General features: G+C 55.0%; 66 protein-coding genes, 1 tRNA gene and 2 riboswitches (1 of these 69 only partly in view). Of the genes, 50 read left to right on the top strand and 17 right to left on the bottom strand.

The features are described from left to right. Nucleotides 1-356: 356 nt before the first annotated feature. The 4 genes from D1641_RS03950 to D1641_RS03965 all read right to left on the bottom strand — a co-directional run bounded on the left by D1641_RS03950 (nt 357) and on the right by D1641_RS03965 (nt 3,786). Nucleotides 357-893 carry a GerMN domain-containing protein gene (locus D1641_RS03950; RefSeq protein ID WP_160663104.1) on the bottom strand — a complete coding sequence of 179 codons (537 nt, stop codon included), beginning with the start codon at nt 891-893 and terminating at the stop codon, nt 357-359. Further along, complete coding sequence (locus tag D1641_RS03955; protein ID WP_243149248.1) at nt 890-2,314, bottom strand: HAMP domain-containing sensor histidine kinase; 1,425 nt, start codon at nt 2,312-2,314, stop codon at nt 890-892. The genes D1641_RS03950 and D1641_RS03955 overlap by 4 nt, the downstream gene beginning before the upstream one ends. A gap of 195 nt (nt 2,315-2,509) precedes the next feature. Next, nucleotides 2,510-3,196, bottom strand: a complete 687-nt coding sequence (locus D1641_RS03960; RefSeq protein WP_160663105.1) for a response regulator transcription factor — start codon at nt 3,194-3,196, stop codon at nt 2,510-2,512. 200 nt (nt 3,197-3,396) lie between these two features. Then, the gene (locus D1641_RS03965) at nt 3,397-3,786 is read right to left on the bottom strand and encodes a ComEA family DNA-binding protein (protein WP_160663106.1); all 390 of its coding nucleotides are present in this window, start codon (nt 3,784-3,786) and stop codon (nt 3,397-3,399) included. 148 nt (nt 3,787-3,934) lie between these two features. On the opposite strand from D1641_RS03965, the gene D1641_RS03970 reads away from it, so the two are divergent. The 3 genes from D1641_RS03970 (at nt 3,935) to D1641_RS03980 (ending at nt 6,760) form a co-directional block, all read left to right on the top strand. Further along, on the top strand, nt 3,935-5,299 hold the full coding sequence (locus D1641_RS03970) for a D-alanyl-D-alanine carboxypeptidase family protein (protein WP_160663107.1): 1,365 nt from the start codon (nt 3,935-3,937) through the stop codon (nt 5,297-5,299). 111 nt (nt 5,300-5,410) lie between these two features. Then, nucleotides 5,411-6,067, top strand: a complete 657-nt coding sequence (locus D1641_RS03975) for a CatB-related O-acetyltransferase (RefSeq protein ID WP_160663108.1) — start codon at nt 5,411-5,413, stop codon at nt 6,065-6,067. A gap of 57 nt (nt 6,068-6,124) precedes the next feature. Beyond that, complete coding sequence (locus D1641_RS03980; RefSeq protein ID WP_160663109.1) at nt 6,125-6,760, top strand: hypothetical protein; 636 nt, start codon at nt 6,125-6,127, stop codon at nt 6,758-6,760. A gap of 48 nt (nt 6,761-6,808) precedes the next feature. Here the strand turns inward: D1641_RS03980 and secA are convergent, their stop codons facing one another. After that, a complete protein-coding gene (gene secA / locus D1641_RS03985) occupies nt 6,809-9,565 on the bottom strand; it encodes a preprotein translocase subunit SecA (RefSeq protein WP_160663110.1) in 2,757 nt (918 codons plus the stop codon). A gap of 305 nt (nt 9,566-9,870) precedes the next feature. Further along, a riboswitch (glycine riboswitch) is annotated at nt 9,871-9,959 on the top strand. Between the two features lie 3 nt (nt 9,960-9,962). Further along, nucleotides 9,963-10,045: riboswitch (glycine riboswitch) on the top strand. A gap of 108 nt (nt 10,046-10,153) precedes the next feature. Here secA and D1641_RS03990 point away from each other — a divergent pair. Both D1641_RS03990 and D1641_RS03995 read left to right on the top strand, forming a co-directional pair. Then, entirely contained in the window at nt 10,154-11,536 is a 1,383-nt protein-coding gene (locus tag D1641_RS03990; protein WP_160663111.1) for a sodium:alanine symporter family protein, read from the top strand. Nucleotides 11,537-11,632: 96 nt separating this feature from the next. Next, nucleotides 11,633-13,030 (top strand): sodium:alanine symporter family protein, encoded by a 1,398-nt coding sequence (locus D1641_RS03995; protein WP_243149249.1) that lies wholly within the window; start codon nt 11,633-11,635, stop codon nt 13,028-13,030. A gap of 76 nt (nt 13,031-13,106) precedes the next feature. On the opposite strand, the gene D1641_RS04000 is transcribed toward D1641_RS03995, so the two are convergent. Both D1641_RS04000 and D1641_RS04005 read right to left on the bottom strand, forming a co-directional pair. Continuing rightward, entirely contained in the window at nt 13,107-13,418 is a 312-nt protein-coding gene (locus D1641_RS04000; RefSeq protein ID WP_160663112.1) for a hypothetical protein, read from the bottom strand. A 1-nt stretch (nt 13,419) separates the two neighbouring features. Next, nucleotides 13,420-13,944 (bottom strand): GNAT family N-acetyltransferase, encoded by a 525-nt coding sequence (locus D1641_RS04005; RefSeq protein WP_160663113.1) that lies wholly within the window; start codon nt 13,942-13,944, stop codon nt 13,420-13,422. A gap of 129 nt (nt 13,945-14,073) precedes the next feature. Here D1641_RS04005 and rlmD point away from each other — a divergent pair, with 129 nt between their 5' ends. Beyond that, on the top strand, nt 14,074-15,432 hold the full coding sequence (rlmD, locus tag D1641_RS04010; RefSeq protein ID WP_160663114.1) for a 23S rRNA (uracil(1939)-C(5))-methyltransferase RlmD: 1,359 nt from the start codon (nt 14,074-14,076) through the stop codon (nt 15,430-15,432). 231 nt (nt 15,433-15,663) lie between these two features. Here the strand turns inward: rlmD and D1641_RS04015 are convergent, their stop codons facing one another. From D1641_RS04015 to D1641_RS04020, 3 genes are read right to left on the bottom strand one after another with little or no spacing between them, the layout of a single operon-like run. Beyond that, nucleotides 15,664-16,515 carry a 4Fe-4S binding protein gene (locus D1641_RS04015; protein WP_160663115.1) on the bottom strand — a complete coding sequence of 284 codons (852 nt, stop codon included), beginning with the start codon at nt 16,513-16,515 and terminating at the stop codon, nt 15,664-15,666. A gap of 3 nt (nt 16,516-16,518) precedes the next feature. Then, nucleotides 16,519-16,671: a CD1871A family CXXC motif-containing protein gene (locus tag D1641_RS19100; protein ID WP_201757231.1), complete on the bottom strand. Its 153-nt coding sequence runs from the start codon at nt 16,669-16,671 to the stop codon at nt 16,519-16,521. Next, complete coding sequence (locus D1641_RS04020; RefSeq protein ID WP_160663116.1) at nt 16,649-17,227, bottom strand: TlpA disulfide reductase family protein; 579 nt, start codon at nt 17,225-17,227, stop codon at nt 16,649-16,651. Before D1641_RS04020 ends, D1641_RS19100 begins: the two co-directional genes overlap by 23 nt. Before the next feature lie 252 nt (nt 17,228-17,479). Between D1641_RS04020 and D1641_RS04025 the strand changes: the two genes are divergently transcribed. Both D1641_RS04025 and D1641_RS04030 read left to right on the top strand, forming a co-directional pair. Beyond that, on the top strand, nt 17,480-18,946 hold the full coding sequence (locus D1641_RS04025; protein ID WP_201757232.1) for an extracellular solute-binding protein: 1,467 nt from the start codon (nt 17,480-17,482) through the stop codon (nt 18,944-18,946). A gap of 2 nt (nt 18,947-18,948) precedes the next feature. Continuing rightward, a complete protein-coding gene (locus D1641_RS04030; protein ID WP_160663117.1) occupies nt 18,949-22,845 on the top strand; it encodes an ATP-binding protein in 3,897 nt (1,298 codons plus the stop codon). Between the two features lie 153 nt (nt 22,846-22,998). Here the strand turns inward: D1641_RS04030 and D1641_RS04035 are convergent, their stop codons facing one another. From D1641_RS04035 to D1641_RS04065, 7 genes are all read right to left on the bottom strand, one after another. After that, a complete protein-coding gene (locus D1641_RS04035) occupies nt 22,999-23,397 on the bottom strand; it encodes a sporulation initiation factor Spo0A C-terminal domain-containing protein (protein ID WP_243149250.1) in 399 nt (132 codons plus the stop codon). 65 nt (nt 23,398-23,462) lie between these two features. Further along, complete coding sequence (locus D1641_RS04040) at nt 23,463-23,858, bottom strand: helix-turn-helix transcriptional regulator (protein ID WP_160663118.1); 396 nt, start codon at nt 23,856-23,858, stop codon at nt 23,463-23,465. A gap of 430 nt (nt 23,859-24,288) precedes the next feature. Beyond that, the gene (locus tag D1641_RS04045; RefSeq protein ID WP_160663119.1) at nt 24,289-24,948 is read right to left on the bottom strand and encodes a hypothetical protein; all 660 of its coding nucleotides are present in this window, start codon (nt 24,946-24,948) and stop codon (nt 24,289-24,291) included. A gap of 114 nt (nt 24,949-25,062) precedes the next feature. Then, the gene (locus D1641_RS04050; RefSeq protein ID WP_160663120.1) at nt 25,063-25,545 is read right to left on the bottom strand and encodes a sigma-70 family RNA polymerase sigma factor; all 483 of its coding nucleotides are present in this window, start codon (nt 25,543-25,545) and stop codon (nt 25,063-25,065) included. Between the two features lie 305 nt (nt 25,546-25,850). Continuing rightward, complete coding sequence (locus D1641_RS04055) at nt 25,851-26,885, bottom strand: tyrosine-type recombinase/integrase (RefSeq protein WP_160663121.1); 1,035 nt, start codon at nt 26,883-26,885, stop codon at nt 25,851-25,853. A 157-nt stretch (nt 26,886-27,042) separates the two neighbouring features. After that, complete coding sequence (locus D1641_RS04060; RefSeq protein WP_160663122.1) at nt 27,043-27,441, bottom strand: hypothetical protein; 399 nt, start codon at nt 27,439-27,441, stop codon at nt 27,043-27,045. Between the two features lie 286 nt (nt 27,442-27,727). Continuing rightward, the gene (locus tag D1641_RS04065) at nt 27,728-28,201 is read right to left on the bottom strand and encodes a helix-turn-helix transcriptional regulator (protein WP_160663123.1); all 474 of its coding nucleotides are present in this window, start codon (nt 28,199-28,201) and stop codon (nt 27,728-27,730) included. 210 nt (nt 28,202-28,411) lie between these two features. Here D1641_RS04065 and D1641_RS04070 point away from each other — a divergent pair, with 210 nt between their 5' ends. The 42 genes from D1641_RS04070 to D1641_RS04265 all read left to right on the top strand — a co-directional run. After that, the gene (locus D1641_RS04070; RefSeq protein WP_160663124.1) at nt 28,412-28,585 is read left to right on the top strand and encodes a hypothetical protein; all 174 of its coding nucleotides are present in this window, start codon (nt 28,412-28,414) and stop codon (nt 28,583-28,585) included. Nucleotides 28,586-28,786: 201 nt separating this feature from the next. Further along, complete coding sequence (locus tag D1641_RS04075; RefSeq protein WP_160663125.1) at nt 28,787-28,987, top strand: helix-turn-helix transcriptional regulator; 201 nt, start codon at nt 28,787-28,789, stop codon at nt 28,985-28,987. A 44-nt stretch (nt 28,988-29,031) separates the two neighbouring features. Then, a complete protein-coding gene (locus tag D1641_RS04080) occupies nt 29,032-29,643 on the top strand; it encodes a SprT-like domain-containing protein (protein WP_160663126.1) in 612 nt (203 codons plus the stop codon). A gap of 5 nt (nt 29,644-29,648) precedes the next feature. Then, nucleotides 29,649-29,810 carry a hypothetical protein gene (locus D1641_RS19105; protein WP_201757233.1) on the top strand — a complete coding sequence of 54 codons (162 nt, stop codon included), beginning with the start codon at nt 29,649-29,651 and terminating at the stop codon, nt 29,808-29,810. A gap of 17 nt (nt 29,811-29,827) precedes the next feature. After that, complete coding sequence (locus D1641_RS04085; RefSeq protein WP_160663127.1) at nt 29,828-30,208, top strand: hypothetical protein; 381 nt, start codon at nt 29,828-29,830, stop codon at nt 30,206-30,208. A gap of 43 nt (nt 30,209-30,251) precedes the next feature. Beyond that, nucleotides 30,252-31,052, top strand: coding sequence for a phosphoadenosine phosphosulfate reductase family protein (locus tag D1641_RS04090; RefSeq protein ID WP_160663186.1), 801 nt, complete (start codon nt 30,252-30,254; stop codon nt 31,050-31,052). Continuing rightward, on the top strand, nt 31,049-31,486 hold the full coding sequence (locus D1641_RS04095; RefSeq protein WP_160663128.1) for a helix-turn-helix transcriptional regulator: 438 nt from the start codon (nt 31,049-31,051) through the stop codon (nt 31,484-31,486). Before D1641_RS04090 ends, D1641_RS04095 begins: the two co-directional genes overlap by 4 nt. A gap of 20 nt (nt 31,487-31,506) precedes the next feature. Then, nucleotides 31,507-31,896: a hypothetical protein gene (locus D1641_RS04100; RefSeq protein WP_160663129.1), complete on the top strand. Its 390-nt coding sequence runs from the start codon at nt 31,507-31,509 to the stop codon at nt 31,894-31,896. Between the two features lie 13 nt (nt 31,897-31,909). Beyond that, the gene (locus tag D1641_RS04105) at nt 31,910-32,179 is read left to right on the top strand and encodes a hypothetical protein (protein ID WP_160663130.1); all 270 of its coding nucleotides are present in this window, start codon (nt 31,910-31,912) and stop codon (nt 32,177-32,179) included. Nucleotides 32,180-32,250: 71 nt separating this feature from the next. Then, nucleotides 32,251-33,531 carry an SNF2-related protein gene (locus tag D1641_RS04110; RefSeq protein ID WP_347707383.1) on the top strand — a complete coding sequence of 427 codons (1,281 nt, stop codon included), beginning with the start codon at nt 32,251-32,253 and terminating at the stop codon, nt 33,529-33,531. A 73-nt stretch (nt 33,532-33,604) separates the two neighbouring features. After that, nucleotides 33,605-33,745 carry a hypothetical protein gene (locus D1641_RS04115; protein ID WP_160663132.1) on the top strand — a complete coding sequence of 47 codons (141 nt, stop codon included), beginning with the start codon at nt 33,605-33,607 and terminating at the stop codon, nt 33,743-33,745. Between the two features lie 13 nt (nt 33,746-33,758). After that, a complete protein-coding gene (locus D1641_RS04120) occupies nt 33,759-34,214 on the top strand; it encodes a siphovirus Gp157 family protein (RefSeq protein ID WP_160663133.1) in 456 nt (151 codons plus the stop codon). Continuing rightward, nucleotides 34,204-34,473, top strand: coding sequence for a nucleotide modification associated domain-containing protein (locus D1641_RS04125; RefSeq protein WP_160663134.1), 270 nt, complete (start codon nt 34,204-34,206; stop codon nt 34,471-34,473). Before D1641_RS04120 ends, D1641_RS04125 begins: the two co-directional genes overlap by 11 nt. Before the next feature lie 13 nt (nt 34,474-34,486). Next, complete coding sequence (gene thyX / locus D1641_RS04130; protein WP_347707386.1) at nt 34,487-35,122, top strand: FAD-dependent thymidylate synthase; 636 nt, start codon at nt 34,487-34,489, stop codon at nt 35,120-35,122. Beyond that, on the top strand, nt 35,119-35,460 hold the full coding sequence (locus D1641_RS04135; RefSeq protein WP_201757234.1) for an NUMOD4 domain-containing protein: 342 nt from the start codon (nt 35,119-35,121) through the stop codon (nt 35,458-35,460). The genes thyX and D1641_RS04135 overlap by 4 nt, the downstream gene beginning before the upstream one ends. Next, nucleotides 35,450-35,908, top strand: coding sequence for a VRR-NUC domain-containing protein (locus D1641_RS04140; RefSeq protein ID WP_160663136.1), 459 nt, complete (start codon nt 35,450-35,452; stop codon nt 35,906-35,908). The genes D1641_RS04135 and D1641_RS04140 overlap by 11 nt, the downstream gene beginning before the upstream one ends. Next, nucleotides 35,851-37,674, top strand: coding sequence for an ATP-binding protein (locus D1641_RS04145; protein ID WP_243149252.1), 1,824 nt, complete (start codon nt 35,851-35,853; stop codon nt 37,672-37,674). The genes D1641_RS04140 and D1641_RS04145 overlap by 58 nt, the downstream gene beginning before the upstream one ends. After that, a complete protein-coding gene (locus D1641_RS04150) occupies nt 37,674-38,027 on the top strand; it encodes a hypothetical protein (protein ID WP_160663137.1) in 354 nt (117 codons plus the stop codon). Before D1641_RS04145 ends, D1641_RS04150 begins: the two co-directional genes overlap by 1 nt. Before the next feature lie 14 nt (nt 38,028-38,041). Beyond that, nucleotides 38,042-38,506 carry a DUF669 domain-containing protein gene (locus D1641_RS04155; RefSeq protein WP_160663138.1) on the top strand — a complete coding sequence of 155 codons (465 nt, stop codon included), beginning with the start codon at nt 38,042-38,044 and terminating at the stop codon, nt 38,504-38,506. A gap of 66 nt (nt 38,507-38,572) precedes the next feature. Then, entirely contained in the window at nt 38,573-40,453 is a 1,881-nt protein-coding gene (locus D1641_RS04160) for a hypothetical protein (protein ID WP_347707384.1), read from the top strand. A 3-nt stretch (nt 40,454-40,456) separates the two neighbouring features. Next, nucleotides 40,457-42,346, top strand: a complete 1,890-nt coding sequence (locus tag D1641_RS04165; protein WP_160663139.1) for a DNA primase family protein — start codon at nt 40,457-40,459, stop codon at nt 42,344-42,346. A gap of 1 nt (nt 42,347) precedes the next feature. Further along, on the top strand, nt 42,348-42,866 hold the full coding sequence (locus D1641_RS04170) for a class I SAM-dependent methyltransferase (protein ID WP_201757235.1): 519 nt from the start codon (nt 42,348-42,350) through the stop codon (nt 42,864-42,866). 79 nt (nt 42,867-42,945) lie between these two features. Next, nucleotides 42,946-43,233: a hypothetical protein gene (locus D1641_RS04175; RefSeq protein WP_160663140.1), complete on the top strand. Its 288-nt coding sequence runs from the start codon at nt 42,946-42,948 to the stop codon at nt 43,231-43,233. 73 nt (nt 43,234-43,306) lie between these two features. Then, nucleotides 43,307-43,591 (top strand): hypothetical protein, encoded by a 285-nt coding sequence (locus tag D1641_RS04180; protein ID WP_160663141.1) that lies wholly within the window; start codon nt 43,307-43,309, stop codon nt 43,589-43,591. After that, the gene (locus D1641_RS04185) at nt 43,584-43,790 is read left to right on the top strand and encodes a hypothetical protein (RefSeq protein WP_160663142.1); all 207 of its coding nucleotides are present in this window, start codon (nt 43,584-43,586) and stop codon (nt 43,788-43,790) included. The genes D1641_RS04180 and D1641_RS04185 overlap by 8 nt, the downstream gene beginning before the upstream one ends. 503 nt (nt 43,791-44,293) lie before the next feature. Further along, nucleotides 44,294-44,764, top strand: coding sequence for a hypothetical protein (locus tag D1641_RS04190; RefSeq protein WP_160663143.1), 471 nt, complete (start codon nt 44,294-44,296; stop codon nt 44,762-44,764). Nucleotides 44,765-44,883: 119 nt separating this feature from the next. Beyond that, nucleotides 44,884-45,372, top strand: a complete 489-nt coding sequence (locus tag D1641_RS04195) for a terminase small subunit (protein WP_160663144.1) — start codon at nt 44,884-44,886, stop codon at nt 45,370-45,372. Nucleotides 45,373-45,444: 72 nt separating this feature from the next. Beyond that, nucleotides 45,445-46,695, top strand: coding sequence for a PBSX family phage terminase large subunit (locus D1641_RS04200; RefSeq protein ID WP_160663145.1), 1,251 nt, complete (start codon nt 45,445-45,447; stop codon nt 46,693-46,695). Between the two features lie 150 nt (nt 46,696-46,845). Further along, entirely contained in the window at nt 46,846-48,270 is a 1,425-nt protein-coding gene (locus tag D1641_RS04205; protein WP_243149253.1) for a phage portal protein, read from the top strand. 85 nt (nt 48,271-48,355) lie between these two features. Beyond that, a tRNA-Glu gene (locus D1641_RS04210) sits at nt 48,356-48,430 on the top strand. 75 nt (nt 48,431-48,505) lie between these two features. Further along, nucleotides 48,506-50,281 carry a minor capsid protein gene (locus tag D1641_RS04215; RefSeq protein ID WP_160663147.1) on the top strand — a complete coding sequence of 592 codons (1,776 nt, stop codon included), beginning with the start codon at nt 48,506-48,508 and terminating at the stop codon, nt 50,279-50,281. Next, nucleotides 50,282-50,434, top strand: a complete 153-nt coding sequence (locus tag D1641_RS19110) for a hypothetical protein (RefSeq protein WP_201757236.1) — start codon at nt 50,282-50,284, stop codon at nt 50,432-50,434. Between the two features lie 138 nt (nt 50,435-50,572). Then, entirely contained in the window at nt 50,573-51,220 is a 648-nt protein-coding gene (locus D1641_RS04220; RefSeq protein WP_160663148.1) for a phage scaffolding protein, read from the top strand. Nucleotides 51,221-51,262: 42 nt separating this feature from the next. Next, the gene (locus D1641_RS04225; RefSeq protein WP_160663149.1) at nt 51,263-52,243 is read left to right on the top strand and encodes a DUF5309 family protein; all 981 of its coding nucleotides are present in this window, start codon (nt 51,263-51,265) and stop codon (nt 52,241-52,243) included. Nucleotides 52,244-52,257: 14 nt separating this feature from the next. Further along, nucleotides 52,258-52,581: a hypothetical protein gene (locus D1641_RS04230; RefSeq protein WP_160663150.1), complete on the top strand. Its 324-nt coding sequence runs from the start codon at nt 52,258-52,260 to the stop codon at nt 52,579-52,581. Nucleotides 52,582-52,600: 19 nt separating this feature from the next. Further along, complete coding sequence (locus D1641_RS04235) at nt 52,601-52,987, top strand: hypothetical protein (RefSeq protein WP_160663151.1); 387 nt, start codon at nt 52,601-52,603, stop codon at nt 52,985-52,987. Beyond that, nucleotides 52,981-53,349 (top strand): hypothetical protein, encoded by a 369-nt coding sequence (locus tag D1641_RS04240; protein ID WP_160663152.1) that lies wholly within the window; start codon nt 52,981-52,983, stop codon nt 53,347-53,349. The genes D1641_RS04235 and D1641_RS04240 overlap by 7 nt, the downstream gene beginning before the upstream one ends. After that, nucleotides 53,331-53,912 (top strand): HK97 gp10 family phage protein, encoded by a 582-nt coding sequence (locus D1641_RS04245; protein ID WP_347707385.1) that lies wholly within the window; start codon nt 53,331-53,333, stop codon nt 53,910-53,912. The genes D1641_RS04240 and D1641_RS04245 overlap by 19 nt, the downstream gene beginning before the upstream one ends. Next, nucleotides 53,912-54,340: a DUF6838 family protein gene (locus D1641_RS04250; protein ID WP_160663153.1), complete on the top strand. Its 429-nt coding sequence runs from the start codon at nt 53,912-53,914 to the stop codon at nt 54,338-54,340. The genes D1641_RS04245 and D1641_RS04250 overlap by 1 nt, the downstream gene beginning before the upstream one ends. A gap of 4 nt (nt 54,341-54,344) precedes the next feature. Continuing rightward, nucleotides 54,345-54,557 carry a hypothetical protein gene (locus D1641_RS04255; protein ID WP_160663154.1) on the top strand — a complete coding sequence of 71 codons (213 nt, stop codon included), beginning with the start codon at nt 54,345-54,347 and terminating at the stop codon, nt 54,555-54,557. Next, nucleotides 54,557-55,903: a phage tail sheath C-terminal domain-containing protein gene (locus D1641_RS04260; protein WP_160663155.1), complete on the top strand. Its 1,347-nt coding sequence runs from the start codon at nt 54,557-54,559 to the stop codon at nt 55,901-55,903. The genes D1641_RS04255 and D1641_RS04260 overlap by 1 nt, the downstream gene beginning before the upstream one ends. Before the next feature lie 42 nt (nt 55,904-55,945). Beyond that, nucleotides 55,946-55,971, top strand: partial view of a phage tail tube protein gene (locus D1641_RS04265; RefSeq protein WP_160663190.1) — the start only. Its footprint extends 433 nt past the window's final position; only the first 26 of its 459 coding nucleotides appear in the window; its start codon is at nt 55,946-55,948; its stop codon lies off the right edge, out of view.

Consider the following 55,971-nt stretch of genomic DNA (forward strand, 5'->3'; position numbering starts at 1 on the left):
CCTGAACACACTTGGTGCTGATTTTATAATCGCTCATGGAAGATGCCTTCTTTCTATTCGATTGCAGATAAGGATATAGAAAAACAACGGATTTGTCAAGAGCTTTGTAGGGGCGGGGAGTGTCCATCTGCGCATTTTATCCCGGTTGTTTTCCATGTATGCAGGGGCGGCTATTAGCCGCCTGCTCTATGGGAATGCCGCAGCTGCGGAAGAGATGGGCGGATAATATCCGCCCCTACATAAAATCTGCGGAAAGGACACTCCCGTAGGGGCGGCCAAAGGCCTCCCCCTAGTATTAGCGTATGCGAATGGGACACTCCCCTTGCGCAAGGCGCGGCGGGCCGGGTCGTCCTGCCCTACGAGCTGGTATCCGCCAGCTCGTCCCACAGCACGGCCTCCTCGCCGGACAGCTGCTGATGGCTGCGGTAGCTGACGGTATACCCGGCGGAAATAATCTCGACCGTCTCCACCCCATCCACCTGGCTCAGTGTGAGGACGATACAGTAGTCCGCCAGGGTAAGGGAGATATCAGTGAGGCCGCCGTACTGCTCCGACATCCTCACCCGCAGATTTCCGGGGTGGTCGCCATCCCACTCCCACCATTGAAGGGTCAGCCCTCGGGGGAAGGGGGAGACAAGCTCTGGATCTGCGGGGCCGGCCAGCAGGGCCTCCAGCAGGTCGCCGGGATTGGGGGCGGCCTCCCCCTCGGGAGGCTCTATCTGGCTCTCCGGGGGGCGGTAGGGCTCGCAGGCCAGGGCGGAACCGTGGTTCTCTTCTGAGCTGGTGCAGAACCAGAGGACAGGGCCTTCCAGCTTCTGGGCGCGCTCCTCTCCGCCGCAGGCGGACAGGGCCAGAACCAGAGCCAGCAGGAGGGAAAAACAGCGTTTCCTCATTCTGTCTCCCCCTTTCCCCGCTCCTCCGGGACATACCGTGGGAAGCCTGCGGTGAACAGGCTGCCCTCCGGGCTCCGGGGCCGGGCGGTGACCCAGCCCCCGTGCCGGCGGATCGTGTCCCGGACGATGGACAGCCCCAGTCCGGTGCCGCCGGCGGCCCGGGACCGGGCCTTGTCCACCCGGTAAAATCGGTTGAACACCTTGGGCAGGTCCTCCTCCGGGATGCCTACGCCGGTGTCTCCCACCTCCAGCAGCACCTGGTCCCTGTCCCGATACACCGAGACAAAGACCCTCCCGCCGGGGTAGTTGTATTTGATGGCGTTCTCCACCAGGTTGAAGCTGATCTGAAACAGGTCGTCCTCAGTGCAAAGTATGACGCAGTCGGGCCGCAGCTCCCGTTCCACGGTCACTCTGGAGGCGTCGGCCACCGGCTGGAGCAGGGCCACCGTCCGCTCCAGCACCTGGGACACATCCACCGGGAGCTGTTCTCCGGCGGGCAGGCTGTCCAGCTTGGTGAGGGACAGCAGGTGCTCGGTGATGCGGGTGAGCCGTTCGGCCTCCGAGCCGATGTCAGTGACAAAATCCCGCACCATGGCCGGGTCCATCTCGTCGGTCTGGAGGATGGAGTCGGCCAGCAGGCGGATGGAGGCCAGAGGGGTTTTCAGCTCGTGGCTGGCGTCGGAGACAAAGCGGCGGCGGACCTCCTCGGTGGTCTGGAGGCGGTCGGTGAGGTGGTTGAACTCCCCGGCCAGCTGGGCCAGCTCGTCCCGGCCCACAGGCTGGAGGCGGTGGCCGTATTCCCCCTCTCCCACAATCCGGATGGCCCGCAGCAGGGCGGCAATCCGGGTGGTGAGCATTTTGGAGAAGAAGGCGGACATCACCAGAGTCACCGCCGCGATGACCAGGGAGATGTTGCGCAGGTTTTGCTGCAGGCTGAACAGCAGCTCCCCCTGGGCGGAGTCGATCTCCAGGATGTAGATGGAGCCGATGACCATCCCCCGGTAGACGATGGGCATGGCGGCGGTGGAGGTGAACACCCGGTCATTGTAGCGGGAGTAAAACACATCGCTCCCCCGCAGGGCGGACACCACCTCCTGATACAGGGCGTAGCGGTACTCAGGCGGCGGGGGCTCCTCCCCCTCCGCTGGCTCGTCCGCCGCAGGCCTGTTGCTGTCGTAGAGAACCAGCCCCGCCGGGTCGGTGACCAGGATGCGGGTCAGCCCCATGCTGTCCAGCATATTCATCACGCGGGCCACCTGGTCGGCGGACAGGGACTCCAGCTCCATCAGGGCGGAGGCCATCACCGCCGTCTGGCTTTTCAGCGAGTCCCGCTTGGAGGTGAACAGCAGGTCCTGAGAGGCCGCCACCGGGTAGGTGTTCAGCAGCACCAGCACCACCGCGAAGATGACCAGATAGCTCATGGCGTACTTCATTTGAAGAGACGCGAAAAAGGGGGCCTTGTTCTTTTTGCTCGTGGGTGGCACCTCCTCTCGTAGGGGCGGACATGGTACGCACGCGGGCACGCAACGCGCGCCCCTGCGCGTAGGGCGCGGCAGCTTCGGAAATAAATGCGGATTGGCGGGCCGGGTCGTCCCGCCCTACACAAAATCGCCTGTTTAGATTTTCGCCAAATAGTAGCCCACGCCCCATTTGGTGCGGATGAACTCCGGGTTGGCGGGGTCCAGCTCCAGCTTCTCCCGCAGGCGGCGGACATGGACGTCCACTGTGCGGTAGTCGCCGATATACTCATAGCCCCACACCACGTTGAGAAGGTTTTCCCGGCTGTACACCCGCCCTGGGTTGCGCAGCAGCAGCTCCATCAGGTCGAACTCCTTGGCCGTCAGCTCCACGGAGGTACCGTCCCGCCAGGCGGTCCGCGAGACCGTGTCCAGCCGGATATGCCCCGCCTCCAGGACGGCCTCTCCCTTTTTCTGCTCCCCGGCCCCGGACCGGCGCAGCAGGGCCCGCACCCGGGCCTTCAGCTCCAGAATGTTGAAGGGCTTGGTGATATAGTCGTCTGCGCCGCACTCAAAGCCCATGATCTTGTCTGTATCGTCCCCCTTTGCAGTTAACATAATAACCGGCACGTTGGAGAACTCCCGAATGCGCATACAGGCCTGGAGCCCGTCGATCTTGGGCATCATCAGGTCCAGCAGAATCAGGTCGAAGCCCCCCTCCCGGGCCAGCTCCACCGCCTGCTCGCCGTCATAGCCCACCTCGACCTGGTAGCCCTCGTGCTCCAGGTTGAATTTGATGCCCTTTACCAGCACCTGCTCGTCATCCACAACTAAAATCTTTGCCATAGTCTCGCTCCTACTTCGTATTTCATGATATCCGTAGGGGACGGCCTCTGTGCCGCCCCGTCAAAATATGATCCGCCGTTCTGCGGGGCGGCACAGAGACCGCCCCGTCAAAATATGATCCGCCGTTCTGTGGGGCGGCACAGAGACCACCCCGTCAAAATATGATCCGCCGTTCTGCGGGGCGGCACAGAGACCGCCCCCTACTTGACTGTCACATACTCCCGCAGGCCCTCCAAAATCCCGGGGCCGATGCCAGAGACCTCCGTCAGCCCGTCCACCGTCTCGAAGGGGCCGTGCTCCTCCCGCCAGGCGACGATGTCCTGGGCCCGCTTCTCTCCGACGCCAGGCAGACGCCGGAGGTCGTAGGCGTCCGCCGTGTTGACATTGATGACCTCGCCGGGGAGCAGGCTGTCTGGGTACGCCCCCTCCTCTTGAACCGGGGCCTCCTCCTCCAGGACAGGCCGCCGCTGAGCGGTCACCTGATAGGGCTGGGCCGCGCTGAGCCGGGAGGAAAACCAGCCGCCGCAGAACAGAACAAAGCCCGCCGTCAGGGCCAGCACCGCCTTTCCGTATTTGGACATTTCAGCCATCTTTTTTCCTCCCCTTGCGCTCCGGCCTCCGCTCTGCTATAATAAATCTGGACAAAATTAAGAAAACCTTAATTGCCTTTTCCGGCTGCCCGAAGTACACTGTTGAGCAGTTCCTTTTTCATTATATCATACATATGGAGATTTTCCTATGAAAAAATATCGTTTTCTTTCCGCCCTTCTCCTCATTGCCGTCCTGTTCTCTCTGCCCCTCCCTGTCCGTGCCGCCCAGGAGGATCTGGAGCTGTTCTGCACCCACGCGGTGCTGCTGGACGCCAATCACGGCGAAATCCTCTACGACAAGGGGGCCAACGAGCGGGCCTACCCCGCCAGCACCACCAAGCTGACCACCTTTCTGCTTGTGATGGAGGCCGTTCAGTCGGGGCAGCTCACCCTCCAGACCCCAATCACCGCCGGAGATACCGCCTATCAGGGGCTGACCGGAAACTTCTCCACCGCCAACATCAAAATCGGCGAGACGCTGACCGTGGAGGAGCTGCTCTACTGTCTCATGCTCCCCTCCGCCAACGAGGCGGCCAATATCCTGGCTGTGGCGGTGGACGGCTCCATCGAGGCATTTGTGGAGCATATGAACCGGAGGGCCTCTGAGCTGGGCTGCCGCGGGACCCACTTCACCAATCCCCACGGCCTGCACAGTGACGAGCACTATACCACCGCCTATGACCTGGCCCTTACGATGCAGGCCTGTCTGGAGCATGAGATGTTCCAAACCGTCACCCGGACCCCCAAGCACATTGTGCCCGCCACCAATCTGTCCGGTGAACGGGAAATTTACAATGGAAACGGCCTGGTCTCCAGCTGGCGGTACGGCGGATATCTCTATGACAAGTGCATCGGCGGCAAGACGGGCACCACGGATGAGGCGGGCCGCTGTCTGGTGTCCGCCGCCGAGGACGGGGACGAGGTGCTCATCTCCGTCATCCTGGGCTCCGGTCCCATGGAGGTCCTTGGGGAGGAAAAGCCAAAGCAGGGCCAGTTCCGGGAGAGCCAGCGGCTGCTGGAGTACGGCTTCAACAATTTCCAGCGGGTGACCATCACCCGGGGGGATGAGCCGGTGGACACGGTGAAGGTCACCATGTCCCGCCAGGCCGATGAGGTCAACGTGAAGCCCCAGGGCTCCATCACCAAAACCCTGCCCAAATCCATGAACCTGGACGACATTGAGACCGATATCCACCTCTTTGCCAAAGAGGTGGAGGCCCCAGTGGAGGCGGGCGAGGTGATGGGCGTGATGACCCTGTCCTATGACGGAGAGGTCTATGGCAAGCTGGACCTGGTGGCGGTCACCTCGGTGGAGCGGTCCGAGCTGCTCCACAAGAAGCAGCAGTTTTTCGATTTCCTCCAGACCACCGGCGTCAAGATCGCCGCCGCCGCTGTGGCGCTGATCGCCGCAGTCATCGTCCTGCGGCTGCTTGTTTTTCGCAAGCGCCGCCGCCCCGCCAGATCGGGCCGCCGGGTCCAAAGCCGGGGGAACTACCGGGGTACCAGAAGATAACAACACGCCTTCCTCCTTGAGGGAGCCTTGAAGGGAGTGGTATGCGTGAAGCGATGCATTGTCCTCAGCGGGATTATGGAGGAATAAAACGAATATTCAGGAGGTTTTATCATGATCCCGCAATGGAAAATCTATCCCCGCTCCCAGGGGCACAGCACCGTCTATCTGCAAAACGTGGTCACCGACCCCTCCATCTCAGTGGGGGAGTACACCATCTACGACGACTTTGTAAACGACCCCAGAGATTTTCAGCGGAACAACGTCCTCTATCACTACCCCATCAACCACGAGCGGCTGGTCATCGGAAAGTTCTGCTCCATCGCCTGCGGGGCCAAGTTCCTCTTCAACAGCGCCAATCACACCCAGCGCTCCCTGTCCACCTACATTTTCCCCGTCCTCTTCGAGGAGTGGGGCCTGGATGTGGAGCGTATCCCCGAGGCCTGGGACAACAAGGGGGACATCATCATCGGGAACGACGTGTGGATTGGCTATGAGGCGGCAGTCCTGGCCGGCGTCACCATCGGAGACGGGGCCATCGTCGCCGCCCGGGCGGTGGTGACCAGGGATGTCCCGCCCTACACCATCGTGGGCGGCGTGCCCGCCAGACCCATCCGGAAGCGGTTCTCCGATTCTGAAATCGCCCGGCTGCTGGAGCTGAAATGGTGGGACTGGCCTGAGGAAAAAATCGCCGCCAGCATCGACGCGATTCAGTCGGGCAATTTGGACGAGTTAAAACGGATCGCCGAAAAAAATCATATTAATTTTTGAAACTTTGTCCTTTCTTTTCCGTCTTATATGGTGAGGAAAAAGAAGGAGGTTCTTGTGATGAAAAAGAAGGTTTTTCTCGGTCTGATTGTACTTGCCATCGCCGCCGCGGCAATCCAGATTGTTCGGTACTCGGCGGTCTACCCCGTCACGCCGGTCCCTTTGGGTAAAGGGGTGGGCTCCACCCTCTACATCGCCAGCTGTGAGCCTTACAGCTCTTACCTGGAGCTGATGATGGAACAGCGTCACTGGATTTACCTGTTCCAGGCCCCGCTGGAGGGGGAGGACTTTGACCCAACTATAGAAATGACCATTTTCAAATCCAGCGCCGGCGGACCTACCTACCAGAACATCTTGTATGGGACGGAGACGTTCCGGGTGACTCCCGGCCTGGCAGGGGCTGAACTCCTGGCCCAGGACACCCTCCTGTGGAGGTCCGACACCCACATTCAGAAGAAGCTGAACGCCCTGGCCCCCCAAACCTCGGAGGAAAACCCCCTCTATCTGGTCTGGTGCGGCGGCAACCTTTACGGGGTGATCGACCGTCGGGCCTATTTCCTGTGGCAGGGGAAGGAGGGGAAGCACTTCCTCCTCAGCCTGCCCGAGTTCCGGCGGACAGACCACACCTCCTGCGTGGTCACCCTGGGCCCCATCACAGAGGACGACTACTATGAGTACCCCGCCACCGCAAGCTGAACAAGATACAAAACTCCCGCCGACTGCGTTCGGCGGGAGTTTTTCATCTCATTTCAAATCCGGGTGATACTGGGCGCAGGTACACTTTTTCCACTTCAACCCGCTGCCGCAGGGGCAGGGGTCGTTGCGGCCGATTTTGGCCGCCTTGCGGACGGGCTGCTTCTTTACGGTTCTGTCTCCGGCGCCGCTCTCACTGGTGACCTTGGCCACCCGCACCCGCTTGACCTCCTCATTCTGGCGCAGGCGGACGGAGAACAGCCGGCGCAGAGTCTCCTCCTGGATGGCGGCCACCATGTTCTCGAACATCTCGTAGCCTTCCTCTTTGTAGGCCACCACGGGGTCGCTCTGGGCGTAGGCCCGCAGGCCGATGCCCTGGCGCAGCTCGGTCATGGCGTCGATGTTGTCCATCCAGTACTCGTCCACCACCCGGAGCATGATAACCCGCTCCAGCTCCCGCATAAGGGGAGGGGTGATCTCCGTTTCCTTCCTGGCGTAGGCCTCCTGGGCCTTATCCAGTACCAGCTGGGTCAGCTCCTCGGCGTTGTACTTCTGCAGCTCCTCATCAGACAGCATCAGCTCGCCCGGGGCCAGGAACATGGCCCGGAAGTGGGCCACCGCCTCCTGGAAGGTCTGGGCGTCCAGGTGCTTCTGCTCGCCCATGTGGCCCTGGATGGCGTTTGCGACCATGGTGTGGAGCATGTTCTGGATGGAGTTCTGAAGATCCTCCCCGTCCAGCACCTGCTTGCGCTGCTTGTAGATGATCTCCCGCTGGGTGTTCATCACGTCGTCGTATTGCAGGACGTTCTTTCGGGTCTGGAAGTTCCGGGACTCCACCTGCTTCTGGGCGTTCTCGATGGCTCCGGAGAGTATCTTGGCGTCAATGGGGGTGTCGTCGTCCACGCCCAGCCTCTCCATCATGTTGTATACCCGCTCGGAGCCGAACAGGCGCATGATATCGTCCTCCAGGGACAGGAAGAACCGGGTCTCGCCCGGGTCGCCCTGACGGCCGGCACGGCCACGGAGCTGGTTGTCAATGCGCCGGGACTCGTGGCGCTCGGTTCCCAGGATGAACAGGCCGCCCGCCTCCCGGACCCGGTCGGCCTCCTCCTGGATTTCCGCCTTATATTTGGCCTCCGCCTCGGAAAACTTCTTCCGGGCGTCCAGAATCTCCTGGTTGTCGGTCTCGGCGAAGCCGGTGGCCTCGGCGATGAGCTCGTCGGACATGCCGGCCTTCCGCAGGTCGGCCTTGGCCAGGAACTCGGCGTTGCCCCCCAGCATGATGTCGGTGCCTCGACCGGCCATGTTGGTAGCCACAGTGACCGCTCCGAACTTGCCCGCCTGGGCTACAATCTCCGCTTCCTTCTCGTGGTTCTTGGCGTTGAGGACGTTGTGTCGTATGCCCTTGCGCTTCAGGAGCGCGGACAGCTCCTCCGACTTCTCGATGGACACGGTGCCCACCAGCACGGGCTGGCCCTTGGCGTGGCAGCTCTCGATCTGCTCCACAATGGCCCGCAGCTTGCCGGGAACGTTCTTATACACCACGTCGGGCTGGTCCACACGGGCCAAAGGCTTGTTGGTGGGAATTTCCACGATGTCCAGCTCATAGATGGTGCCGAACTCCTCCTCCTCGGTGAGGGCGGTGCCCGTCATGCCGGACAGCTTGTCGTAGAGGCGGAAGTAGTTCTGGAAGGTGATGGTAGCCAGGGTCTTGGACTCGTTGGCGACCTCGACGCCCTCCTTGGCCTCGATGGCCTGGTGGAGCCCCTCGTTGTACCGCCGGCCGAACATGAGCCGACCGGTGAACTCGTCCACAATGATAACCTGTCCGTCCTTCACCACATAGTCGATGTCCCGCTTCATCACGCCCCGGGCCTTGATGGCCTGGTTGATGTGGTGGGAGAGGGTGGTGTTCTCCATGTCGGCCAGGTTGTCCACCTGGAAGGCCTCCTCGGCCTTTTTGATGCCCCTGGCGGTGAGGGTGGCGGTCTTGGCCTTCTCATCGACGATGTAGTCGGCGTCGATGTTGACGTCCTCCTCCTCCTTCTCGTCCGTCTTGGCCACCCGCTGGCACTTCAGACGGGAGACGAACTGGTCCACCACGGTGTACAGCTGGGTGGATTTCTCCCCCTGGCCGGAGATAATCAGAGGGGTGCGGGCCTCGTCGATGAGGATGGAGTCCACCTCGTCTACGACGGCGAAGGCGTGGCCCCGCTGGACCAGCTCGTTGGAGTAGATAGCCATGTTGTCCCGGAGGTAGTCGAAGCCGAACTCGTTGTTGGTGCCGTAGGTGATATCCGCCTGATAGGCGGCCTTTTTCTCCTCGCCTACCACCCCGTGGATCACCAGGCCCACGGTGAGGCCCATGAAGCGAAAGACCTTGCCCATCCACTCCGAGTCGCGTTTGGCCAGGTAGTCGTTGACGGTGACAATGTGCACTCCCTTACCCGCCAGGGCGTTGAGGTAGGCGGGCAGAGTGGCTACCAGGGTTTTGCCCTCGCCAGTTTTCATCTCGGCGATGCGGCCCTGGTGGAGGACGATGCCGCCTACCACCTGCACCCGGTAGGGCCGCAGGCCCAGCACCCGCCAGGCGGCCTCCCGGCAGGCGGCGAAGGCCTCGGGGAGGATGTCGTCCAGGGTCTCGCCGTTAGCCAGACGCTCCTTCAGCTCCGGAGTCTTGGCCTGAAGCTGGGTGTCGGTGAGGGACTTGTACTCCTCCTCCAGAGCGTCCACCTTGTCGGCGATGGGGTAAATGGACTTCAACTCCCGCTGGGAGGAGGTCCCGAAAATTTTGGTAAACAGGCTCATTGCGTAAAACACCTCTCGGTTGTAGTTTCATCGTAGGGCGCGACGACCCCGGCGCGCCGTCCATTTCGGTCAGAACGGCGTGCCCAGTGGTCACGCCCTACAGAACATCCAAACAACATAATCTAAATCAGTATATCACACTCTTCCCCGCAAAAAAAGAGCAAATTGTAAACTTTATCAGGAAAAAAATCTGTCCCATTGGGTCAAATAGCTGAAAATTCCGTGTCGGACGCATTATTGTCCGCCGGACGTTGACAAGAAACCGCATTTTGTGGTATGGTAGCGGAGTAATTGAATATGGACAGACGAAGCGCGCAGGAAAACGGCCCCAGGGCCTGCCGAAGGAGTAACACTCTCAGGCGTTCCGCGTTGGAATAAGGACTGCGCGTGGATGTGACTCTGGAGAAGCTCGTTAACCGGGTGCCGAAGGTGCAACGCAGGGGAGGAACCCCCGCCAATCTCTCAGGCAAAAGGACAGAGGGGACGTCAAAGCCGACGGGGTGCGCCCCGTGGGTTTGACTTTTCTTTTGGGCGGCGGGTATCTCCCGCGGCCTTTTTTCGTCTGCTCCAGGGGAAAGGAGAGAATGTATGGAAGCTTTACTGCAATTTGAGCGGCAGGTCAACGACTTTGTCTGGGGCCCCATCATGCTGGCCCTGTTGGTGGGCACCGGTGTATTCCTCACCTTCCGCACCGGCTGGGTCCAGGTGCGCTGGTTCGGCTTTATTATGAAGAACACCGTGGGCTCCCTGTTCAGCAGGAGGGGAGTCCGGGACCACGGCAGCAACCTGTCCCCCTTCCAGGCAGTGACCACCGCCCTGGCGGGCACGGTGGGCACCGGCAACATCGCCGGCGTCACCGGAGCCATCTTCATCGGTGGGCCGGGGGCCGTGTTCTGGATGTGGGTGTCCGCCTTCTTCGGCATGTGCACCAAATACGCCGAGATCGCCCTGGCAATGAAGTTCCGGGACACCGACAGCAGCGGCGTCCACAAGGGCGGCCCCATGTATTATATTGAAAACGGTCTGGGCAGGAGCTGGAAGTGGCTGGCCGTTCTCTTTGCCATTCTGGGGGGTGTGGCCTCCTTCGGCATCGGCAACATCGCCCAGTCCAGCGAGATCGCCGGGGCCCTCAACGGCCTGTTCGGCGTTGACCCCATGGTCAGCGGCGTGGCTCTCACCGTGGTGGTGGGCATTGTGGTCATCGGCGGGGTGAAGCGCATCGGCCAGGTGACCTCCCTGCTGGTCCCCTTCATGTCTGTGTTCTATGTGGCGGCGGGCATTGTGGTGATTCTCATGCGCGTTACCGACATCCCCGGCGTTTTTGCGGCCATCTTCACCAGCGCCTTCAGCTTTGAGGCCGTAGGCGGCGGTGTGTTCGGCTACGCCATCATGACGGCCATGAAGAACGGCTTTGCCCGGGGCGTCTTTTCCAACGAGGCCGGCCTGGGCTCCGCCCCCATCGCCCACGCTGCCTCCTCCACCGAGGAGCCCGCCGAGCAGGCCATCTGGGGCGTGTTCGAGGTCTTCTTCGACACCATTGTCATCTGCTCCATCACCGCCTTCACTGTGCTGCTGTCCGGCTTCGAGCTGGGCGCGGACGCCCTGAAAGCCTACACCTCCAACGGGGCCGCCGCCGTGGCCGCCTTTAACTCCATCCTCCCCGGCACCCTGGGGGGCACCATCATCCAGCTCAGCCTGGTATTCTTCGCCCTGTCCACCATCCTCAGCTGGAGCTACTACGGAGAGCGGTGCTGGGGCTACCTCTCCAAGGATAACAGGGGGGTCACCGCCGCCTACAAGGTGATTTTCGTTCTGTTCTGCGTTGTGGGGGCCACCGGCTCCGGCGATTTGATGTGGAATATCTCCGACACCCTCAACGGCGCTATGGCTATTCCCAACCTGATCGCCCTGCTGCTCCTCTCCGGCGCGGTGGCCTCCATCACCAAGGAGTATTTTAAGGATAAGAAATAACCTGTAGGGGCGCACAGAGCAGAGCCGTTTGACGGCGGGCGGATAATGTCCGCCCCTACAAAAAATATACGCTACATATAGAAAGGAAGCATCATTATGGCTGAGATTGAAGCGACACTGTTTGACATCGTGTCAAAGATTAACACCTACCTGTCCAACTACATCCTGGTGTTCCTCCTCATCGGCGTGGGCCTGTGGTACACTGTCAAAACCCGGTTCGTTCAGGTCCGCTGCTTCGGTGAGGGGATGAAGAAGACCTTCGGCAACCTGTCCCTCCGGGGTGGGAAGCAGGAGCAGGGCATGAGCTCCTTCCAGGCCCTTGCTACCGCCATCGCCGCCCAGGTGGGCACCGGCAACATCGTGGGCGCCTCGGGCGCGATTCTCACCGGCGGCCCCGGCGCCATCTTCTGGATGTGGATTATCGCCTTCTTCGGCATGGCTACCATCTACGCCGAGGCCACTCTGGCCATCAAGACCCGCCGGGCCAGTGAGGACGGCTCCTACCACGGCGGCCCTGTGTATTACATCACCACCGCCTTCCAGGGCGGCTTCGGCAGGTTCCTGGCCGGCTTCTTCGCGGTCGCCATCATCCTGGCCCTGGGCTTTATGGGCTGCATGGTCCAGTCCAACTCCATCGGCTCCACCTTCCAGACCGCCTTTGGCGTGCCCTCCTGGATTGTAGGCGTGGTGCTGGTGGTCATCTGCGGCGTGATCTTCCTGGGCGGGCTGAACCGCCTGGCCTCGGTCACCGAGAAGGTGGTGCCCATTATGGCCGCCATCTTCCTGCTGGGCGGCCTGGTGGTCCTCGTCGCCCGGGCCAAGTACATCCCTGCCACCTTCGCGATGATCTTCCAGTACGCTTTCCAGCCCCAAGCCATCATCGGCGGCGGCTTCGGCTACGCCATCAAGACCGCCATCAGCCAGGGAGCCAAGCGGGGCCTGTTCTCCAATGAGGCCGGTATGGGCTCCACCCCCCACGCCCACGCCCAGGCCAACGTGACCGACCCCCACGACCAGGGCGTGGTGGCTATGATCGGCGTGTTTATGGACACCTTCTTGGTCCTCACCCTCAACGCCCTGGTGGTTATCTCCACCCTGTACACCGCCGACGGTCCTCTGGCCGCCTGCGGGGCTGCCGCCAACACCACTCTGGGCAAGGCAAACCTGGCTCAGACCGCCTTCGGCGTGGTCTTTGGCGAGACCGCCGGCGCCATGTTCGTGGCCGTTTGTCTGTTCTTCTTCGCCTTCTCCACTATTTTGAGCTGGAACCTCTTCGGCAAGATCAACGTGATCTACCTTTTTGGCAGGCAGTCCGCCAAGATTTACGCCGCCCTGGCCCTGGTGTTCATCTTCCTGGGCACTCTGATGTCCAACGACCTGGTGTGGGAGCTGACCGACATGTTCAACAACCTGATGGTCATCCCCAACGCCCTGGCCCTCTTCGCCCTCACCGGCATGGTGGTATCCTCCACCCATATGGCGGGGAAGAAGTAATTTACGTTCAAACGCGAAACGGCGCGGCAGGGTGAAAGCCTTGCCGCACCTGCTTGCGCTTCGGGACTGGAGAACATCAGAAGTTGAAATACGGAAGCGCTTTATATTCCTCGGGCAACGGATCACCGACGTACACATCAGCAAGTGTCGTAACCAGTGACGACCGCTCGTCACAGACATACTGATTCAAATACGCAATAAAATCCTTTTCCGTGTAGCATACACCCATCACATTGCCCATTTTAACCCGGTACTTTTCCGCGTCAGGGCTCTCGTGCAGCCAATGACAGCAAAATTCCAGGCAGTATTTCTCCAAGTGGTCCGCCACCTCGTTCGGGACACTGAACAGGCTTATTTTGCCGTCCGCGCTTAACAGAACTTGCTTCATGCTATGTACCTCCCATCACCACTGTTTTCAAATACTGATTAAATTCCTCGTAGCTCTCCTCAGCCAGCGGCTCCGGGCAGGACATCACCACAAGATCATGTCCCGCGTACTCCCTGTGATAGGGGGGATGGCAGTGGAGATAGCCGTTAGGCTGAAAACCCAGCCGCTCATAGAAGCCCTTACGGCGGAGGGAGAGCTCGTCAACCGGGGGATCAATCTCCAAAATGATGGGCTTACCCCGCTCCTTCAGAAGCTCCAGCGCCCTCTGCCCATATTTCCTGTTTCTAAGGGCCGGCAGGATGCAGAAATGCTCCACATAAATAAACCGCGCTGTCTCCCAGCACAGCATCAGGCCGGCAAACTCATCCCCGTCATAGATCAAATTGAACTGATATTCCTCATGTGACATAATCCGCGCCTGGGAGTCCCCCTCTCTCTGCTCATGGAAGGGGAAGCTCTGGCAATACAGCTCCATAGCCCTGGCATACATTTCGTGCTCTGCCGCTGTCAAACGCTCCAATCTCATACAAAAGCTCCTTTCCTTGGGCTGTCATTTTACCATACGCACTCTGTTTTGACAAGCGGGTGGCCAATAGCTCTTTACCACTCCCCGAAAATATGATATGATAACCTGACTGGAAAGGGGGCGCGTCCTGTGACCGACATCCGAAAGAACACCGTCCACACGCTGGACATCACCGGCTACAACGCCGAGGGGATGGGGGTGGCCCGGCTGGAGGGCATGGTGGTCTTTGTGCCCTGCACCGTCCGGGGGGAGCGGTGGAAGGTCCGCCTGGAAAAGGTGAACAAAACGGCGGCCTGGGGCCGGGGAGTGGAGCTGCTCGCCCCCTCTCCGGAGCGGATCGAGCCCGGCTGCCCCCTCTTCGGCCGGTGCGGCGGCTGTCAGTTCCGGCACATGCGCTATGAGGAGGAACTGCGGGCCAAGGGCCAGCGCATCTCTGACGCCCTGGAGCGGGTGGGGCATGTGAAGCTGGAGCTGCCCCCTGTGCTGGGGGCGGAAAATCCGGACCGCTACCGAAACAAGGTGCAGCTTCCGGTGTCTCAGGGGAAGGGGGGGCTGGCGGTGGGCTACTTCCGCGCCCGGACCCATGAGGTGCTGGACGCCTCCGACTGCCTGCTCCAGCCCCAGCCGGTCACCCGGCTCCGGGCGGCCTTCAAGGACTGGATGGAGAAGTGCGTCGTCCCCGCCTATGATGAGACCACCGGAAAGGGACTGATCCGGCACCTCTACGTCCGTGCCAGCAGCCGGGGGGAGAGCCTGGTGTGCGTGGTGGCCAACGGAGACGCCCTGCCCCGACCCGACGGACTGGCGGACGCCCTGCGCAGGGCGGAGCCCAGGCTGACGGGGCTGGTGCTGAATACCAACACCCGGGATACCAACGTGATCCTCGGGGACAAATATACCGTCCTCTGGGGCCGGGACTGGCTGGAGGAGGAATTATGTCAACTGACCTTCCGCCTGTCGGTGCCCTCCTTCTTTCAGATCAACCGAGCGCAGACCCAGGTGCTGTATCGGGAAGCGCTGGAGCTGGCCGCCCTGAACGGGACCGAGACGGTGCTGGACCTGTACTGCGGTATCGGCACCATCTCTCTGGCTCTGGCGCAGCGGGCCGGGCGGGTCATCGGGGCGGAGATCGTCCCCCAGGCGGTGGAGGATGCCAGAGAGAACGCCCGGCGCAACGGCATCACCAACGCCGAGTTTTTCTGCGGCGACGCCGGAGCGGTGGCCGCGCGGCTGGCAGACGAGCGGGTCCGCCCTCAAGTGATCTGCGTGGACCCGCCCCGAAAGGGGCTGGCCCCGGAGGTGCCCGGCATTCTGGCCGGCATGGCCCCGGAACGGATTGTCTATGTCTCCTGCGACCCCGCTACCCTGGCCCGTGACGCGGACCGCTTCGCCCGGCTGGGCTATCGGGCGGTCAAGGGCCAGGGAGTGGATTTGTTTCCGAGAACGGCGCACGTGGAGACGGTGTGCCTCCTGACCCGCGAGAAATAAGGAAAAGAACTCCCGGCACAACGGAAAGGGTTGTGCCGGGAGTTTTGAGCTCTCTGTAGGGGCGGACATTGTCCGCCCGCTTTTTCAGAGCTGGCCTGTTCACGACGGGCTGTAGGGCGGGACGACTCGGCCCGCCGTGTATTTGACTGATTCGGCGGCGCGCCGAGGTCGTCGCGCCCTACAAACAGAAACGCAATCCTCAGTCAGCCTCCATGTAAAAGACCTTCCTCTTTATGCGTCTTTCCGGGCTGCCGGCGGCTTTGGAAGGAAGTGCAGACACCTCTCCGGGCAGGCGTCCGCGCATTTTCCGCAGCGGATGCACTCCGGGGAGCGGGAAATCTCCTGTCGGGAGAGGGCCACCGGGCAGGCCCGCTCGCAGGCCATGCAGGAGACGCATCGCTCCTGCTCCCAGTGAATCTGCACCAGGCTGAACCGATTGAACCAGCCATAGATGGCCCCCAGGGGACACAAATACTGACAGAAGGGCCGGTGGACCTTTATGGAGAGCAGGACAATGGCAAGCAAAATGCCCAGCTTCCAGAAAAACAGCCCTCCGGCCTGACCGCGCAGGGCCTCGTTGGCGCTGAGCAGGGGGAGCGCGCCCAGCAGAGTCCCGGAGGGGCACAGGTATTTGCAGAAGGCCGGGAGCTTGGCGAAGCCTCCCCACAAAAACATGGAGCCGGCGCACACCAGCAGGATCAGCACTGCGTACTTCCCATATTTCAGAACGCGGTGAAGGGGAAGCCGCTTTCTCTTTTTAAAAACCGGGATTTTGTGCAAAAGGTCCTGTACCAGCCCAAAGGGGCACAGCCAGCCGCAGACAAAGCGCCCCAGCAGGCTGCCAAACAGGAAGAAGAAGCCCAGCGCGGCGAAGGGGACCTGAAGGCCCTGCTGATTCAGCAGAGCCTGGAGCGCCCCGATGGGGCAGGCGGCGACAGCCCCCGGGCAGGAGTAGCAGTTCAGGCCGGGAACACAGACATATTTCAAGCTGCCGCGATAGATTTTTCCGCTGAGAAAGCCGTACAGATACCCGTTTGTCACGATGGTAAACAGCAGCTGTACCGTCAGTCGAAGTCGTTTCATCGTTCACCCAATCCCAATGCACTCCAGGCAGATCATAACTGCCTTTTTCCAGATTACGTCAAGCTGCCCCTGGGATGCGCCCAGCCCGAGAAGGAGGACCCCGATGAGCGCCCCCAGCGTCCAGGCATACCGCTTACAGCCCCTCCAGAAGCGCATTGATTTTCTCCTCCCACGCCGTTTTTTTCATCGCGCCGATGACAACGTCCAGGACGATCCCGTCCTCGTCGATGAAGAACGTGGTGGGAACAGCGGCCACATTCATCAGCAGTCCGTAGTGGATGGACTCGTTGAGCAGCAGATGGGGATAGCTGGCGCCCGTCTGCTCCACCAGGCTTTCCACCAGGGCCTGGTCCTGGCCCTCCAGCACGTCGCTGACAATGCCGATCACCTGGAAATCCGCCGCATCATACTCTGCGGCCAACTCGCCGAGAGAGGGCATCTCGCTCAGGCAGGGGTTGCAGTAGGTGGCCCACACGTTGACCATGGTGAGCCTGGACTGAGAGAAAATGTCGGAGGTCACGGCGTTTCCCTCCAGGTCCGTCCCTTCAAACGCGACCGGCGCAGCGGACGAGTCTGTCACAGAGGCGGAGCCGCTTACCGCCCCTGAGCCGGCAGCGTCCCCGGCCGGCTCCTTCACGTTTTTGGGGGCGCAGCCGCTCAGCAACAGGGAAAGAGCCAGCATTCCCCAAAACAGTTTACAGTTCTTGCTCATATCATGTTCCTCCATATTTTTACAATTTGTTCGGTCAATGAGAATATGCGTCCTTTGCGAGGTGCTGTCTACTTCCTGGATAGTGTAAATTATTTGGTCCGAATAATCAAGTGTCAAATTGGAGATGCGGGCCCACGACAGGCGGACGTATTTTGTTTCGGGAAAGAACAGGCGGAGCGGCTTGAAAATATGGTATACTTATGCTAAAATGGTTAAAGTTGCCTGAATGAAATGGAAGGAGAGTAGGTTTCTATGAAGCTTACAGGAGGATGGAGGAAAATCTGTCTTGCGGGAATGGCGGCGGTTCTGGCGCTCGCGGCAGCGGGCTGCGGGAGCAAAAGCCCTCTGGACCCCAAGAATCCGGTGTCTTTGACGGTCTGGCACTACTACAACGGCTCTCAGCAGACCGCCTTCGACGCGCTGGTGGAGGAATTTAATGACACGGTGGGCCGGGAGAAGGGCATCTATGTACAGAGCTACTCCCAGGGCTCGGTATCCGACCTGGAGGCGGCGGTGCGGGATTCCATCAGCAGCAAGGTGGGCGCGGAGGCTATGCCGGACATTTTCTCCTCCTATGCCGACACCGCCTATGAGGTGGAGCAGGAGGGGGCGCTGGCCGACCTGTCCGCCTATCTGAGCAAGGAGGAGCTGGACCTGTATGTGGACTCCTACATTGAGGAGGGCCGCATCGCCGCCGACGGCACCCTGCGCATCTTCCCCACGGCCAAGTCCACCGAGATCATGCTCATCAACAAGACCGACTGGGAGCCCTTCGCCGCGGCGACAGGGGCGTCTTTGGAGGACCTTAAGACCATCGAGGGAGTGGCGGCCACAGCCAAGGCCTACTACGAGTGGACCGACGGGCTTACCCCCAATGTGCCCGGAGACGGGCGGGCCTTCTATGGCCGGGATGCCATGGCCAACTACTTTATCATCGGTATGCAGCAGCTGGGTGTGGAGCTGTTCCGGGTGGAGAACGGGGAGCTGACCCTGAATGTTCCCAAGGAGGAGATCTACCGCCTGTGGGAGAATTATTATGTCCCCACCGTGAAGGGCTATTTCGGGGCCTATGGAAAATTCCGCTCCGACGACGTGAAGACGGGGGATATTCTGGCCTATACCGGCTCCACCTCCTCCGCCATGTACTTTCCAGACCAGGTGGAGCGGGACAGCGGCAGCTATGCGATTGAGTACGCCGTGATGGCCGCCCCCATATTTGAGGGCGGGCAGAGCTACGCCGTGCAGCAGGGAGCCGGCATGGTGGTCAGCAAGTCGGATGAGCGCCGGGAATATGCCGCTGTGGAGTTTTTAAAGTGGTTCACCGAGGCGGAGAACAACCTTCAGTTCGGCTCTGTGTCCGGCTATCTGCCGGTGCGCAAGTCGGCCAGCAGTGTGGAGCAGCTGGACAAGGTGATCGCGGAGAAGGGGCTGTCGGTGGCGCCCAAGACCTATGACTGCCTGAGCGCCATCTTTTCCCAGATGGACGGGATGACCCTGTATACCAACAAGAGCTTTAAGAACGGCTCCGCGGCCAGAAAGGTGCTGGAATACAACCTGTCTGACCAGGCGGCGGCGGACCGGGCGGCTGTGGCTGAGGCTGTGGCCGGGGGTGCCGGGCTGGAGGAGGCTGCGGCCCCCTATGTGACCCGGGAGGCCTTCGAGGAGTGGTACAGCGCGTTCTGCGACGCGCTGGACGCGGCGGTAAATAAACAGGGATAGCTATGAGGAGCAAGAAAAAACCGACGATATTCCGGATTTTCCTGGCCCCGCTGGTTGCCATTATGCTGGTTCAGAGCGCGGTAACTATGGGCACCCTGGTAATCCGCCGGACCGCGCAGACGCTGGAGGAATATTCCAGCGGCATGATGAGCCGTCTGGTGGAAAACCGCAGGGTAATTCTGGAAAATGATATGAATCAGCGCTGGTCCTCCATCCGGGACCAGGAGCCCGTCTTTACCGCGCTTCTGGCCGGCCGGCTGGCCGGAGAGGAGCTGACCCTGGAGGAGCTTCTGGACACCGGAGAGCAGAGGGCGGCTCTGCTGGAGCTGATGTTCCCAGAGTGCCTGGACCTGCTCAGCGGCAATTCCACCACGGGAATCTTTCTGATCCTGGCCGGGCCGAAGGGATGGGAGGCCGGGGAGCTGGACGGCTTCTTTATCCGGGACTCCGACCCCAACAGCAACCCCGCCAACCACACCGACCTGCTGCTGGAGCGGGGGGACAAACAGCTGTCCAGGGCCTGGAATATCCCGCTGGACACCAACTGGACCACCCATTTCTCCCTGGACAGCCAGGACAGCGCCGACCGCTACTTCTGCGCGCCCTGGAAGGCGGGCGGGGACTACCCAGACGCGGAGACTGAGGACCTGGGCTGCTGGTCGCCGCCCTTTTCCATGGAAAAGAATGGGGTTGACTCCTATGAGATGATTACCTATTCCATTCCCCTGCGGTATGAGGGGCGGGTGTATGGCGTTCTGGGCGTGGAGATCTCCTGCAAGAATCTGTACAGCTACTTTCCTGTGGCGGAGCTGAACAAGTCCCAGCAGTCCGGATATATGCTGGCTGTCCGGCGGGACAGCGGATATGTCCCGCTGACGGGCAAGGGCATTCTTTACAGTCTGGTCTGCGCGCAGGGGGAGGAGTTCCAGCTGGAGGAGACCGCTTACAGCGGCCTGCTCCGGGCGCAGGGGGGCTGGATGAACGGACAGGGGGTCTATGCCGTGGCCTCCCCGCTGAGGCTGTACAGCAACAACGTCCCCTATGACGACACCGAGTGGGTGCTGCTCGGCCTGAATACCGAGGAGGAGCTGTTCGGCATGAGCCGGCAGCTGTATGTGTGGGTGCTCCTCGCCGTTTTGATCGGACTGGGCTTTGGTGTCATCGGCATCTATCTGGCGGTGCGGCACCTGACCAAGCCAGTTCAGCGGCTGATGCTGTGCATCAGTCAGGGGAGCGTGGGGCTTCAGCAATTTAAGCCTGCGAATATTTTGGAGATTGACGCCCTCTATGATGTGGTGACCGAGCTGACCGAACGGCAGAAGGCGGCGGAGAATATCCTTCTGGAGGAGAAGGAGCGCTACCGGCTGGCGCTGGAGTCCTCCAAGGATGTGTTTTTCTCCTATGACCTTCAGACCAGGACGCTGGACTTGGTCAACCACCCCGCCATGAGCGGGCAGTGGCGCCTGGAACAAAAAGAGAACGGCTTTCTCAACCCCGAGTACATCTATGAGGCGGACCGGGCCAAAACGATGGACACCCTGAAGCGAGGGGAGGACAGCCTGTTCGCCGAGTTCCGCCTGCGCTGGCCAGGGGAGACGGAATTTACCTGGGTGGCCCTGTCCGGCAAGGCGATCTATGATACCGACGGCAGGCGCTGGAAGCTGGTGGGCAGCATCCATAATATCCAGGAGCAGAAGGAGCGGGAGGCGGAGCAGCTGCGGAAAAACACCATCGACGGGGTGACCGGGCTGTACGGTTTCCGTGCGGGAATCCAGCGGATCAAGGAGATGCGGGGCGCCCGGCCGGACGGTGTGATGGTCTGCCTGTTCCTCAGCCGGCTGAGGGAGATTAACGAGAAAAACGGCGTTGTATTCGGCGACATGATTCTGGAGGAGCTGGGCGGCCTGATCCAGCAGAAAAGCCGGGCGCTGGCGGGAGAGTCGGCGGCTATGCGTCTGAACCGGGACCGGTTTGTCCTGTGGCTGGAGGGGATGGACGAACAGCGGGCGGAGGCGTTCGCCCAGGACCTGCTGAGCGACTGCAAAAGGCGCTTCCCCGAGGAGACCTTCCGGGTTGAGCTGTGGGCCGGGCTGGCCCGGGGAGATCAGTCCCAAAGCACCGAGGAGCTGATTCGCATGACCCATCTGGCCTGTGCCCCCGATGCCGAGGAGGCACATCGCTGCCGCTTCTGCGGAAAGGGGATTGAGACGTCCGCTCTGCCCGCCCTGAAGGGCAAAGAGATCAATTCTCTGGGCTATGGCAGAGACATCGGGCTGGTGTCCGTGGCGCTGAACCTGTTCGGGAAGGGTGCGGACTTCCCGGCCCAGATGGAGCTGATGGTTCGCAAAATCGGCCGGTTCTACGAGGCCGACGGGGTGCTGGTGCCGCTGCTGCGGGCGGATTTTAATTCCAGCTATCTGAACTGCCAGTGGCGCCGGGACAGCCAGGACGCCGGAGAGAGCGTGCGCAAGTATGAGGATGAGGACAAGGCCGACTTTTATGCCTGGCTGGACCAGGAGGAGGTGCGGTACTTCTCCGCCGAGGACAGCGGGCAGCGGGTGATTCAGTGCTTCCTGGGGGTCCGGCCGGGGGAGGAGGGCGTTGTGCTGCCGATGTATGACAGCGGGAGCTATATGGGCAGCGTCTGCATTCTGGGCCTCTCCCAGGAGCTTCTGAACGACCCGGAGGAGTATCAAAATCTGGCGGAGCTGGGCAGCGTGATTCAGGGACAGGTGAACCAGCAGCAGCATGATATTGCCAGCCGGGCCAAGTCGGAGTTCCTTTCACGCATGAGCCACGAGATCCGCACCCCGATGAACGGCATTATCGGCATGACTGCCATTGCCCTGCAAAAGGGACAGGGGCAGGAGCGCATCATCGACTGCCTGCAAAAGATACAGTCGTCGTCGAGCTACCTGCTTGGGCTGATTAACGACATTCTGGATATGTCCAAGATCGAAAGCGGCAAAATGAAGCTGGAGCCTGTCAATTTCCACATGGAAGAGGTGCTGGACACCATTATGGAGCTGATTGCTCCGCAGACGTCCGGCAAGGGTATCCGGCTGGAAACTGAGATTAGTCTGGACCACAGCTGGTTTGTGGCCGACCGGATGCGGATCAGCCAAGTGCTGATTAACCTGCTTGGCAATGCGGTGAAGTTTACCCCGGAGGGGGGAACGATTACACTGACCGTTCATGAGGTGGACGCGGGCGGGGAGAATGCCCTGGTCTATTTTGCGGTGCGGGATACCGGAGTGGGCATCGCTAAGGAGGATCAGGACCGGGTGTTCCGCTCCTTCGAGCAGGCCTCCGGCACCAACCCCGCCAAACAGCAGGGCACCGGCCTGGGCCTGTCCATCAGCAGCCGCCTGGTACGAATGATGGGCAGCAGCATCCATCTGGATAGCGAGCCGGGCAGGGGCAGCACCTTCAGCTTCTCCATCCCTCTGGCCCTGGGTGAGGGCGTGGAGCAAGAGGAGGAGCGGACAGTTGTGTCCTTCGAGGGCTTCCGGGTGCTGGTGGTGGAGGACAACGAGCTCAACGCCGAGATTGCCCAATGCCTGTTGGAGGAGCGGGGGTTTCAGGTGGACTGCGTCTATGACGGGGCCCAGGCGGTAGAGCGGATCAGATCCACCCAGCCGGGTACCTATGATGTAATTCTAATGGATATCATGATGCCGGTGATGGACGGCCTGGATGCCGCCCGGACGATCCGGGCTATGGATCGGAAGGATTGCAGGACGATTCCGATTATCGCGATGTCGGCCAACGCGTTTGACGATGACCTGAAAAAATCTGTGGAGTGCGGAATGAATGGACACCTGTCCAAGCCGGTGGATGTGGATAAGCTTTATAAGACGCTGGATCAGGTGATTCGCGCTGAAAAAGGCGGTACTTGAAGGACAGGTGCGCCGGACAGGCGATAGTCAAATGAAACAGAGCTGGCCGGCGCCGCCGGCCAGCTTCCGCATGGAGAGGAAGACGGAGAAGAGCCAGTTTTTTTGACAGGACAAGGCGGCTGGTTTGAAACCAGCCGCCTTGCTGCTTTTACCTTATCCGACTTGGATGGGAGGAGATGGCTCTTTGTATCGTTTATGGCTCTCTGCCTCGACAGGCTCAGTCCACACCGCAGCGGCCAATATAGAAAGCAGCTGGGCGTTTCTTGGCTTTTGCGTCAGCGGTCCGTGAGCGAGCTCTTCCAATAGAGGGCGGTTTTTCTCCCAGATGATGTTATCAACTGTCCGGATATTTCGTTCCACCGCCTTCCAGTTTGTATTATACTGCTTGGCTACTTCTGGATACAGCCACTTGGTCACCAGCAGAAGCCGGTCCGGCTGCTCTACACACAGTGACACCGCATAGGCGGTATGGAAAAAACCAGTGTAATTCGCGGTTACACCGAGACGGTAGAGCAAATCATGTATATCTGTCATAGAGACGCTGTGATCCATGATATCCACCTCAAAAGTTTTTGATTCCGGGTTCGCTGTTCAGGGACAGAGCCGGTGAACCCTGCTCAAGGGTCAATGGTCTCTATCTGCGTCCCGGCCTCCAGCTCACAGTTTTTGATTTCAGTTTCCTCCCATAACTCAATCATCTGCCGGAGCAGCCTGACAAATTGTCTCTTTTTGTACTGCGGCAGATACGAGACTTTTTGGACCGATTCCAGAAACAAAAGCAGTACATCAATTTGATTTGGCTCGAGTACCCCGGACATAAGGGCGATGGGGTCGAGGTTCAGCTTACTGGCTATGTGTTCGACCATCAAAATTGTAGGATTTCCTTGACCATGAAAATATTCCTGAAGAGTTGAACAGGAAATGCCCAGTTCCTCAGAAAAATCTACCAAAGAGATATTTCTCCTTTCCTTAATGATTCGCATCGCATCGGCTAAATTCTGTTGGATTCCCATGCTGACGACCTCCTTCAACAAAATTATACAAAGGAGGGAGGCGTATGAGAATACCGATATATCATGAAAACCGAGTATTATATCGGTATGAAGTTCAGTTTCGGAAATATCGCCGGAAAACCATATTTGCGGTTTTGATATGCCCTTCTGCTGACATTGGGTGGGACCGATTCTCGGATTCATAAAGTATGAAAATAAACCCATCAACCTCCCATTCCTCTGCACAATGAATATGTATGGCAGATGGATTTTTGCCTCAGCTGGGCAGCAAGTTTTAAGGGCCGTTAAATGCTGATATTTTATAACAGGCATGACAAAAAGCCCTCACCTTAGATTAATTCTTTCGGTGAGGGCTTTTATTTGTTTGATATATGCTTTACCGGCCTGTTACATAGACAGCCTTCGGTCTGGTATCACTTCCACCATCAGCTTATGCATAGATTGTCACAGCCGCCCTGTACTCCGCTCCGGCCTCGCTGTCACTATACATGGTGTTGATGCTGATACGGACGCTGCTGAGGCGCATCCCGGGGTTATCTTCATCCCGGCTGTTAATTAAAGCCCGGTGGGAGACGGGTTTCTCATATTCTTCTGGGATGTCCAGGGCAGCGGTATATGCAGTTTTGGAGGGATTACTAGGCGTGTGATCGCTTGAAAGGGAACCAAAGCCAAATACACTGTCTGTCCAATGCGCTATTGCGCCGAGCACATTGATACCGGCCGCCTGTGAAATAGCCATGCTGCCAAGCAGACAAGCGGAGATGAGAGCCGCGACAAGGAAGGTACGAAATAGTTTGCGTCCTCGTTTCGGGTATCTGCTCCGGGGCTCCTCGGCAGCTAGGGGCTGGAGCCGCGTTAAAAAATCGCTATAAGAAGCTTTGGTGTTTAAATCATCCGGCACGGGTATTTTGCCATCTAATGCCTCCAAATAAGCATCAATGACAGCGGGATCGTATGTCTCCTCTGTCATAGCGTCCACAGCCTGCTCCATGGCGTCAGCTAACTCAGAAGCAGACATGGAATCAAGTCTTTCAGGGGATACGTTCAGACATGCCGGCTGATTTGGAGGACTATTTAAATCATGTCCCATGTTGGCCCCCTTTCTTTTCCCTGTGTAAAGGATATGTCATGAAGTAATTGTTTTGCTGCGGTAATTTGCATTTTTGAGCAGAGATATGGAAAAAGATTGACTGGAATTTGCAAATCAATCTGTGAAAACCTCCACAAAATCTTTGCAATGAGCGATAGCTCGGGAAACCCTGCTTCGGCAGCCCGCCTCTGAGATGCCCAGCCGGTCGGCGATATCCTTATACTCCAGCTGTTGCTCATAGCGCCAAATCAGAATTTCCCGCTCCTCTTTAGACAGCTGCTTAGGCAGCAGAAGATCCAGGGGAGTATCGTGCTCGCTTCCCATGGTGTTGGCAATGGATTCTATGGAAACTACCGGATGGTTTTGGATTCGTCTCTGCTCATTAAGGGCCAGATTTCTCAAGGTCTTCATCAGCCAGCCCTCCGGATTTGGGTGGTTATAGAGCTTGGTCTGATGATACAGCGCCAGGAGAAAGGTTTCATGCATCAAATCCTGAGCGTCGGCCCTGGTGCCAAGCATACGGTAAGAGAATTTGAGCATCTTTTCGTAATTGTTTTCGTAGAGTGTTTGAAGAAATGTGTCATAACGCGCCGTCATAGCCCGCACTTCCTCTCTATCTTTGTAAAAGGGGCCCTCCTCACATCAGGGTCCGCAGACTGGCAAATTCTGCGCAGCTGCCAATATGACGTATTTCCCACCGGTTCCCAAACAAGTAAAATTATTATACCATACTTTTTTGAATAGAAAAAGCCCCAGTATGATTTTTGTACAAATTATAGTATTCTTTTCCGGACAGTAAATCTTGTCATTGCTCTGTGGATATGGTACAATAACCACACAAAAGCCGGAACCCTTGATTTTTCAGGGGTTCCGGCTTTTCTTGTTACTAACGTGTTACAAGTTCAGTGTTCAAAGGCGGTTTTGCGCTGAACCAATTCAACGGCGGCTTGCAGTTCCTTCAGGGTTTTGTGATTGTAAACCCGGTTGCCCGTGTCCTTGGAAACGTGGCCCATGATCATATCAATACACTTCCGGTTTGCCCCGGCGCTGTCCAGCAGACTTTCAAAGGTGTGGCGGCAAGAATGGGGTGTTCCGGGGATGCTGAAGCGTTCAGTCAAGTCCTTCCAAATCACCCGGTATTGGGATTCTGAACACCGGTGGCCGTCATACTGAATGAGGTATTCCCCGCCTTCCGCCATTCGGGTTTCCACCATGGGCCGGATCAGGGAGTGGATTGGAACTACCCTGTTCTTCCCGGCCTTGGTTTTCGTCCCGCCCTTCATCGTCCCGGCCTGAAGATCAACGTCCGCCGTTTTCAGGCCCAGCAATTCAGAAATCCGCCACCCGGAATAAATGAAGATCAGCACCGTGTCAACCCACGGTTCCCCGGCGTTGGCCCAAAGCCGTTCAATTACTTCATCACTGAACCTGTCCCGTGTGGTGGGTGGCACCGGATCAGAAGTCAGAAGTTCAGAATAGCACCGGCTGACCACATCCATTTCCAAGGCGAACCGGTCAAGGTGCCCCCAAAGGTTCTTTATGGCCGCTTGCGTGGAATAGCCCTTCCCACACCCGTCAATGGTTTCTTGCATTTGGAAAGCCTTGATCTGTTTATAGGGCTTGTTCACTAATGCTGAACAGTGTTTGAACGCTGAACAAAGGGAAGCCCGGTTGGATTCGCCCAGCTTTGGAGCCTTCTTTTCTTTCCAAAGGTTGAACAATTCCTGAAGGGTGACTTTGGCCCGGTCAACGTCCCACGGATCACGGTTGAATTGGGCCAAAAGTTCCAGCCCTTCTTCCCTGGTGGTGGCATACCCGATAATTTCAATAATGGGGTGGTGTTTGTCATTGAAACCCACGGTTTTCTTGACGATGTACGGGCGGCGGCGCTTCCCGGACAACCGGGCAACGGTGCCATACCCATTGGGCAAACGCATTTTATCACCTGTCCTTTCAAAAATGGTTGCAGAACCCCAAGGGCAAGTGATATAATAGGCTTGTTCGGGGGCCTATTTGGATCACCTGTCCAAAGGTTTCCTTGCCGTCCTTGGTGTTACCAGCACCAGGGGCGGCGCTTTTTTTTTTTTGCCTATTTTACAGGGTGTAGGATTGCGGGGTGCTTTGTTCAAAAGCTGTTTTCAATTCATCCTTCACGGCGTTCAATTTTTGCCCAGGCAACACCCAAAACGAAACCCGTTTAGGTTCGGATTCGCCGGTGTAGTGAATGAGAATATACCACTTTTCGGTCCCTGTTTTTGATGTTGAAACCGGTTCATTGTGATATTTCAGCATATAATCTTTTTCAGGCATAACTTCATAATTCAGAAGTTTTGAATATGGAATAGTTGCGGTTAAAGTTGAATTTGCTTTGAAGAAAACCACACCGGCTTCAGAATGGTTCAAATAGGCTGGAAGGTTTTGATCAAAACCGGGCAACCCTTCATAGGGCATAACTGGAAGGCCGGGAAAGTCTGATTTCTTTTTCCCAAACATAATTTGACCCCTTTCTAAATCCGTAACACATCCGTAACAGCCGGAAACCGTTGAAACTGGCCGTTTCCTATTGGTGTGTTACTGATGTTACTGATGTTACTGATATATTTTATTTAATAAAAAAAATAAATAAAATATATAAAAAGAATATATAAAGAACAAACTGGCATTTTATCAGTAACATCCGTAACAACTCACGAAAAGCAAGTATTTCAAGGAATTATGAGCGTTACGGATTGTTACCGATTGAGGGGTTACGGATCAAAATTCACATAAAGAACATTCCCTATGCGTTTTTCAACCCTTCTTGAATCGAATACTTGTCATGCCGGTATAAACCCTTCATCATGCCCCTGACTTCCGCCCGATCTTCTGCGTCAAGCTGGATATACATACATAGAGCGTCCCAAACGTCTTGCCCATATTGGGCCACGATCATTTTCTCCGCCTGTTCTTCTTTTGCTATATCAGCCCGTAGCTTTTCAAGATCAGTAGACTTGTCTATACTGTCAAGCCATTGTAAACGATTTGGTATATCTGATTTTCCCAAAAGATAATCCAAATCGACATTGAAAAAATCTGCAAAGGCTTCTAACAGATCAAGCCCAGGTTCACGTTCTCCACGTTCATACATATTGATTGAACTTTTTGAACAGGATTTTGCCCCACCTAAATACAATGAAATTTGATCGGCAAGGATTTGTTGGGATATATCCTTTTGTGTTCTTAAAAGTTTTAATCTTTCATGGAATTTTGGCATAGCTATCACCCCCTTTGTTACTATTATACACGTTTTGTGCACGTTGTCAATCCGTTGATGTGCACAAAACGTGTATTAAATATTTGTGCACTTTTTGTACTCGAAAGCAGTTGACTTTTGAGCACGAATAGTGTACTATAATGGCAGTCAAGCACAAGACGTGCACAAAAAAATACAAGCCAACATTCACATAAACAGGAGGAACAGAAAATGAAATACTTTGTTATCGCCACTCGTTGGGATGATGAACGGAAAGCCCAAGTCAAGTATATTGCCGGACAATTTGACAGCTTCGCAAACGCAAACATTTTCAAAACCGCCTATAACGAGCATTACAAGGCGGATGCTGTGATCGTTGAGGATTTCAAGTTGATCAACCACTAACCCCCCCCCCACCTGATGATGGCCCCGGCGGTTCCGGGCCGAAACAAGGCCAACCGGCCTTGTCGTGGGAAACCACCACGGCGAAGCGTTGACACTATCCCGTAAAAATCGGGGAGCCGTGTTCAAGGGAAGTGACAATTCCCTAAAGCACCTTGAAAAGTTAATTTCAAAAATATTTGGATAGATAGGAGGCATGATCGCATGGGTGAGCAAAGAACTATTGGGACAATCCTTCGTGGTTTGCGTGGAAGCAAAAGCCAAGAGAAAATTGCTTCTGAATTGGGTATCACGAAATCCGCATGGGCTATGTATGAGCGGAATGAGCGGATTCCCCGTGATGAAATCAAGGTGAGAATTGCCCACCATTTCAATAAAACCGTGCAGGAAATTTTTTATGCCTGATTTGAGCACTATATGTGCTCAAACCGACAAAGGGAGTGTGTGTAATGCCTGTTAGCTTGAAACCGGTTATTGAAGAACTTGAAAGTTTATTTTCAACCTTCAACAAAGCCTTCTTTGAAGGCAAGCTGGAAAAGCCCGTGATCACCGTTTCCCCTGACAGCACCAAAGGGGCCTATGGCTGGTGTACCGGTTGGAAGGCGTGGCAGAACGGCACCGAAAACGGCGGGTTCTATGAAATCAACCTTTGCGCTGAATACTTGAACCGGCCCTTTGAGGAAACCTGTTCCACCCTGATCCATGAAATGGTTCACCTGTGGAACCTTCAGGAAGGGGTTCAGGACACTTCCCGATCCGGCACCTACCACAACCAGAAGTTTAAGACGGCGGCGGAAGCCCACGGCCTGATTGTGGAGAAAACCGCCAAACACGGCTTCAACAAAACCACCCTGGCCCCGGAAACCCTGGCCTTTGTGAACACCCTTGGGAAGAACAGCTTTTCCCTTGTGCGGCCCAAGGTGGGCGGGCTGAAGGGAGCCGGTGCAAAGAAGCAAAGTTCCCGGAAGTATGTGTGTCCCTGTTGCGGTGCAATCGTGCGGGCCACCAAGGAACTGAACATCATTTGTGGGGATTGTGAAGTTCCCTTTGAACAGGAGTGAAACCGATGAAAAGAACCAAAAGAAAAACCGTTTGGGCCTATCTGGACGGGAAGAAGCTGGTGGACGTGGTGCAAGCGGCCCTTGATAACAACATGATGGTTGACGATCTGAAGGCCAAGCTGATTGCCGAAAACCCCGGCCACAACGTCACCTTCAAGGTTGTTTAGGGAGGGGGTGGATCACCATGAAGCCTGTGAAGCTGACCAAGAAAACGGCCTTGATGTTGATTCAGCGGGTGATTCCTATGTCCCCCAAGCTGATCAGCGGCCCCACCGGTAACAATGGAGCGGTGATCTTTACCGCTCCGGTTGGCCCGGAAGGGCTGGAAATCAAGGTGGAAAACGATTGGTTCACCCATAACGGGTGTATCAAGCTGACTGTCCACGATACCAGCGGCGGAAGCTGTCTGACCATGTACTTCAGCCCCAACACCTTCCAGCGGGACTATTCGGCGGAACAGTTTGACAAGAAGGAAGCCGCCGCTGATGCCCGGAAACAGTGGGTTCAGGAAGTGGGCCGGGAACAGGCCCACAAGCTGGTTGATCTGTATTGGGGGAGTTGGTAATGAACCATGCGACTAATACCCCCCCCGGCCTGAATATTGGGTTCTGTCCCTTTCAGGCGGCAAGGATTCCACGGCCCTTGGGCTGGAATGGCTGACCCGACACCGGGCCGATCCCGCTACATACCCGCTGGATGAAGTGATCTATTGCGATACCGGGATGGAGTTCCCGGCCATGGTGGAGCATATCAACCGCCTTGAAGCTATTTTCACTGATGCCGGGATCAAGTTTACCCGGTTGAAGTCTGAACATTCTTTTGAGTGGTATATGTTCGACTATTCCCCAAAGCGCCGGAACCCCGCCTTGCAAGGTTTGAAAGGTCAAAGTTGGCCCAGCCACAATATACGATGGTGTACTACAGAACTGAAAAACATGGTAGTAAATGCTTATTTTTCGGATTTGCGGAAGAAATACACCGTTATTCAACTAATCGGATTTGCCGCCGATGAACAATACCGTTTGAAGCGGGAAGCTAACCAAAACCCGAACCACCGACACCCATTGATGGATTGGGGATGGACGGAAGCCGATTGCTTGAAATACTGCTATGCCCACGGTTTTGATTGGGGCGGTTTATATGAGATTTTCCACCGTGTTTCCTGTTGGTGTTGTCCGTTGAAAAGCCTTCCAGAATTGCGGAATTTGTGGAAACAATTTCCTGATTTGTGGGAACGCCTGAAAAATATGGAACACCGCACATATCGAAAATTTCTAAAAAATTACACCGTGGATCAGCTTGAAATCCGGTTCCAGTTTGAAGAAGAACGTCTGGCCGCTGGCCTACCTATAAACACCCGTGAATTCCACCAGGCGCTGAAAGAAAAATTAAAGGAGTGTAACCAATGAAAACTTTCTCCGAACGGCTGAAATATGCCATGACCCAAGCGAACCTGACCCAGCGGCAACTTGCCCAGGCCACGGGCGCTTCCCCCGCCGCTGTCAGTCAGTACCTTTCCGGCAAGAACACCCCGAACGCTGACCGGATGAAGGTTTTGGCCGATGCCACCGGCGTTTCCGTCAACTTCCTGATGGGGTTTGAGAACGCCCCGGATCAGGTGGCGGTCAAGGGCTTGTCCGATGTGAAGATCACCTTTGTGAAGGCTTGCCGGTGCTTGCAGAAATCGGAAGATTCCGTCCGCAAGCTGATGGTGGCCGGGTGTGAGTTCGGGCGGGCCTTGCCCGGAACGGGCGGCAAGCTGAACTATATCTTCTTCCCCGGCAAGTTCCGTGAGTTTGTCGGGCCGGAACGGTTTGACACCTTCTTTGGTGTGAACGTCTGACCGATGGGGGGGGGGGAGAAATGAAGCAAACCGGATTTGATGGCGGGAACCTACGGTTGCCCAAGTCCTTCTATGACCGCCCCTTGACCCCCAAGGAAGCCCAATTTGCAACGGACAACATCAACATTGTTTGGTGGTATCTGGATCAACAGGGCCTTGACCGGGCTGAATGGTTCGATGTGGTGATCTTCCGCTACCTGTTGACTGTGAAGCGGTGGTTTGCCGTTCCCGATCTCCAACAGGTGAAGTTCGTGACCCTGGCCTGTTCGGCTATGCGTTCCGCCATTGGGAATGAGCGCCGGAAGCGGGCCAATGAACCCCGAACGGTGAGCCTTTATGAGCCGATCCCCGGAACCGATGATCTTCTGTTTATCGACACCATAGCGGCCCCGGAACCCATTTTTGCATGAAGGAGTGAAAACCATGGAAATCAAATACAACGTCCAGGCCCCGCCCAAGAAGTCTTTCAACGGCGGCACCAAAAGCGAGGAAATCAAGGCCATTGAAGATTTCCTGACCAGCGGCAACGCAAAGAATATGTGCTTCCAGTACAACACCCCCAAGGAAGCCAAATCCAAGCTGTCCACCATTTCCAGCCACCGGCGCAAGTACAACGCCGCCCACCCCAAGGGGTATGACGCTTACCGGGTGGATGCCTGTATCTACATCATGCGGGTGGAGAAGGGCAAATGAACCTATTCCCCCACCAGCAAAAGGCCCTTGACCTGACCGCCGCCCACAACCGATGCGCCTACTATCTGGACATGGGCCTTGGAAAGACCTTTGTGGGTTCGGAAAAGGCCCTGGAACTGAACAGCCGGATCAATTTGGTGGTGTGCCAACACTCCAAGATTCAGGATTGGTTGGATCACATGGTTTTGAACTACGCCATGAACCACTGTTGGATCATTTATGACCTGACCAAGAAAAAGGACTTTGCCGCTTTTATGGCGGCGGTTACGGACGGAAGCCCCGATCCCATTTGTGGGGTGATCAACTACGAACTGACTTTCAGGCGGAAGATTCTGAAATCCTTGACCGGCTTCACGCTGATGTTGGATGAAAGTTCCCTGATCCAGAACGAAACCGCTAAACGGTCAAAGTTCATCTTGGGCCTGAAACCGGAAAACGTGGTTCTTCTGTCCGGCACCCCTACGGGCGGGAAATATGAAAAGCTGTGGAGCCAATGCCAACTGTTGGGCTGGAATATCAGCAAAGACCTTTTCTGGAAACAGTATGTTGCCACGGAATGGGTTGAAAATGATGGATTTTGGCGGCAACGGATTACCGGTTACAAGAATGTTGATCGCCTGAAGAAGAAGTTGGCGGACTATGGGGCCGTATTTATGACCACCGATGAAGCCGGGATTGTTCTTCCTGAAAAAATGCCGCTGATCCAGGTGAAAACCGCACCGTCCCCACTCTATCACAAGTTCCTGAAAAAAGGCGTTGTAACCCTTGACACCGGCAACCTTCAGGAATTTGAACTGGATTCAGATTTTTGGGGTTCCAATGAGGATTTCCAAAAGGAACTGATTGGGGACACCAGCTTGACCCGCCGCCTGTATGCCCGCCAACTATGCGGACTGTATAACCCGGCCCGGTATGAAGCCTTCAGGGACTTGGTGAACAGTACGGATGATCGGTTGATTGTGTTCTATAACTTCACGGAAGAACGGGAAAGAATGGCCCGGATTGTCCGGGGGTTGAATCGGCCTATCTCTATCCAGGCCGGGGACGTGAAGGATTTGACCGCCTACGAATACAAAACAGATTCCGTGACCTTTGTTCAGTTCCAGGCCGGGGCAAGGGGCGGGAACTTTCAGAAGGCAAACAAGATTATTTTCTTCAGCTTGCCGGAAGGGTGGGAGCTATGGGAACAGTCCCAAAAGCGCACCCACCGGATGGGACAAGAACGCCCCTGTTTCTATTATCTCCTGATCTGTCCCGGAACGGTGGAAGAAGATATTCTTCAAACCTTGAACTTGCGAAAGGACTATAACGATGAATTGTTCCGAAAACATGAAGCCCAAACCCCGGCCTAAATGGCCCAAGATAGACATTCGCCCCATTTTGAAATATTTGGCCCTGACCCTTTTGGGTTTCCTTCTATTCAAGATGGCGGCGAAACAGGCCCGGTTTGATCGTGGCTATGCGGCCATTGGCGGGGAAGCGTTCTTCCTCTTTCTCCCCGTGTTCTACTATCTGATTTCCAAGACCGTCCGGGATTGGCTGGACGATCTGAAGAAAAAACCGTAAAGGAGTGAATCGCATGATCCAGTGTAAAAACAACTGCCCTTTGGGCAAGTTCAACGGGTGCTGTCAGTGTTGCCCGGAAAATCAGACTTGCCCGGAAGCCTGTGGTGAGGATGCCGCCGCCTGTGAGGATGCCATTTTCGATGAAGAAAGCGGCCTTCAGGTGTTCCAGAAGTCCCAGGTTGCCACGCTGAACGCCATTTCGGCCCTGGTGGCCCACAAGAAGGCCGTGGAGGAACAGGAAAAAAACCTGAAGGCGGCGTTGCTTTCCGCCATGGAGCGGTTCGGGATCAAGAAGTTTGAAAGCGGTATTCTGAACCTGACCTATGTGGAAGCCACCGTGGCCCACGGCGTGGATTCGGCCAAGCTGAAGAAGAAATACCCGGAAGCGGCGGCGGATTGCGCCAAAGACACGCCCAGGGCCGCTTATGTGAAGATCACGCTGAAGGACGGTGGCAAGGATGCCGGATAAGATTGCCCGCCACAAGGCCCTTTGTGATGAACTGAACGCCCTGTATATCCGCAAAAACCATGATTACGGGGACAGTTTTCACCTGTCCTATGAGGAAGAAGGGCTTGCTATGGCCCGGATCAGATTGACGGACAAACTGAACCGGTTCAAGGCCCTGTCCCGTGGGACTGAACAGATGGTGGAAGGTGAGCCGATCCGGGACACCCTGATTGACCTTGCCAATTATGCCATTATGACCATTTTGGAATTGGAGGAATGACACCTTGAAAATTGTGAAACCGGGGGTTGAATTTATCACCCCCATTGATGGAAACGTGATCCTGAAGCGCCTGGAAGAATGTGGGCGTGTGTGCTATAAGTCCGAAAGCCGGATCACGGAAACCAGCGCCCCCACCTTTGTGGGGAACATCTTGAAGCGGGGGCATGAAAGCGTTCTGGAACACTGTTCCTTCACGGTGAAGTTCACCTGTGACCGGGGCGTTTCCCATGAGATTGTGCGCCACCGGCTGGCTTCCTACTCCCAAGAATCCACCCGCTATTGCAATTATGGGGCAGGGCAGTTTGGCCGGGAAATCACCGTGATTGCACCGTGTTTCCTGAACCCAAACACGGATGGTTGGGAGTTGTGGAAAGAAGGCTGTGAAGCCGCTGAAACCGCCTATTTCAACCTTCTGGAATACGGCTGTTCCCCGCAAGAAGCCCGTTCTGTTCTGCCCAACAGCTTAAAAACTGAAGTGGTTATGACCGCCAATATTCGGGAATGGCGGCACTTCCTGAAGTTGCGCTGTTCGGAAGCCGCCCACCCCCAAATGCGGGAAGTTGCCCTGGCCCTTCTGAAAGAGGTTCACGCCAAAATCCCCGTTCTGTTTGATGATCTGTGGGAGGAATACGGCGGTGATTCCCATTGATCATAAAATGGCACCCTTGCCCCGGACACCCAAGCTATGAGATCAACCGATTGGCCCAAGTTCGTTCTGTAAAAACCGGAAAGCTGTTGACCCCGTATGATGATGGTTCCGGTTATTTGCGGGTGAAGCTGGATGGGGTGAATTGCCGGTTACATATCCTTGTGGCCCTGGCCTTCATCCCTAACCCGGAAAACAAGCCGGTGGTGAACCACAAGCGGGGCAAAAAGCACGATTGCCGAGCGTCCCAACTGGAATGGGCCACTATTTCCGAAAACACGAAACACGCATGGGATCATGGATTGATTCAGCGGGGGGGGGTGAAAAGCCGTGGCCGGTGAAAAGAACTTTGAAAACCGCCTGAAGCGGTGGTTAGAAAGTGTTGGGATTTATCCATTGGCCCACCCCAAGGATAAAATCACGGTTCACCCCTGTGGCTACTATGAAAAGCGTTGGGGTGGTGGCCGGTTCCAGAAAAGCGGCCTTCCTGATATGCGGATCGTGGTAAATGGGATCGCCTTGGAAGTGGAACTGAAGGACACCCACGGCACCCCTTCCGACCTTCAGAAGCGGAATGTCCAGCAAATCAACTATTCGGGCGGGCTGGCCTTCATCCTGTACCCGGAAGGCTTTGAAACCTTCAAAGACATTGTGAAAGGGGTGATAACGTGGCCTTGCGACTGTCCCATAGCCGGGTTGATTGTTTCAACCGTTGCCCGTTCAAATACCAAATGCGATATGTTGACCGGATCGGAACGATCCCCAACACCGACCCGGACAACGCCCTGATCTTGGGGACGGCCCTTCACACCGGGATTGAAGAAGGTGTGGCCCAGGCGTTGGAGTTCTACCAAAACAGTTTCCCGGTGCTGACCGATGAACACATCAATGAAATGATCAAGCTGGAAGCCCTAATCCCCAAGGCGGCGGCGCTGTTGCCCCCCGGTGGCCGGTTTGAACTTCCCATTGGGAACGCTGACTTCATTGGGTTCATGGACTATTTGGCCCCGGTGTTCAAAGATACCTTTCTTGGGCTGAATTACTATGACCTGTACGATTTCAAGTATTCCAACAATTCCAAAAGCTACTTGGAAAGCGGGCAACTTCACGAATACAAGTATTGGTTTGAGTTGACCCACCCCAACTGTATAATCAGAAACCTTTATTTCCTCTTTGTCCCCAAGGTGAAGATCAGGCAAAAGGGAACGGAAACCCTGATTCAATTTCGTGACCGCCTGACTGAAGCCCTGGCCGATGCTACCCCTTGGGTGGAGCAAGTGCAGTATAACCCCCTGAAAGTGGTGGACTTCCTGACCGATGCCAAACACATTCTGGAAGCCACCGACTACCCCAAGAAACCAAATCACTTCTGTGGTTGGTGTGAATATGAAGAATTCTGTATGAAAGGATGGGACTATATGCTTCTTCCCGAAAACAAGCGGCGCACCCCGGACGCCACCAAGAAGAAAGTGGTGTGGGTGTACGGCGCACCCTTCAGCGGCAAGACCTTCTTTGCCAACAGCTTCCCCGATCCCCTGATGTTGAACACCGATGGCAACATCAAGTTCGTGGATGCCCCTTTTGTGTCCATTAAGGACACCGTGACCGTGGAGGGCCGGATCACCAAGCGCAAGCTGGCCTATGAGGTTTTCACGGAAGCCGTGGACGAACTGGAAAAGAAACAGAACACCTTCAAAACCATTGTGGTTGACCTGCTGGAAGATGTTTATGAAGCGTGCCGGGTGTTTATCTGTGAGCGCCAAGGGTGGAAACACGAAAGTGATGATTCCTTCCGGGCATGGGACATGGTTCGTTCCGAGTTCCTGAACACCCTGAAGCGCCTTCTGAACCTGGACTATGAAAACATTGTCCTGATTTCCCATGAGGATCGCACCCGTGACCTGACCCGCAAGGGCGGGGACAAGATCAGTTCCATCAAGCCCAACCTTCAGGATAAGGTTGCCAACAAGGTTGCCGGTATGGTTGACCTTGTGGCCCGGATCGTGGCGGACGATAACGAACGGGTTCTGTCCTTCAAGGCTTCTGAAGTCATTTTCGGCGGGGGGCGGTTGACCGTCCACAATAAGGAAATTCCCCTGGACTATGCCGCCTTCTGTGAAGTCTATGAGGAAGCCAACCAGAAAGCCACCAAGAAGCCCGCAGAAGCCCCCGGAGCCGAACCCCAGGTAAACACCCCGCCCACCCCTGGAACCCCGCCCGCTGATCAGCCCAATGAACCCGCCCAGGACGGCGAAAAGGGAGAGGGTGACGGGAAGCCGGAAGCCGCTGATCCTGTCCAGCTTCCCACCTGTCCCGATGCGGAACGCATTTTCAGACAGCATGAGGAAAACCCGGATATTCCCCTTTGTCCGTCCATTGATGCGGCGCACCGGTGCCACAAGGACGGCGGGCCGGAAAAGTGCCCTTTGTGGGATCGCCCCAAGCCGGAGGAAGAAGCCCCCATGATGGGCGTGAACACCACCAAGCCGCAGACGGCGGAACCCCCCGCCCAGACCCCTACCCGGCGCACCCGGAGGAAGCGGGAAGAAAGCTGATGAAAATTGATCCTTGCCCCGTGGTGGTTTCCCTGAAGGACGGTTCCAACCACACCTTGTTCAAGTTCCGGGATTTTCTGGACATGGTGGATCAGGAAATGGGTATGGATGCGGCAAAGTGGCTTGAAGCCCATGTGAACCGCCTGGAAGAAGCCGCTGATTATACCACGGCAAAAGTGGAAACCGATCTGACCGGCTATGAAGCAAGCCTGGAAAGCAATAGAACAGCGTTCACGGATATTCAAGAGCAAGCCGCCACAATTATGGAGGTTTTGCAAGGCCCCCGGATGAACCGGCAAAGGATAACCCACGCAGTCCGAGAAATCGGAAAAATCATAGAAAATCAAATTTAATGGAGGTACTTACAATGGCAATCGACTTTGACAAGATCAACCGTTCTGTTGACCTGGAGGGTTTGCGGAAAGACGTGGAAAACGCTTCCGAAAACGGCACCGGGGACTTCCCCACCATTCCGGCCGGCAAGTATGAAGTGGCCCTTGTGTCCCTGGAAATCAAGGGCACCAAGAAGGACAACCGCCCCATGCTGGCCGCTTCCTTCAAGATTCTGTCCGGCGAGTACAAGAACCAGCGCCTGTTCATGAACCGGGTGATCTACGGCACCAAGGATGATGGCCGGATGATCAAGTCCGCCGTGGGATGGCTGAACACCCTGGACAGCGGCGTGGATGTAGCCTTCCAGGACTACAAGCAGTTTGCCGATCTGGTGATGGACGTGGCGGAAGCCATTGACGGCAAGATCGAATATGCCGTGGAGTATGACGATTCCCAGTTCAATTCCATCAAGATCACGGAAGTCTTTGACGCTAACTAATCTTCAACAGGCCGGGGGTGTGGGCGCAAGCCCCCCCCCCGGTTGGGCCTATGGTGAAGCCTTCCCGTGGCGGGCCTGTTTTCACTAATTCACCGAAAATTATTACAGAAAGTGGGTGAATTGATGGTTTTTTATGATTTTGAGGTTTTCAAGTATGATTGGCTTGTGGTTCTGATTGATATTTACGCCAAAAAGGAAACCGTGATTATCAACAATCCCGCCGAACTTCTTCAATTCTATGAAGCCCACAAGGGTGACATTTGGGTTGGTTACAACAGCCGGAACTATGACCAATACATCCTGAAGGCTATTCTTTGCGGGTTTGACCCCAAGAAGGTGAATGATTGGATTATTTTGCAGGACAAACCCGGATATAGATTTTCCAGCCTGTTCCGTGATTATCCGGTGATCAACTATGACGTGATGCCCAACCCGCCAATCAGCCTGAAAGCCCTGGAAGCGTTCATGGGCCATTCCATCAAGGAAACGTCCGTTCCCTTTGACATTAACCGGCCCCTGACTGAAGAAGAATTGGCTGAAACAGTGAAGTATTGCCGCCATGACGTGGAAGAAACTGTGGAAGTCTGGTTACGGCGGAAGGAAGATGAATTCGATGCCCAAATGTCCCTTGTGAAAGCCTTCAACCTTCCCATTGGGGACATAGGACGTACCAAGGCCCAGCTATCCGCCAAAATCCTTGGAGCCGTTCAGCGGGATCACAATGATGAATTTGAAATTGAGATTCCAAAAACCTTGCGGATTGAACGATATTCAAGCGTTTTGAACTTCTACAAGAACCCTTTGAACCGGGACTATTCCAAGACCCTTGCCCTGGATGTGGCCGGGGTTCCTCACGTCTTTGCATGGGGCGGGCTTCACGGGGCAATCCCCAAGTATTCCGGGGAAGGGTGGTATATCAATGTCGATGTGGCGAGTTATTACCCGTCCCTGATGCTGGAATACGGCTGGATCAGCCGCAACGTGAAAGACCCGGCCCGGTATGCGGAAATTTACCACACCCGCCTGAAGCTGAAGGCGGAAAAGAACCCCATGCAACAGCCCTATAAAATCGTTCTGAATTCCACCTATGGCGCTATGAAAGACCGCCACAACGCCCTATTTGATCCCCGGCAAGCCAACAATGTTTGTGTGGGCGGGCAGTTGCTTCTTCTGGATTTGATTGAACGATTGGAAGATCACTGTGACATTATCCAAAGCAACACCGATGGCATTTTGGTGAAGTTGCGCCGGTATGAAGATTATGACCTGATAGATGATATTTGTTGGGAGTGGGAAAAGCGTACCGGGATGCGCCTTGAATTCGATGAATTCCACAAGGTTTTTCAGAAGGACGTGAACAATTATTTGATTGTCCCGGAAGGCCCGCTGTTCGATGAAAAGGGGAAGCCCCGGTGGAAATGCAAGGGGGCCTATGTGAAGAAGCTGTCTGATCTGGACTATGACCTTCCCATTGTGAACCGGGGGATCATTGACTATTTTCTTCACGGCACCTTGCCGGAAGAAACCGTTGGAGCCTGTACCAGCTTGCGGGACTTTCAGAAGGTTGTGAAGGTTTCCAGCAAATACAAATATGCCCTGTATTCCCCCACTATCGTCTATCAGAAAATCCGGGACGAAAAGGGCCGGTCAAAGACCGTGAAACGCTTCTATGGTGGAGAAATCCAGAAAGATCAAACTTTCCGGGTGTTTGCTTCCACGGACACCCAAAAAGGCGGTTTGTTCAAAGTTTCCGGGAAGATCGTTCGGGGCCGGGAAAAGAACCCGGAACAGTTTGCCAATACCCCTGAACACTGTTTCTTCATCAATGACGATGTAACCGGGTTGCCGATCCCGGCAGAACTGGACAAGGGCTACTATATCAAGATGATCTATGACCGGTTGGCAGATTTCGGCGTAACATTTGACACCTTGGGGGGGGGGCTTTAAGCCGTGGAATTGTTTAGGGGCTATGTCCTGACAAGGAATAAGGAGTGTTTAGAGAAATTCAAAGGTGTGAAACGCCTGAAAACCCTGGACGATGTGCGGGACGCTGATGAATTTGCCGCCATTCTTGGGGACGAAACCATTTTGATTGATGTGGACGATGGCCCAACGTCTGATATTCTGTTCAAAATGGTTCAAGACTTGGGCTTGAAGTGTAGAGTGTACGCCACCACCAGGGGAAAACACTTCTACTTCAAGAACCCGGAAGGCACCGTGGAAAAAAGCTGGACAAAACAAACCCTTGCCGTGGGGATTACCACGGATGCCAAAGTGGGCCGGAACAACAGCTATGCCATTATGCGCTTTAATGGCGTGGATCGGGCCATTCTGCTGGATTGCCCGGAAGATGAAATTCAGGAGATTCCCAAGTGGCTGACCCCGGTGAAAACCAATCAGGACTTCTTGACCATGGAAGCCGGGGATGGCAGGAACACGGCCCTATATACTTACATCCTGACCCTTCAAAGTGAGGATTTCACCAAGGAAGAAGCCCGTGAATGTATCAGACTGATCAACCGGTACGTCCTTCCTGATCCCCTGGACAGCCGGGAACTTGAAACCATTTTGAGGGACGATGCCTTCAAGAAGCCCATTTTCTTCAAGGAAAAGACGTTTTTACATGATAAATTCGGGAATTACATGAAGAACAACAACCATATTGTGAAGATCAATGGGCAGTTGCACATTTACAAAGATGGGATTTACATTCCCGGAGCCGTCCCCCTGGAAGCGGCCATGATCAAACATATCCCGAACCTGAAGCGGGCGCAAAGATCGGAAGTCCTGTCCTACCTTCAAATTTCCATTGAAGAAGAACTGAAGCCAACCAACCCCGCCCTGATCGCCTTCAGCAACGGCCTTTATGACTTGCGGGATGATACCTTCCACCCCTTCACGCCGGATGTGGTGATCACCAATAAAGTTCCCTGGCCCTACAACCCCGCCGCCTATTCGGAACTGCTGGATCACACCCTTGACCGGCTGGCCTGTAATGATGCGGAAGTCCGGGCACTTCTGGAAGAAATGGTTGGCTATTGTCTGTATCGCCGGAATGAGTTAGGCAAAGCCTTCATCCTGATTGGGGACAAAAGCAACGGCAAATCAACCTTCCTGTATATGGTGAACCAGCTTTTGGGGGATGCCAATATCGCTTCCCTTGATCTGAAGGAATTGGGGGACAGATTCAAGACCGCTGAACTTTTTGGAAAACTTGCCAACATTGGTGATGATATTGGGGATGAATTTATTGCCAATGCGTCCACCTTCCGAAAGCTGGTGACGGGGGATCGGGTGAACGCCGAACGCAAAGGACAAGACCCGTTCGAGTTCAACAATTATTCAAAGTTCCTGTTCAGTGCCAACGCCATTCCCCGGATGAAGGATAAAACAGGAGCCGTTCAACGCCGGTTGGTGATCGTCCCCTTTGATGCCAAATTCACCCCGGATGATGCCGATTTCCGCCCCTACATCAAAGATGAACTGTGTGAACAGGAACCCATGGAATATCTGATCCGGTTGGGCCTGGAAGGGCTGAAGCGAGTGTTGCGGAACGCCAAATTCACCGTTTCCAAGCGGGTTGAAGGACAGCTTGAAGAATATGAGGAAAACAACAACCCAATCATTGGGTTTGTGGAAGAAGTTGGCCTGGATGCCATTGAAAACGAACCCACCAAGGATGTTTTCTTCAAGTATAACGTCTATTGCAACAAAAACAACCTGAACCCGCTTTCAAACATTGAGTTTTCCCGGCAGATCACACGTCGATTCGGGTTTATCGTTAAGAACCAGCGCCGAAACGGCAAGCAAACCAAAATTTTTGTGAAGGAAGGTGGTTGATTTGGCTGGTTCAAAGAAAGTATTCACAACCCTTGGGAGTTCCAATCATGCGGCGGATCAGCGGGAAACCTTTGACTACTACGCCACCGACCCAAAAGCCGTGGAAATGCTGTTGGAAATGGAAACTTTTGCCCCGGTGATATGGGAACCGGCCTGTGGTGAAGGGCACATTTCCAAGGTGCTTCAGGCCCACGGGCATGAAGTCATTTCCACTGATCTGATTTACCGGGGGTTTGGTGATCCTGAACCGCTGAACTTCCTTGAAGAAACCCTGAACGATTTTGAAGGGGACATAATCACGAACCCGCCCTATTCTTCCGGGTTAGAGTTCGTCAAGCGGGCACTGGACAGCGTGCGGCCTGGAGGGAAAGTGGCTATGTTCCTGAAGGTTCAGTTCTTGGAAGGACAAAAACGGGGTGAGTTCTTCAGACAGCCCCCCCCCGAAAAGTTTACATATCCCGTTCCCGGCTGTCCTGTGCCAAAAATGGAGACTTTGCCCGGTTCCCGGATAGCGCCATAGCCTATGCGTGGTATGTGTGGGAAAAAGGCTTCACCGGTGATCCGGTGATTAAATGGTTTAACTGAAAGGATGGTGAACAATGAACCTGATTGTTTCCAAAATTGGCCTTCCGGCCACGCTGGAACAGCTTGCAGAAGAAGCCGCCGAACTGTCCAAAGCGGCCCTGAAGGTGGCCCGTGTGATCCGGGGTGAAAACCCCACGCCGGTTGGTTACTGTGAAGCTGTGGACAACCTGAAGGAAGAAGTCGCTGATGTGCGGAATTGCCTGAAGGTTTTGTCTGATGATTTTGACCTGATCACGGATGCTGAAGAAGCGGCCAAACTGAACCGGTGGTTGGATCGCCTGAAAGCGGCGGGAAAGGGGTGATCCGGGATGAACTTCAAAAAGTATAACGGGAAGATTTTTGGGGTTCAGTTGAACAAAAAATGAACAGCGGGCCTTGGATCAGGAAATCAACCGCCAAATCATTGAAAATGACCGCCGCTTTGACATGGACAAGGAAAGTTCTATTCTGTGGATGCTTCACGTTCACTTTGGGTTTGGCCCCAAGCGTCTGAAGAAGGCGTGGGAACTGTTTTATTCCGAAACGGTGAAGTTGCGAGAATATTACCAGATGGAACAGGAAGATGATGGATGGTTGGCCCGCCAAAAGCTGAAAGAAATTGGCTGTGATATTGAACAGTGGTTCAAAGACTTTGAAGATGGAGGTGGAGCCGATGCCTAAACCCTGGCAGAATGGGGAAGGTTACGCTGACCCCACGGCCTATGAAGCCCTGAAGGCCGTTGACCGGCAGGAAGCCGAACAGCAGAAGAAGGTGAACGCCCTGATCGGTGTGCTGAAGTACATAATCAATGCGGCGGGGTTTGACCTTCTGACCCGGATCGAACTGAAAGACCGGCAGACGGGGAGGGAATACCGATGATGAATACTTGCGTTTCTTTGTCTTGTCCGTTCATATCCTATTGCCGATTCTACAATTTTTTAGTTGACCGGGGTGAACGGTGTGCGATTCAGCAAGAAATATCTTACCGGGCTGAAAGACTGAAAGAAAGGGAAAAAGCGTTACAGAAACGGAGTGGATAAAGTTGAAACTTAACTTTCAAAAATCGCCACTCCAAAACGGTTCAGTTGTGGCGGAGCGGCATTTGTTACCGGTGTTGTTACTGATGATTGCTACACATCAGTAACGCTAAAACCTTTGAGAATAGGGCCTGTTACTGATGTTACGGATGTTACTGATATAATACCCTTTTAATATAAATAATAAATAAAATATATAAAAAGAGTATATAAAAAGCAAGTTGCAATTTTATCAGTAACATCCGTAACAAATTCACGGAAGCCTTGCCATTCTAAGGGTTGAGGATGTTACTGATTGTTACCGATAATTTCAAATTGCTACGGATGCCAAAGGAGTGATACATAATGACCGATAAAGAATTAAGCCAACAGGCCAAAGATTATTTTGCCCAAATTCGCAAGACTGACCGTTTGATCCAGCGGTTGAAGGGCACCGTTGCCACCTTGCGTTCGGGCCTGACCAGTCAAAGCTATGAACTGAAGCCGGACAAGGTGCAAAGTTCCGGCGCAAAGAATCCCCTTGAAAGCACCATGATCAAAATTCTTGACCTTGAACGGCAGATCACCGCCCGGATTGATGAACTTGCCACCATGCGGAATGATACCTTCAGCATGATCAAGAATGTCCCTGACCTTGACCAACAAAACATCCTGATCGGGCGCTATATCCAGTTGAAAGAATGGGATGATATAGCCGCAGAATTGAGTTTTTCGCCTAAATGGGTTCTGAAACTTCACGGAAAAGCCCTTCTTGAATTTTACAAGGGGAACCAAGAATTTTTTGAAAAGCGACTAAAAGCGACCTGCGAGGGTTGAAAAGCGACCTAAAAACCGGTTATAATGATAAAGTGAATTTGCGCCCACGGGGAACCGGGGCGCTTTTTCTATACAAAAAATCTTTGCTTTATGCTGAAAAGTTAGGTGGTGAATACCCTGTGACCAAGAAACAGAAACGATTTGTTGAAGAATACTTGATCGACCTGAACGCCACCCAAGCGGCAATTCGGGCGGGGTATTCGCCGGACACGGCCAAATCAATCGGAAGTGAAAACCTTACCAAACCTGACATTCGGGCCGCTGTTGACAAGGCTGAAGCGGAACGGAGCCGCCGAACCGGGATCAATCAAGACCGGGTGATCCGGGAAATTGCCAAGCTGGCCTTCCTGAACCCGGTTGACGTGATTGACATGGACGAAGCCACGGTCAAGGGGGAAGCCCACCGGGACGATACCGCTTGTATTGCTTCCGTGAAGGTGAAGAACATCCCCACGGAAGATGGGGCAATCACCGAAAGGGAAGTCAAGACCTATGACAAGCTGAAGGCCCTGGAACTATTGGGCCGTCACCTTGGGATGTTCAATGACAAGGTGAAGGTTGAAGGCACCGTTCCGGTGGTTCTGTATGACGATATTCCCCCCGAATAATAACGGGATAGTAACAAATCAACCCGGAACCCCTGATTTTCCAAGGGCCTGTGTTTATTGGGTGATGAATTTATGAAAAAGGTTCTTCCCCTGTCCACCGTGGTTGGTGGGGGCTATAACAAATTTTGGCATTTCAAGGGCCGTTACCGGGTTTGCAAGGGTTCCCGTGCTTCCAAGAAATCCACCACCACGGCCCTGAACATTATCAAGCGGATGATGGAATATCCCGATGCCAACACCCTTGTGGTTCGCAAAGTATTCAGAACCTTGAAAGATAGCTGTTTCACCCAACTGAAGTGGGCCATTCACCGACTGGAAGCTGATGCCCATTGGGAGATCAAGGAAAGCCCCCTGGAAATGACCTACAAGCCCACCGGGCAGAAGATTTATTTTCGGGGCCTGGATGATCCCTTGAAGGTGACTTCAATCACCGTTGAACACGGTTATTTGTGCTGGTGCTGGATTGAAGAAGCGTATGAAATCAGCAATGAAAAAGATTTTGATATGCTGGATGAATCAATCCGTGGCGCTATTCCCCCGGAAACCGGCCTGTTCAAACAAATCACGCTGACCTTCAACCCCTGGAATGAACACCATTGGTTGAAGGCCCGCTTCTTTGACCGGCCTGATCCCCAAGTTCTGGCCCTGACAACCAACTATCTGTGTAATGAATGGCTGGATGCCGCTGATCTTCTGGTGTTTGAAACCATGAAGAAAAACAACCCCCGCCGTTACCGGGTGGCCGGTTTGGGTGATTGGGGTATTGTGGACGGCCTGATTTTTGAGAATTGGGAAGAACGGGCCTTTTCGGTGGAGGAAATCAGGAAGGTTCCCGGTATCAAGTCCGCCTTTGGCCTGGATTTCGGCTATACCAACGATCCCGCCGCCCTGTTTTGTGGGCTGGTGGACAAGGCCACGAAAACCATTTGGGTTTTTGATGAAATCTATAAAACCGGTATGAGTAACGAAAACATAGCCGATGCCGTGAAGCGGGCCGGTTATGCCAAAGAGCGGATCAGGGCGGATTGTGCTGAACCCAAGAGCATTGACCGCCTTTATACCTTGGGCCTGATCCATATTCGAGAATCACGGAAGGGCCGGGACAGCGTGAATAACGGGATTGACTATCTTCAGGACTATCACATAATCATTCACCCCAAATGTGTGAACTTCATCACTGAAATTTCAAACTACACTTGGGACACGGACACCAAGACCGGCAAGCGGTTGAACATCCCCATTGATGATTTCAACCACCTGATGGACGCTATGCGGTATGCCCTGGAAGATATTCTGGTTGGCCCCACATTCAGCTTTGATTAACACGTTAGTAACAAAAGCCGGTTGAACCCCTGTATTTTCAGGGGTTCAACTTTATGAAGCAATAGAAAGGTGGTTGAACAGATGCCGTTTTTCATGGAAACTGAAACCGCCCGGATCAATCGCCTTATTCGGGCGGGAGCCGGGGCGGGCTTGACGGAACTGGAATTCTTTGCCCGTGAAATCGTGGCGTGGGAGAAATCCGCCGAACGCCGGGAACAGATGGCCGGTGAACGCTACTATTCCGGGGATCACGATATTCTGAAGCGGAAGCGCACCGCTATTGGCCCTGATGGGAAGTTGATGGTGCTGGAAAATCTGCCTAATGCCCAGGTGATTGACAACCAATATGCAAACATGGTGGATCAGAAGGTCAACTATCTGATGGGCAAGCCCTTCACTTTTAGTTGTGAAAACAAGGAATATGTCAAAATCCTGAACAAGAAGTTCACGCTGAATTTCCGTCGTGTCCTGAAATATGTCTGTGAAGATGCCCTGAACGGCGGGAAGGGCTGGTTGTTCGTTTACTACGATGAACAAGGGGAATTGGCCTTCCGGCGCTTCCCGGCCTATCAGATTCTTCCCTTTTGGAAGGACGATGATCACACCACCCTGGATGCCGCCGCCCGTTTGTATCTCCAAGAGGTTTGGGACGGATTGGCGAAAAAGATTGTGAAGCGGGTTGAACTGTTCAAGCCTGATGGCATTTACCGTTATATCCTGGACGGTTCCACCTTGGTTCCTGATGTGGAATTGGGGGACTATTCCCCCTATATCACCGCCAAAACCGGGGGCAAAGTGGAAACTTACAACTGGAACCACTTTCCCTTGATCGCCTGGAAATATAACAAGAAAGAAATCCCCCTGATCCGGCGTGTGAAATCCCTTCAGGACGGGATCAACCTTCTGTTGTCCGATTTTGAAAACAACATGGAGGAAAACCCCCGGAACACCATTCTGATCCTGAAGGACTACGATGGGGAAAACCTTGGGGAATTCCGTCAAAACCTTGCCACCTATGGCGTGGTGAAGGTTCGGGAAAATGGCGGCGTTGATGATTTGGCGGTTGTGGTGACGGCGGACAATTACAAGGCCATTCTGGAACTGTTCAAGAAGGCCCTGATTGAAAACGCCCGTGGCTATGACGCAAAGGATGATCGGTTGTCCGGCAATCCCAACCAAATGAACATCCAATCCATGTATTCCAACATCGACTTGGACGCAAACGGGATGGAAACCGAATTTCAAGCCGCCTTTGAACAGCTTCTTTGGTTTGTGATCCAGGACTTGAAAACCAAGGGAGCCGGTGACTTTGAACAGGAAGAAGTCACCGTGATCTTCAACCGGGATATTCTGATCAATGAAAGTGAAGCAATCACCAACTGTCAGAATTCCATGGGTATTCTGTCCACGGAAACCATTGTGGAACAGCACCCGTGGACAAAGGACGTTCAAACCGAATTGGAACGGCTGAAGAAGGAAAAGGAAGAAGCTATGGCTGATTACATGGGGGCCTTCCCCAATAAACCGGCCACCGGCACTTCCGACAAGGACAACGGGGATCAGGGCGGGAACTAAAGGGGAGGTTCCCGCCCTTCCTACGCCGGGGCGGGGTTTTCACTCCTGGCCCCTGAAGGTTGCCTTCAACCCCCGGCGTTTATATGGCGCATTGGTCAAGCGGTTAAGACACCGCCCTTTCACGGCGGTAACACGGGTTCGATTCCCGTATACGTCACCAGGGGAAAAGTTGCTTTTTCTGTTCTAACCGACCCCGTAAACGGGCAGAAACAGACGCTGAAGGGAGGATCGGCCCATGTCAAAAAGTGCTGACTATTGGCGGGGCCGGTTCTCCATTCTGGCCGATGCCGCCCACCAGAACGCTAATTCCTATATCAGCGACCTTGAAACCATATACCGGGACGCTGAACGCACCGTTCAAGCTGACCTGGAACGGTGGTATGGGCGCTTTGCTACCAATAATGGGATCAGTTTGACCGATGCCCGGAAGATGTTGACAACCGGCCAAATGGAAGAATTTAGATGGACGGTGGATCAATACATCAAGATTGGGGAACAGGCCAATTTGTCCCCGGAATGGTTGAAGAAGCTGGAAAACGCTTCCGCCCGGTTCCATATCAGCCGCCTTGAAACTATTCAGCTTCAAATTCAACAGCAAATGGAACTTCTGTATGGCGGACAGCTTGACGGCCTGGATAAGCTGTTGAAGGATGTGGTTTCCAACGGCTACACCCACACCGCCTTTGAAATCCAGAAGGGCTTTGGGTTGGGGTGGGATATAACCGCCCTGAACCAGCAGAAACTTGAAACTTTACTTTCAAGGCCCTGGACGGCGGACGGAAAGACCTTCCGGGATCGCTGTTGGGAAAACAAGGCCAATCTGGTTTCCGGTGTTCAAAGCACCTTGACCCAAGGGCTTTTGAGGGGTGACGGACTTCAGAAGATTACCGACAACATTAAGAACAAGTTCGGTGTGTCCCGGTATAAGGCCGGAAGGCTGGCCCATACTGAAACCACCTATTTCAACGCCCAGGCAAGCCGGGAAACATATAAAGACTTGGGGATTGAACAAATTGAAATCCTTGAAACCCTTGACCGTCACACCTGTGACCTTTGCGGGGGCCTGGATGGAACGGTGATCCCCCTATCCCAATATGAACCCGGCGTGACGGTTCCACCTTTCCACCCGAATTGCCGGGGGACAACGTGCCCCCACTATGAGGATATGGACGGAAAGCGGATCGCCCGGAACGCTGAAAATGAAGTCTACTATGTGCCTTCCAGCATGAATTATCAGACCTGGAAGAAAACCTTTGTGGACGGTGGAAGCAAGGCCGGATTGACCGCCGCCGCTGTTGGTGCTACAATGAAGCCCAAGGCGGAAAAGACTGTGGATGATTGCACCACGGTTGAAGAAGTGGAAGCCCTTATGAGGGAAAAGGGGTGGTTCTACAAAACCACCTTGCCCGATGGTTCCCCATTCGATGGGAACCAGCTTTTGAGCCTTCAAGGCTGTGATCTGGATGTTGCCAAAGAGGTTTACAAGTCTGTTGACAATCTCTTTTCCAAGTTGCCTGATTTTGTTGGTGAACTGAATTCGATCAACGCTTCCAAGCTGTCCGGTGGGTGTTACGCCCAATGTTCCTTTGGTTTGGGCCGTGGCGGGGTTGGGATCAATACCAGCTATTTCAGTTCTTTTGAAAAGATCACACGGATGTATGAACATGACCTTGCGGCGGGCTTCCACCCGGCCAACACCACCTTCCGTTCTGTGGTTACACATGAATTCGGCCATGCCGTTGACGATTTTCTTTCCCACACGGAACACTTGGTTGGGATGCAAGGTTGGAAACCAAAGACGGTTTCCGCCTACTTGCGGCCCAGGGTGATGAAGGCTTGTGGGCTGAAGGTTTCCGATGCAAGAAGCGCCGTGTCCGGCTACGCCACCCAAGATGCCCAAGAATGGTTTGCGGAATGTTTCTGTGAATGGCTGGACAGTCCAAACCCCCGCCCGGTTGCGGCGGAATTTGGGCGGCAATTAACCGAACTGATGAAAGGATGGAAGAAATAAATGCCGATGCCTGGATTTTTTACAAGTGAATTCTTTGTCCCGGAAACCGACAACTGGCACTTAAAGCCGGGGGCACCGCCTGAAGTGGTGGAAGAATTTGAAGCCTACATGGAGCGTTTGAAGAAGAACGCTGAACAGAATATCGTTGAATAGACCACCCCGGCCCTGGCCGGTGGTGGTTTTTTCATACCACCTTCACCCGTTGGAACCGTGTGGGTGGAAAAGTAAACGGTTCAAAATCGTGGTTCCTACCCACGGAAAAACAGGAAATTTGATTGGAGGTAAACCAGCATGACCAAAGAAAGTTTGATGGCTATGGGCCTGACAGAAGAACAGGCAACAAAGGTTATGGAGGGCCTGAACGGTTCCTTTGTGACCAAGACCCGGTTCAATGAGGTAAACGAGGAATTGAAAACCGCCAAGGCCACGATCACCGAGCGGGATGGGCAGTTGAACGCCCTGAAAACGTCCGGGGCCGATGCCGCCGCCCTTCAGGAACAGATCACCCAGCTTCAGGCCGACAACGCCGCCAAGGACAAGGCCCACGCCGAGGAAATCCAGAAAATCAAGATGGATAACGCCTTGGAAAAGGCCCTGACCGATGCCAAGGCCATTAACCCCGCCACCGTCAAGCCCCTGTTGACGGCTTTCATGGAGAAGGCCACCTTGGACGATGATGGAACGATCCGGGGCCTTGCGGATGAGATCGGCAAGCTGGCAAAGACCGAAGGAACCAGCTTTCTTTTTAAGGCTGATGATACCGCCCAACAGACAACCACCATTTCCGGCGCTTCCCCCGCTGGAAGCACCAGCGTGAACCCCACCACCAAAGCGGGCACCTATGAAACCCGGTTGGCGGATGCCCGGAAGGCCGGGAATTCCGCCCTTGCCGTGGCAATTAAACGGGAAGCCGCCGCTGATGGTGTGGAACTGTACTAATCCCCCACCCACAAAATCACAATGTAGAAAGGATGTTTAACTATGCCTGACATCGTAACCGGAACCGGCAACACTTTCAATCTGCCCAATTTCGCCGGGGAACTGTTCACCGCTTCCCCCACCCGAACCCCCTTCCTGTCCATGATCGGCGGGCTGTCTGGGGGCCGCAAGACTGATAATGACCGCTTCATCACCGGGCAACTGTATGAGTTCCCCGAACCCGCCCAGCCGGAGATTTCGGAACAGGCTTCCGAAACGGCCCCCACCGCCACGGCGATTGCCCGTGAGCAGAAGTACAACGTGACGCAGATTTTCCACGAAACCATTTCCATCACCTACGCCAAACAGGCCAACCGGGGCAAGCTGTCCGGCCTGATCCCCGCCGGGGCGCAAGCCAACCCCACTTCTGAACTGGATTGGCAGATCGCCCGCCGCCTGGAAAAGATCGCCCGTGACGTGGAACACACCTTCCTGAACGGCACCTATGCGGAAGCAAGTGCCGTGAACGAAGCGAACAAGACCCGTGGCATGATGGAACTTTGTTCCACCGGCACCCACATTGACGCTGGCGGCGCTGAACTGTCCGTTGATCTGCTGAAGCAGTTCTTCAAGGCTATGGCGGATGCCGGGGCCTTTTTCGGGAACATGGTTCTGTTCTGTGGTTCCGAACAGAAACAGCGGATCACCACCCTGTATGAAAAGCAGGTGGGTTACAACACCCCCCAGACCCGCACCGTGGGCGGTATGAACATTCAGAAGTTGGAAAGTGACTTCTTTGAAATGGGTATCTGCTACAACCCGTTTATGAAGCCCGGTTCCATCGGCCTGTTTGACGTGTCCGCCTGTGCGCCTGTGTTCCAGGACGTTCCCGGCAAGGGCGTTTTGTTCCTGGAAGATTTGGCAAAGGTGGGCGCTTCTGACCGCAAGCAGATTTATGGTGAAATCGGCCTGGATCACGGCCCCGCCTTCCTTCACGGTTCTATTACCGGCCTGAAGGACAGCGGCGCAAGTGTTGAGCCGTAAGGGAGGCTTCAATAATGTTCAAGATCATGGGAAAACAGAGGTTTGGGGCCGTGTACCGGGGCGGGAAGTGCATTGTCAATTTCCGCAACGGCGTTGGCTACACCGACAACGCTGATGATGCCGAATACCTGAAGAAACAGGGTTACACGGTGGAGGGGAAAGCCCCCGCCGCTGATCCTGACCCCCTGGCCGGTATGACCAACAAGGAACTGATCGCCTATGCCCAGGATCACGGGATCGACCTGACCGGGGTTCCCAATAACAAGGGGAAAATCCTGGCCGCTATCCGGGCCGTGGAGCCGTTGCCCACCCCTGAAGAAGATCAGGGCGGCGAATAAGAAAGGTGGGTGAACGCCCATGTTGGAAGATGCGGTTGCTTTTCTGGAAGCCTTGGGCGTTGCCGGGGCCGGGGATGATCCGTTCCTTCCCTATTTGATCAACAGCGTGACCGAACGGGTGAAAAATGAAACCAACCAACAGGAAATCCCGGAAGGCTTGCATTGGGTATCTGTGGAATTGGTGGTTGGGGAATATCTGACCTTTAAGAAGAACGCCGGACAGCTTGACATGAACGGCCTGGATTTTGAAGCGGCAATTAAGCAAATCCAGGAAGGTGACACCAACACGGTTTTTGCCGTGGGTGAAGGGAGCCTGACACCGGAACAGCGGTTGGAAGTGCTGATTTCCCGGTTGACCCGTGACAGAACCCGTGAATTCATCCGTTATAGGCGGTTGGTGTGGTGAACGCCCACCGGAAGGCCCTGGAACGGTTGTGGAAGGATCGGTGTTCTTTTTATGTTAAACAGGAAGTCACCGATCCTGACACCAACCTGACTGACTTTCAGGAAGTGCCGCTTCTGGAAGATCAGCCATGCAAGCTGTCCTTTGAAAACCTGACCACCACCGATGAAAACCACGTTGCCACCGTGGCCCAAGGCGTGAAGCTGTTTCTGTCCCCGGATGTGGTGATCCCGCCCGGTTGTAAAATCGTGGTTCACCGTTTCAATGAACTTGAACGGGAATTCACCTATTCCCAAAGCGGGGAAGCCGGGGTGTTCACCAACCACCAGGAAATCACCCTGGCCCTGTGGAATGGGTGGGCCTGATGGGGCGGCGTTGGGGCAAAGCTGATTTTCAAGCCCTGAAGGACTTGGAAGAACGGCTTGCCAAACTGGAACAGGTGGATTTTGACCGGTTTTGCCGGGAAGCCGCCGCCGATATTGCGGGCCGTCTGTTGGAGAAAGTCAAAAAGCGCACTCCTGTTGGGGTAGTGCCTAAAGACATTTACGACAACAAAAAAAGCACCGTCACCGTGATTGGCGCAAGCGGCAAGAAGCGCAAGTTTGCAAGCCGGGAAAGCGCCATATACCAACAGTATTGGGCCGGGTATACCGGGGGCACCTTGCGGGATGCGTGGGTGATTCTCCCGGTGGAAAAGGTGGGCAACACCTACATTGTGACCGTGGTGAACGCCACGGAATATGCGTCCTACGTTGAATTCGGCCACCGTCAAAGACCGGGGCGCTACGTCCCCGCCTTGGGCAAAAGCCTAAAGGCAAGTTGGGTGAAAGGGCGCTTCATGCTGACCATTTCCGAACAGGAATTGGAAGCCCAGCTTCCGGCCCTTCTGGAACAGAAACTTTACACGCTGTTGAAGGGGGTGTTCTGATGCTGAATGACATTATCACGGGAATTGCAAAGGCGTTGGGCACCACCTTTGGAAGTGAATTCAGGGTTTACAAAAACGATGTGAAGCAAGGTTTTACAGAACCTTGTTTTTTTATTGCCACGCTGAAGCCTGAACAGAAACCCCTTCTTGGGGATCGGGCCATTTGGCGGAACCCGTTTGATATTCACTATTTCCCCAAGGACGGCGGCACCAATGAAGAACTGTACAACGTGGCCGAATACCTGATGTTTGGGTTGCGATATATCACCCTTCCCAACGGGGATATGTTACGGGGCACGTCTATCAGCTATGAAGTGGTGGAAGGCGTTCTTCATTTTTTCGTGAACTACAACATGATCGTAAACATTCCCAAGGAACTTCCCACCATGGAAACCTTGGAGATCGACCAACACACAAAGAAAGGGTGATTTGATGGCTACTAAAAAGGCTGCTGAAGGCACCGAACAGAAGGCCCCGGTGACGTATAGCAAGGAACAGATTTTGACCTTTAAGAAGTTCAGTACCCGCCGTGATCTTCTGACGGTCAAGCTGAATGAAAACCAGCGGTACACCATGGATCAGGTGGAAGCCGTGATCCGGGACTTTATGACCCCGAAAGGGAAGAAAGGCAAGGTGAATAACTAATGGCCCTTGGTGGCGGCACCTTCCTGGTGCAGAACAAAATTCTTCCCGGCGCTTATATCAATTTCATTTCCGTCCCCTACGCAAGCGCCACCCTGTCTGATCGTGGCTATGCCACGATTGCCCTTCCTATGAGTTGGGGGCCTGAAGGGAAGATGTTCACGGTGGAGTTGGCCGACTTCATCAAGAACAGTCAGAAAATTTTCGGCTACGCCTACACCGCCCCGGAACTTTTGCCCATGCGGGAGATTTTCAAGACGGCGAAAACCGTTCACTTCTACCGCCTGAACATGGACGGCAAAAAGGCCGTTTGCACCTTGGGGCCGGGGGAAACTCCCACCCCGATTGCTACCGCCAAATATCCCGGTGTGCGGGGGAACGATGTGCGGATCGTGATTGAAGCGGCGGAAGAATACACGGACGAAAACCCCGTGTATGACGTTTCCACCTACCTTGGGATCGTGCCCGTTGACCGGCAAGAGAAGGTTTCTACCATCACCGATCTGAAGGACAATGATTTCGTGGTGTGGAATGAGGGCGGCACTTTGGCCCTGACCGCTTCCATGCCCCTGACCGGTGGTGAGGATGGAGCCGTGGAAGATGCGGCCCACCAGTTCTATCTTGATCAGGCGGAAGGCTACAACTTCAACGCCATGGGGTGTATGTCCACCGATCCCATTATCAAGGGCCTGTATGCGGCCTTCTGTAAGCGTATGCGGGACGATGTGGGCAAGAAGTTCCAGGTGGTGGTATCTAACCACCTTGCGGACTATGAAGGCGTTGTGAGCGTCAAGAACGGCCTGGACGGTGAGGATGAAGAAACCGCCGCCCTGATCCCGTGGGTGACGGGCGTGGTGGCCGGAACCGCCGTGAACAAGTCCGCCACGAACAAGAACTATGATGGGGAATACACCATCGACACCCGGTATAGTCAGACGGAACTGGAAAACGGGATCAAGGAAGGTTCCTTCATGTTCCACATGGTAGATGAAAAGGTGAATGTCCTGACCGACATTAACAGCTTCATTTCCATCACGGACGAAAAATCCGGGGACTTTTCCAGCAACCAGACGATCCGGGTTCTGGATCAGATCGCCAATGATATTGCCGTTCTGTTCGGCAAGAAGTATATTGGCAAGGTTCCCAATGATGCGCCCGGACGGATCAGCCTGTGGAACGACATTGTAAAGCACCACCAGCAGCTTCAGTCTATCCGGGCCATTGAGAACTTCAGCCCGGAGGACGTGACGGTTGAAAAGGGTGACACCAAAAAGGCCGTTGCCGTTACGGACTACGTTTCCCCGATCAACGCCATGGAACAGCTTTACATGGTTGTTTGGGTTCAGTAAGAAGGGAGGGAATAAACCTTGAACTGGAATGGAACGCCGATCATGCACCCCAAGGATTCCGTCTTTGC

This window comes from Colidextribacter sp. OB.20, assembly GCF_009911595.1.
Classification (GTDB): Bacteria; Bacillota; Clostridia; order Oscillospirales; family Oscillospiraceae; genus Lawsonibacter.

Coding starts and splice junctions, on each gene's coding strand:
- D1641_RS04150 (WP_160663137.1), top strand. CDS start 37,674: ATGAAAATTGATCCTTGCCCCGTGGTGGTTTCCCTGAAGGACGGTTCC.
- D1641_RS04155 (WP_160663138.1), top strand. CDS start 38,042: ATGGCAATCGACTTTGACAAGATCAACCGTTCTGTTGACCTGGAGGGT.
- D1641_RS19100 (WP_201757231.1), bottom strand. CDS start 16,671: ATGCGCTTCTGGAGGGGCTGTAAGCGGTATGCCTGGACGCTGGGGGCG.
- D1641_RS03970 (WP_160663107.1), top strand. CDS start 3,935: ATGAAAAAATATCGTTTTCTTTCCGCCCTTCTCCTCATTGCCGTCCTG.
- D1641_RS03955 (WP_243149248.1), bottom strand. CDS start 2,314: ATGAGCTATCTGGTCATCTTCGCGGTGGTGCTGGTGCTGCTGAACACC.
- D1641_RS04250 (WP_160663153.1), top strand. CDS start 53,912: ATGCTGAATGACATTATCACGGGAATTGCAAAGGCGTTGGGCACCACC.
- D1641_RS04115 (WP_160663132.1), top strand. CDS start 33,605: ATGGCGGCGAAACAGGCCCGGTTTGATCGTGGCTATGCGGCCATTGGC.
- D1641_RS04235 (WP_160663151.1), top strand. CDS start 52,601: ATGTTGGAAGATGCGGTTGCTTTTCTGGAAGCCTTGGGCGTTGCCGGG.
- D1641_RS04260 (WP_160663155.1), top strand. CDS start 54,557: ATGGCCCTTGGTGGCGGCACCTTCCTGGTGCAGAACAAAATTCTTCCC.
- D1641_RS04065 (WP_160663123.1), bottom strand. CDS start 28,201: ATGCCAAAATTCCATGAAAGATTAAAACTTTTAAGAACACAAAAGGAT.
- D1641_RS03980 (WP_160663109.1), top strand. CDS start 6,125: ATGAAAAAGAAGGTTTTTCTCGGTCTGATTGTACTTGCCATCGCCGCC.
- D1641_RS04050 (WP_160663120.1), bottom strand. CDS start 25,545: ATGACGGCGCGTTATGACACATTTCTTCAAACACTCTACGAAAACAAT.
- D1641_RS03975 (WP_160663108.1), top strand. CDS start 5,411: ATGATCCCGCAATGGAAAATCTATCCCCGCTCCCAGGGGCACAGCACC.
- D1641_RS04055 (WP_160663121.1), bottom strand. CDS start 26,885: ATGCGTTTGCCCAATGGGTATGGCACCGTTGCCCGGTTGTCCGGGAAG.
- D1641_RS03995 (WP_243149249.1), top strand. CDS start 11,633: ATGGCTGAGATTGAAGCGACACTGTTTGACATCGTGTCAAAGATTAAC.
- D1641_RS04220 (WP_160663148.1), top strand. CDS start 50,573: ATGACCAAAGAAAGTTTGATGGCTATGGGCCTGACAGAAGAACAGGCA.
- D1641_RS04070 (WP_160663124.1), top strand. CDS start 28,412: ATGAAATACTTTGTTATCGCCACTCGTTGGGATGATGAACGGAAAGCC.
- secA (WP_160663110.1), bottom strand. CDS start 9,565: ATGAGCCTGTTTACCAAAATTTTCGGGACCTCCTCCCAGCGGGAGTTG.
- D1641_RS04200 (WP_160663145.1), top strand. CDS start 45,445: ATGAAAAAGGTTCTTCCCCTGTCCACCGTGGTTGGTGGGGGCTATAAC.
- D1641_RS04005 (WP_160663113.1), bottom strand. CDS start 13,944: ATGAGATTGGAGCGTTTGACAGCGGCAGAGCACGAAATGTATGCCAGG.
- D1641_RS04100 (WP_160663129.1), top strand. CDS start 31,507: ATGAAGCAAACCGGATTTGATGGCGGGAACCTACGGTTGCCCAAGTCC.
- D1641_RS04030 (WP_160663117.1), top strand. CDS start 18,949: ATGAGGAGCAAGAAAAAACCGACGATATTCCGGATTTTCCTGGCCCCG.
- D1641_RS04060 (WP_160663122.1), bottom strand. CDS start 27,441: ATGTTTGGGAAAAAGAAATCAGACTTTCCCGGCCTTCCAGTTATGCCC.
- D1641_RS03950 (WP_160663104.1), bottom strand. CDS start 893: ATGAGGAAACGCTGTTTTTCCCTCCTGCTGGCTCTGGTTCTGGCCCTG.
- D1641_RS04015 (WP_160663115.1), bottom strand. CDS start 16,515: ATGAAACGACTTCGACTGACGGTACAGCTGCTGTTTACCATCGTGACA.
- D1641_RS04080 (WP_160663126.1), top strand. CDS start 29,032: ATGCCTGTTAGCTTGAAACCGGTTATTGAAGAACTTGAAAGTTTATTT.
- D1641_RS04045 (WP_160663119.1), bottom strand. CDS start 24,948: ATGGGACATGATTTAAATAGTCCTCCAAATCAGCCGGCATGTCTGAAC.
- D1641_RS04075 (WP_160663125.1), top strand. CDS start 28,787: ATGGGTGAGCAAAGAACTATTGGGACAATCCTTCGTGGTTTGCGTGGA.
- D1641_RS04185 (WP_160663142.1), top strand. CDS start 43,584: ATGCCTAAACCCTGGCAGAATGGGGAAGGTTACGCTGACCCCACGGCC.
- D1641_RS03960 (WP_160663105.1), bottom strand. CDS start 3,196: ATGGCAAAGATTTTAGTTGTGGATGACGAGCAGGTGCTGGTAAAGGGC.
- D1641_RS04145 (WP_243149252.1), top strand. CDS start 35,851: ATGCGATATGTTGACCGGATCGGAACGATCCCCAACACCGACCCGGAC.
- D1641_RS19110 (WP_201757236.1), top strand. CDS start 50,282: ATGCCGATGCCTGGATTTTTTACAAGTGAATTCTTTGTCCCGGAAACC.
- D1641_RS04255 (WP_160663154.1), top strand. CDS start 54,345: ATGGCTACTAAAAAGGCTGCTGAAGGCACCGAACAGAAGGCCCCGGTG.
- D1641_RS04000 (WP_160663112.1), bottom strand. CDS start 13,418: ATGAAGCAAGTTCTGTTAAGCGCGGACGGCAAAATAAGCCTGTTCAGT.
- D1641_RS04120 (WP_160663133.1), top strand. CDS start 33,759: ATGATCCAGTGTAAAAACAACTGCCCTTTGGGCAAGTTCAACGGGTGC.
- D1641_RS04225 (WP_160663149.1), top strand. CDS start 51,263: ATGCCTGACATCGTAACCGGAACCGGCAACACTTTCAATCTGCCCAAT.
- D1641_RS04175 (WP_160663140.1), top strand. CDS start 42,946: ATGAACCTGATTGTTTCCAAAATTGGCCTTCCGGCCACGCTGGAACAG.
- D1641_RS04230 (WP_160663150.1), top strand. CDS start 52,258: ATGTTCAAGATCATGGGAAAACAGAGGTTTGGGGCCGTGTACCGGGGC.
- D1641_RS04035 (WP_243149250.1), bottom strand. CDS start 23,397: ATGGATCACAGCGTCTCTATGACAGATATACATGATTTGCTCTACCGT.
- D1641_RS04020 (WP_160663116.1), bottom strand. CDS start 17,227: ATGAGCAAGAACTGTAAACTGTTTTGGGGAATGCTGGCTCTTTCCCTG.
- D1641_RS04215 (WP_160663147.1), top strand. CDS start 48,506: ATGTCAAAAAGTGCTGACTATTGGCGGGGCCGGTTCTCCATTCTGGCC.
- D1641_RS03990 (WP_160663111.1), top strand. CDS start 10,154: ATGGAAGCTTTACTGCAATTTGAGCGGCAGGTCAACGACTTTGTCTGG.
- D1641_RS19105 (WP_201757233.1), top strand. CDS start 29,649: ATGAAAAGAACCAAAAGAAAAACCGTTTGGGCCTATCTGGACGGGAAG.
- D1641_RS04025 (WP_201757232.1), top strand. CDS start 17,480: ATGAAGCTTACAGGAGGATGGAGGAAAATCTGTCTTGCGGGAATGGCG.
- D1641_RS04190 (WP_160663143.1), top strand. CDS start 44,294: ATGACCGATAAAGAATTAAGCCAACAGGCCAAAGATTATTTTGCCCAA.
- D1641_RS04110 (WP_347707383.1), top strand. CDS start 32,251: ATGGGCCTTGGAAAGACCTTTGTGGGTTCGGAAAAGGCCCTGGAACTG.
- D1641_RS04085 (WP_160663127.1), top strand. CDS start 29,828: ATGAAGCCTGTGAAGCTGACCAAGAAAACGGCCTTGATGTTGATTCAG.
- D1641_RS04105 (WP_160663130.1), top strand. CDS start 31,910: ATGGAAATCAAATACAACGTCCAGGCCCCGCCCAAGAAGTCTTTCAAC.
- D1641_RS04040 (WP_160663118.1), bottom strand. CDS start 23,858: ATGGGAATCCAACAGAATTTAGCCGATGCGATGCGAATCATTAAGGAA.
- D1641_RS04125 (WP_160663134.1), top strand. CDS start 34,204: ATGCCGGATAAGATTGCCCGCCACAAGGCCCTTTGTGATGAACTGAAC.
- D1641_RS03965 (WP_160663106.1), bottom strand. CDS start 3,786: ATGGCTGAAATGTCCAAATACGGAAAGGCGGTGCTGGCCCTGACGGCG.
- D1641_RS04095 (WP_160663128.1), top strand. CDS start 31,049: ATGAAAACTTTCTCCGAACGGCTGAAATATGCCATGACCCAAGCGAAC.